Origin of the sequence: Rhodococcus sp. 14C212 (assembly GCF_011058195.1) — a bacterium.
In the GTDB taxonomy this organism is placed as follows: domain Bacteria; phylum Actinomycetota; class Actinomycetes; order Mycobacteriales; family Mycobacteriaceae; genus Rhodococcus; species Rhodococcus aetherivorans.
In genome coordinates, this window is record NZ_JAALEH010000017.1 from 1 (window position 1) to 57,671 (window position 57,671).

The window sequence follows — 57,671 nt, forward strand, 5'->3', positions numbered from 1 at the left end:
CGGCACCCGGGTGCTCGATGCGCGCAGCGTGGACGACTTCGCCGCCGGGCATCTGCGCGGGTCGGTCAACGTCGGGTTCGACGGCCGGTTCGCCGAGACCGGCGGGATGGTCGCCGAGGTGGGGGAGACGATCGTGTTGGTCACCTACCCCGGCGAGGAGCAGGACGCGGCGGTGCGGCTGGCCCGGATCGGGTCGGACAACGCGCTCGGGTATCTCACCGTCGACCGCGACGGGCGTTTCCCGGCGGAGCTGGCGGAGCTGGTGCAGCCCGCGGTCCGGACCACCGTCGCCGAGCTCGACGGGTTGCTCGCCGCCGAGGCGGTGACCCTGGTCGACATCCGCAATCCGGGGGAGCGGGAGTTCGGGACGATTCCGGGGGCGGTGCCGATCCCGTTGGCGCAGCTGCGGGCCCGGCTCGAGCAGGTGCCCACCGGTAAGCCGATCGTGGTGCACTGCGCCGGCGGGTGGCGCTCGAGTGTGGCCGCGTCGTTGCTGCGGGCGCAGGGCTTCGAGAACGTCTCGGACCTGCTCGGCGGCTACAACGCCTGGGCCGAGGCCCACGTCCCCGCCTGATCCCGGATCTTCCGAAACCCACGGCAGCCCGCCCCCTGGTCGAACAGGGGGCGGGCTGCCGTCGCTCTGCGCGCCCCCCGTCCGGCCCGAAGAAGGTCGTGACCGACTGGGATCATGCCCGGTGACGGTCCGGTCGGCGACAGGCCGGAATGCCTGCTTTCAGCTCGGGTAGGTTCGTGCGGTGATCCCGGCGCCCTGCGAATGCCGGACTCGGCAGATCGACGCGGGTCGCGTGTCCCTCGTACCTCATCGTGTCGATGAAGCCCGTCATCTCCGGTTGCGGGAGTCGAGTTTTCTCACGAACAAAGTTGTTGCAGCGCTCAGGATTTCGACATCCGCACGGAGCCTGTTGTTCTCTGCCTCCAAACGCTCGAACCCGGCGTTCTCCGCGCTGGTGAACCCGGGTCGGGTGCCCGCGTCGATGTCGGCCTGCGCGACCCGTCAACGCACCGACTTCGTTCCCACACCCACCTGCTCGGCCGCCGCCGCACCGCAGCGGTCACCGAGGAGTACTGGTCTCGGTGCTCTGTCACCGAGCGCACCGCACGGGCACGCAGTGCGGCGTCGATCTTCCTCGGCATGGTGCTCATCCTTCCAACTCGCAAGGATGCGGCATCAAACCCTGGGCGATTCACCCTGGAATTCTCCCGGCCGGTCGGTGCTCCATGTCAGGTGGGCGTTCAGGTCGTAGGTCCAGGGAAGTCCGGCGTTCTTCCATCCGCTCTTCATCCGTTTGCCGTGATAGGCGCTGTGCGGGTCATCCACGAGTCCGCCCTCCATCCCGTCGAGGACATTGTGGACGTTCTCGAAACCGGCATCTGCCAGGGCGTCGACCGCCCGTGCGCTGCGTTCCCCGGAACGGCACATCAACAGGAGAGTGTCGGTGCGGGAGTACAAGCTCATCACTCGGGACACGAAGTTGGGATTGGGTTCTGTAAGGGGTTCGTTCCGCTGTGTGTCCCATTGGTAGGTCAGGAAGACGAAAGGAAGGTTTCTCGCCGTCTCGACGTGGCCCACGAACAGATATTCTTCCGGTGTTCGGACATCGATGATGCTGGTGTGGCCCGGCTGGGTCATTTGCAGCTCGTAGGCCTGAGGGGCTGTCACGTACAGACCGAGGCTCGTCTGTTGCTTCTCTGGTATTGCGGAGGTTTTCTGTCCTGCGCGAGGGATCGAAGAGCGACTGACTGCTTGCTGACGTTCGGGCATCGACGTATCTCCTGGTTCTCCTCGGCGGCACCGGCGGGGCGAACGATCCACAGCGGGTGCGGGCGAGAAGCCCGTCGTTCGCCGCCAGGTCCCGGTCGGACTCCGCGGTCACGCACGGTCATGATCGGGGAAGTGATTTCGGACAGGGCCGAGGCCCCCGCTCATCATGTGCGGGGGCCTCTGTCCAGGCCGGTGCAGACGACGAATTGCTGATCGACAGGGTCGGCTCCGGACAGGTTCGCCGGCGTGTTCTCCGGTCGGAGGTGACCACGGCATCGAACCGGTTCCTCGCCTTTCGGTTCGCGATTGCAAGCACCGCGTGCCGGTGGGGGGAAGAGCCTGCCCTCAGAACGGCTTGTCGCCGACGATCGTCGCGCGTTCCATCTTCCGGACCGCCGGCCAGTAGTCCTGGACCGCGTAGTGCTGGGTGCAGCGGTTGTCCCAGATCGCGACGCTGTTCTTCGTCCAGCGCCAGCGAACCTGGTACTCGGGGATTGCCGCACGGCTGATCAGGTAGTTGAGCAGGTTGCCGGCGGCGGGGGCGTAGTCCGCGCCGTAGCGCACGTTCTGTGGCGTGTGGAAGTTGACGAAGTTCGTGGTGACCGCGTTGACGTAGAGGATCTTTTCCCCGGTCTCCGGATGGGTGCGCACCACAGGATGCTCCGCGTCGGGGTATCGCTCCTTCAGCTCGAGGCGCTGTTCCATCGGCTTGGAGGCACCGAAAACAGCTTCGAAGCTGTGACGGGCCCGCAAGCCGTCGATCTGTTCCTTGACGCTCTCGGGCAACCCCCGGTACGCCTCGGCCATGTTCACCCAGATCGTGTCGCCCCCCACTTCGGGAGTCTCGACGCAGCGCAACACAGATCCCATCGAGGGGAACTCCCGCCAGGTCGTGTCGCTGTGGAAGATGTTCTCGATATGCTCCGGCTTGCTGTCGAGGTCCTTGTAGAGCAGTGCCAAGCCGGATTCGTTGCCCGTATTCGGGTTGTACCCTTCGAGCTCACCGAACCGTCTGGCGAAGGCGAGATGGTCGGCGCGGGTGATGTTCTGGTCACGCAGGAACAGGACCTTGTACTCGAGCAGGAGTCTTTTCACCTCGGCGAACAGAGCGTCGTCGCGTGCGATGTCGGCGAGGTTGACGTCGAACAGTTCAGCGCCGATGTGGCAGGTGAGCGGCTTGGCTTCGATCGTAGCCCGCGGAACGTCGCCGGCTGCCGCGGCGGCTGTGTGCTTTGCGCTCGGAAGAGTGTCGGTCATGGCTTTCTCCTTGGTGTGGGTTGCAATGGTGTGGCTGTTCCGACCCGTTCGGTTCGGGCCGCGAAGTCCGCGGAACGGTGGGAGAGTCAGACGCAGAGAACCGAGGAACCGATGCTGCGGCCCGCTTCGAGGTCCCGGTGGGCCTGCGCTGCGTCGGGTAGGGCGTAGCGCTGATTGATGTCGATCTTGATGCGGCCGGTCTCGACATGGTCGAACAACTCGTTCGCAAGCTCGGCACGCTCTGTCGGGTCGGCGAGATAGTCCGCCAGCGCGGGTCGGGTGACGAAATGCGACCCCTTGGTCGCGAGTTGCAGGGCATCGATCGGTGGAATCGGGCCGGATGCGGTACCGAAACACACCAGCAGGCCCCGCCGTTCGAGCGAGTCGAGGGAGGCGGCGAACGTGTCCTTGCCGATGCTGTCGAACACGACCGGTACACCGACACCGTCGGTCAACTCCCGCACCCGCGCGGCTACATCCTCCTTTCGGTGGAAGATGACGTGATCGCAGCCGTAGGCGCGAGCCACTTCGGCTTTGTGATCATTGGAGACGGTGCCGATCACACGCAGTCCGAGCAGTTTCGCCCATTGCAGGAAGATCAGGCCGACCCCGCCGGCTGCGGCGTGCAGAAGAACGGTCTCGCCAGGCGCGAGCGGATGAATGCGGCGCAGAAGATAGGCCGCGGTGAGGCCGCGGGTGGTCATTGCGGCCGCTGTCTCGGAGGAGATCGCGTCGGGCAGTCCGATCAGGGAGGTCGCCGGCATCACCCGCTCTGTGCTGTAGGCACCCAAGGGACTGTGTGCATAGGTGACGCGATCACCGACGGCAACGTGCGATACGCCGTCGCCGACGGCCTCCACGACGCCGGCCGCCTCGATCCCGAGTCCGGCGGGAAGTACGGCCGGGTAGTAGCCGGTGCGGAAGTAGGTGTCGGCGAAGTTGACTCCGACCGCCGTGTGCCGGATCCGGACTTCCCCGGGTCCTGGTGTCCCGACGTCGACCTTCTCCCATCGCAGTACCTCGGGACCGCCGGGTTGATAGAAGCGGATCGCGTGTGCCACGGAAGTCTCCGTTTCGACTGGACCCGACGCTCGGCCGGATCATGGTTCTGGTGTGCGATTCACGGGGCCGTTTCCACCGGGCCCCGGCGTCCTCGATGTTTCGGCATCGACGCAGTTCGGCCGGCCGGCAACCGACGTGAGTTCCCTCGGGGATCCCCAGCACACGGCGAGCCGGCACCGTGTGGAAGTTCCTTTTTCGGGTCCGGTGTTCATGCGCTCCCCTGCGGGGCGAGCATCTGACCTCGTTGGGGATTACGGCAAAGATTAGGACAGCGACCCAGCTCACGTCTTGACCGTGGGTGGCAGAATCATTGATCATCCGTGGCGCATCGTAGGAGGACTGATGACTCTGCTCGTGCGTAACGCGGTGCTGAATGGTTACCTGGACCTTGCCCGGTCCCTGGGAGTCGACCATCTTCCGCTGTTGAGGAGGGTGGGACTACACCCTGCCGACCTGGTGGTGCACAACCAGTGGATCGCGGTCGACACGGTCGCCGAGCTGTTGCACCTTTCCGCCGCCGCGTCCGTCGAGGCGTTCGGGCTTCGTCTGGCGGAGAATCGGCGCCTGTCCAATCTGGGTCCGATCAGCCTCGCCGCCCGCGAGGAACCCGACGTCCGCAGCGCGCTGAGCATGATCAGCCGCTACGAGCACCTGCACAGCGAGGCACTGCACATCCGAGTGTTCGAGCTCGACGGGCTCGCCACTGTCAAGGTCGATCTCGACCTGAGTGCGGAGACCGACGGTCGGCAGCTCATCGAGCAGACCGTCGGCACGGTTGTTCGTATCGTCCGCACGCTCGTGGGCGGCCACTGGAAGCCGGTCACCGTCTGCTTCACCCACATGCCCCCGACCGACCTCACCATCCATCATCGGGTCCTCGGTTACGCGGTCCGATTCGGCGCGGACTTCAACGGGCTCGTGCTGTACTCCGCGGAACTCGACGCGCCAAATACCCTGTCCGATCCTCTGTTCCGCCCGTTTGCGCAGCAATACATCGAAGCGATCGCTCCTGCCCGGAGCGCCGACGAACTCGATCGCATCCGCAATCTGATCGAGGCGCTGCTCCCCACCGGACGCTGCTCGCTCCAGCAGGTCGCGCACACCCTGGGTATCGACCGCAAGACCGTTCACCGGCACCTCGCGAAATCGAACGAGACCTTCTCGTCGATTCTCAACTCCGTCCGTATCAAGCTCGCCCGTCAGTACGTCGGACGCCAGAGCCGTTCCTTGACGGAAGTCGCGCAGTTGCTGGGGTTCTCCGAACTGTCGGCGTTCTCGCGGTGGTTCCGCAGGGAGTTCGGCACCAGTCCGAAGGCCTGGCGGGCAATTCGCCGCGACGCCTGATTCCGATCCACCGTCTCGGCCGTGGTGACCGTATCCGCGGCTTCCCCGGGCCGCGTCTCGGGAATCCGGCCACGGCGAACCCACACGGGCGTGTTTCCCGGTACATGCCCCATCATGTCAATCGAAGTGCCACCATCGGTCAAGAAGTACCTACGGCGCTCGGATAATGTGACGCGTGCCACCTTCGCATGCTGGCCTACCGCGCCGCCGTCCCTCCTGGAGTGCACCTTGACTACCGACATCCCGACCTCCCGTACGCCCGTGGTCGATTCGATGCGTGAACGCGGCGGCTGGAATCCCATGTGGGACCAGCTGTTCGACTGGGATCCGGAAGGGACCGAGCACTTCATGGCCTTCGCCACGGCGCCGATGCGACGAGGTGTGCTCTCTCCCCAGGTGGTGGAGCTGTTGAGCATCGCCATCGACGCCGCCTGCACCCACATGTATGCGCCGGGGGTCCGTCGGCACATCCGCGCCGCCCTCGAACTGGGAGTGACCCGGCAGGAGATCCTCGCCGTGCTGCAGTACGCCAGTGCGGTGGGGATCCACGCCTGCAATCTCGGCGTTCCGATCCTCGCCGAGGAACTCGCCGCCTACGAGGGGCGCGCCGGCGGACAGTGACACGCCACCCACGTAACACCTCACAACGATAAGGACGATCATGCACTACCTCGACGATTCGCTGCTGCCCGAGAACCAGGAAAAGCTCGTCATCCAGGTCGCCCCGTACGGTCCGGAGTTCCTGCCCGGGGACTCGGACGACATCCCGGTGACGATGGACGAGCAGATCCAGAAGGCGGTCGACTGCTACAACGCCGGCGCGCAGGTGCTGCACGTGCACGTGCGCGAAGAAGACGGCCGCGGCTCGAAGCGGCTCGAAATGTTCAACGAGATGCTCGCCCGGCTGCGCGAGGCGGTGCCGGAGATGATCCTGCAGGTCGGTGGGTCGATCTCGTTCGCCCCGCCCAAGGACGGCGAGGCGGCGAAGTGGCTGCCCCACGACACCCGTCACATGCTGGCCACCCTGGACCCGGCCCCGGATCAGGTGACCATCGCCATCAACACCAACCAGATGAACCTGGTCGAGTTGATGACCGACGACGATATCGCCGGAACTTCGTTCCAGGACCCGGCTATCTACAAGGCCTACCGGGACATGACCGTCGAGGCCGGCCCCGACTTCTACCTCGAGCACCTGCGCCGCCTCACCGACGCAGGTATCCAGCCGCACTTCATGCTCGGAAACCTGGCGCAGCTCGAGACCGTGGAGCGGCTGATCCGGCGGGGTCACTACACCGGTCCGCTGGTGCTGAACTACGTCGCGATCGGCGGCGGCGCAGCCGGCGTGCACCCGGCCGATCTGATCGAGTTCATCCGCCGAACCCCCGACGGCGCGGTGTTGACCATCGAGTCGATCATGCGTCACGTCATCCCGATGTGCACGATCGCGATCGCGCTCGGCCAGCACGTGCGGGTAGGCATCGAGGACAACCTGTGGGGTCGCAAGGGCGAGCGGCGGACCTCGGTCGAACAGGTCGAGCAGATGGTGCGCATCGCCGGTGAGCTCGGCCGTGAGGTGGCCACCTGCAAGGACGCGCGCGAGATCTACAAGCTCGACGAGACCTACGCCGACACCGACACCGCTCTGGCCAAGCTCGGCTACGCGCCGAACCGCAAGCCCGGCCAGCTCGGCTTCCTGCACCACGCCTGAATGATCACCGACAGGTGATCCGCGCCTGAACCCCGGGGGCGCGCGGCCGACACGGTTCCGCGCCCCCGGTACCCGCGGGGCCACGGGTCCCCGCTCCCGGTCCCGATCGGCCATAGGAGAGCCCATGGGCACACACATCACCACGACCACCGAGGACCCGGCCGCCGCCCCGGCCACGTCGAGCCGCAAGTCGCGAATCTACCCCTGGGTCGTCTTCGTTCTCATCTTCGGTTTGCTGTTGTCGGACTACATGTCCCGTCAGGTTCTCAGCGCCGTCTTTCCCTTCCTCAAAGAGGAATGGGCACTCTCTGATTCGGAGCTGGCCGCGCTCAACAGCGTGGTCGCACTGATGGTCGGCCTGTGTGCCATCCCCCTGTCCCTACTGGCGGATCGATGGGGCCGCCTCAAGAGCGTGATCTTGATGGCGACGATATGGAGTGTGGCCACCCTCATGTGTGCCGTGGCCACCAGTTACGGCCAGATGCTCGGTGCGCGGTTCCTCATCGGCGTGGGGGAAGCCGCCTACAGCAGCGTGGGCCTCGCTCTGTTGCTCACGATCTTCGCTCCCGGAAAACGTTCTGCCATCAGTGGCGCGTTCTTGGCCGGCTCGCCGATCGGCTCGGTGGTAGGGGTCATGCTCGGTGGGGTCATCGCCGTCCACGTCGGTTGGCGCTGGTCGTTCGCGTCCCTGGCGATCCTCGGATTGATCCTGGTGGCGCTGTTCCGTGCCGTGGTCACCGAACGTCGGCTGGCGGAATACCGATACTCGGACCCAGCCGAGGCGCAACAGACAGCAGCGCAGGGCTATCGCGCCCCCTTGTCGAGCCTGATCACCAACCCGGCGGTGCTCTGCGCCTATATCGGTGGAGGGCTGTTGGTTTTCACCCCCGCGGTGTTGATGGCATGGCTGCCGAGCTTTTTCAATCGCTACTACGACATGGTCCCGGACCGCGCCGGTGCGATGGCAGCACTGTTCATCTTGTGCATCAGCGTCGGTATGCCACTGTGTGGCCTGATCACCGATCGGATCAGTCGGATCGCCCCGATACGCAAATGGCTCGTTTCGGCGATCTTCTGTCTCCTGTCGGCGGTCCTGCTGCTCACCGGTTTTGCCGCCGAACCAGGAGTGCCGCAGTTGGTGATGCTCGCAGCAGGAGCATTCTTCTCCAACGGGGCCTTCGGACCGGTAACCGCACTCGTAGCCGATCTGACCCACTCCAGTCTCCGCGCCACCGCTCTCGGCACAGCTATCCTGTTCTACAACTTGCTGGGGTTGGCGCTGGGTCCGATGGTGGTCGGGGCCCTGGCCGACCGGATCGGCCTGTACTCGGCCCTGCAGCTCTCGCCGCTCATGTATCTTGCCGCCATCGTCGCGCTGGTCGTGGGCAAGCGCCTCTACCCAGCGGGAACACGCAAACTCGCCGCACTGGACACGCGTCCGACCATGTGACTTCTCCGATTCTCCTGGAGGCGACCGTGAACATCACCAATTGTCCGACCGTGGTCATCGTCCCCGGTCTCGCTCCGCTCGCCACAGACCATTGGCAGCACCAACTCGCTCAGCAGCTTCCCCAGGTCTGCACCGTCGAACGCCCCACCGGGACCCCACTCGATCGGGCAGGGTGGGTGGCCGCCCTCGAAAAAACCCTGTCCGACATCACCGGACCCGTCGTGGTCGTCGCCCACAGTGCCGGTGTCCTCACCACCGTGCACTGGGCGCGGGAAGCCACACGGCCGGTCCACGGAGCGCTCCTGGTCACCCCACCGGACTTCGAACTGCCCCTTCCCGACGGATACCCATCGGTGGACGAACTCACCCGATACGGGTGGAACCCGATCCCACGTCGGCGCCTGCCGTTCCGCAGCATCGTCGCTGCAAGCTCCGACGATCCGCTTGCCTGCCCCCGGCGAGTCGCCGGCATGGCAGAGATGTGGGGCAGCCGCCTGGTCGACCTCGGCGACGTCGGCCACCTCACCCCGGCCTCGGGTTATGGGTACTGGCCGCAAGCCGAAGACCTTCTCCAGGACCTGATCGCCAGGGTCCCCACGGGCGCCGCCGTTCGTCGATGAGGCCGAACCGGGCGGATCCCGACACCGTCGTCCCACCCACCACCTCCGACGAACTTTCCGGCCGGACCGTCGCCGGCCCCGACCGACCGAACCACGAACAGAGAGACAGCCAGCGTGCTCAACCTATCCGCACTTCTCGACGACTCCGCTCGCCGGTACCCCGACCGCGAGGCCCTCGTGCTCGGCGACGTACGGCTGACCTACGCGCAGACCAATCGCTACGCGAACCAGGTGGCCAACCTTCTGATCTCCCGTGGTGTCGAACCCGGCGACAAGGTCGCACTCTCCTGCCCGAACCTGCCCCAGTTTCCGATCATCTACTACGGGATCCTCAAGGCAGGCGCCGTCGTCGTCCCACTCAACATCCTCCTCAAGGAAGACGAAATCGACTACCACCTAGTCGATTCCGGCGCCGTGGTGTACTTCTGCTTCGAAGGAAGCGACGAACTTCCCTTGGGGAGGCGCGGGTGGACCGGGTTCGGTCGGGCACCGCAGTGCCGAGAGATGTTCCTCATCACCGCCGACTCCGCGGCGACCGCCGAGACGGGACTTCCAGGCATCGAAAACCTGGCTCAGGCTCTCCAGAGGCAACCTGCCGAGTTCGAAACGGTGGTCCGCGAACCGGCCGACACCGCAGTGATCCTCTACACCAGTGGAACAACGGGCAAACCCAAAGGTGCCGAGCTGACCCACGCCAACATGACGCTCAACGCGCTGACCGCCAACCAGCTCTTCGGAAGCAATCCCGTCCCGCACGACACACATCTGATCACGCTGCCGCTGTTCCACTCGTTCGGTCAGACCGCCAATCTCAACGCGGGCTTCGCGGTCGGTGCAACCCTGGTGCTCCAGCCCCGCTTCGATGCTGCGGCCGCGCTGGAACTGATGACACGAGAAGAGATCACCGTCTTCGCCGGCGTACCGACGATGTACTGGGGCCTGCTCGGCGCCCTCGGCGACGGTGTCGACGTCGACCGGATCGCACAGAACATGCGGCTGGCGATCTCCGGCGGTGCGGCGCTGCCGGTGGATATCCTCACCCGCTTCCGGGAGCGCTTCGGAATCGACATCCTGGAGGGCTACGGACTGTCCGAGACCTCACCGCTGGCCATCTTCGGTGACCCTGCTCGCCCTCCGCGTCCGGGATCGATCGGCGTCCCGATCTGGGGTGTCGAAGCCAGGCTCGTCGACCCGCGCTGGAACACGATCACCGGTACCGACGTCGTCGGAGAGATCGCGATCCGCGGCCACAACATCATGAAGGGCTACCACAACCAGCCCGAGGCCACCGGTCACGTCATGCGCGACGGCTGGTTCCGCACGGGCGACCTCGCCCGACAGGACGAAGACGGCTACTTCTACATCGTCGACCGCGCCAAGGACATGATCATCCGCGGGGGATTCAACGTCTACCCGCGGGAGATCGAAGAAGTCCTGGTGACCCACGAGGCCGTTTCCCTCGCCGCGGTGGTCGGCATCCCGCACGAGAGCCACGGCGAGGAAATCAAGGCGTTCGTCATCCTCGAGCCCGGCGCGAGCCTCACCGAGGACAAGCTGATCGCCTGGGCCAAGGACCAGATGGCGGATTACAAGTACCCCCGCGAGATCGAGTTCGTCGCGACCTTGCCCATGACAGCGACGGGCAAGATTCTCAAGCGCGAACTCGTCTAGTTCTCGTCACCACCGATTTTTCCCATTCCGGACGAAAGGACGTCGCGATGCAGCTTCAAGGCAAGGTCGCGGTCATCACAGGAGCAGCCCAAGGCCTGGGCAAGGCCACCGCCGTGGCGATGGCGAAGGAAGGCGCAGACACCGTCGTGTGCGACATCCAGGAAGACCTGCTGCACGAGGTGGCCGAGGAAATCGAGGCCCTGGGCAGGCGGTGCCTTCCCGTGCGCTGTGACGTCTCCTCGAGCCGAGAGGTCACCCAACTGTTCGAACGAGCAGTCCAGGAGTTCGGTACCGTGCACATCCTCGTCAACAACGCGGCCCGCGTACCGATCAACGCCGCGGAAACAGAACGGCGGAACAAGCACTACGCGTACGTGACCACCCCCGTGCCCCGCTCGTCGCTCGGCATCACCAGCAGCCTCGAGGACGAGGACTGGCTCAAGTGGTGGGATGTCAACGTTCACGGGGTCTTCTATTGCACTCGTGAAGCGCTGAAGTTCATGGAGCCCCAGAAGTACGGCAAAATCGTCAACATCACCTCCATCGCGGGCGTCTCGGCGGCCAGCACTCACAGCCCCGGATACTCCGCGAGCAAAGCTGCCGTCGCCAGTCTCACCAAGACCGTGGGCTTCGATGTCGCCGGCTCGAACATCTATGTCAACGCCATCGCCTGTGGTGCCGTCCTCACACCGGCACTCGAGGAGGTTCTGGGCGTTCTCAGTGACGAGCAGAAGGCCAGCATCTACCAGATGATTCCGCTGGGCCGGATCGGCAAGCCCGAGGAATACGCCTCCCTCGCTGTATATCTGGCTGGAGATACGCACTATCTTGTCGGACAAGTACTCAACGCGAACGGCGGAATCGTCATCTGACACAGCAGTTGTGCAGTGGTTCCGGAATCCGGGCTGCGTCGATCGCTCCTGCCCGGGCGGAATACTCGCCGCGAAGCGAACAACTGATGTCGATTCCCACGCTCAACGACTCTCGCCATTTGGCCATGTTCAACGGAAAGACTTCATGACTGATTACGATGCCCTTGTCATCGGCGGAGGGCAATCCGGCCTCGCCGCCGCCCGTGCCCTGTCCCGACAAGGATTGGACACGGCGATCCTCGAGGCCGGAGACGAACCCGTGGGTTCCTGGCCGCGCTACTACGACAGCCTCGTCCTGTTCTCCCCGGGCCGATACAGCTCTCTACCGGGGATGGCGTTTCCGGGTGGTGAAGACCGCTACCCCCGCCGAGACGAGGTGATCGACTACCTGCGTCGCTACGCCGACACCGTCGACGCCGACATCCTTACCCACCAACGCGTCGACACGGTCGAGTACGACGGAACAGGCTTCACTGCCCACACGGCCGGCGGGGATACCTTCACGGCCCCACGACTCGTCGCCGCCACGGGTTCCTTCGACTCACCGTACGTTCCCCGCCTGCCCGGACTGGACACCTTCACCGGCACCGTGCTGCACGCCAGTGAGTATCGTGAGCCCACTGCGTTCGCCGGTCAGCACGTGATCGTCGTCGGCGCGGGAAACTCTGCCGTGCAGATCGCCGTCGAACTGGCCGAACATGCCGAAGTGACCCTCGCAAGCCGCAATCCGCCGAAGTACCTGCCCCAGGAGCCGCTGGGCCGCCCCCTCCACTTCTGGGCCACGGTCACCGGGTTCGACGCCGCCCCGATCGGTCCGTATCTGCGCACGGCTCCCACGCAGCGCGTCCTCGACACAGGTCGCTACCGTCGCGCCCTCACTATCGGAAACCCTGTCCCCAGAAGCATGTTCACCAGTATCGACGGCACCACCGTGAACTGGCCGGACGGCACCACCTCCACCGCGGACTCGGTGCTGCTTGCCACCGGATACGCCCAGCATCTGCCCTATCTCGTCGGACTCGGAGCCCTCGATTCCACCGGTCGTGCCCGACATCGCGGCGGCATCTCCACCACCCATCCCGGGCTTGCCTACCTCGGAATCGACTGGCAGCGCACCCCGTCTTCGGCATCCCTGCGCGGAGTCGGCCGCGATGCAGAATTCGTCGCCGCTCGTCTTGCCCGTACCCGGAAATCCACGACCACCGGGCTTGGGTCGGCGAAACAATGAACCTTTGTGGCCCGCTGCCCTCGTGCTCGACGAGAAGGTCAGCGCGCTGGCCGGTGCCGCCGGACTGTTCGACATCGCCAACGGGATGACCGTGCGCGCATCTCCGAAAGACGTCGCCTTCCCCGACGTCGACCTCACCGCCCATCTGTTCACCGAACCCCGCGGTGACTGGCTCGGCTTCGACACCACCGTCTCGTTCGGTCCCGACGGCCTGGGGGTTGATCAGCAGCGTCCTCCATGACACCCGCGGTCCCGTCGGCACCGTGTCCCAGGTCCTCACCGTCCGCCCCAACCGACCGTCGTGCCGGCGGGGGTGTCCGCGACGGACACGGTCAGGCGCCGACGTAGGCCGCGAGGTGCTCGCCGGTGAGGGTGGAGCGGGTGGTGACGAGGTCGGCCGGTGTGCCCTCGAAGACGATCCGGCCACCGTCGTGGCCGGCGCCGGGACCGAGATCGATGATCCAGTCGGCGTGCGCCATGACCGCCTGGTGGTGCTCGATGACGATGACCGACTTGCCGGAGTCGACGAGCCTGTCGAGCAGGCCGAGCAGTTGCTCGACGTCGGCGAGGTGGAGTCCGGTTGTCGGCTCGTCGAGGACGTAGACGCCGCCCTTCTCTGCCATCCGGGTGGCCAGCTTGAGTCGCTGCCGCTCACCGCCGGACAGCGTGGTGAGCGGCTGGCCGAGGCTGAGGTAGCCGAGCCCGACGTCGGCGAGCCGCTGCAGAATCTTGTGGGCCGCCGGGATCCGCGACTCGCCGGCGCCGAAGAACCCCTCGGCCTCGGCCACCGGCATCGCGAGCACGTCGGCGATGTTCCGGCCGCCGAGCGTGTACTCCAGCACCTCGGCCTGGAACCGCTTCCCCTCGCACTCCTCGCAGGTGGATTCGACGGTGGCCATGACGCCCAGGTCGGTGTAGATGACTCCGGCGCCGTTACAGGCGGGACACGCGCCCTCGGAGTTGGCGCTGAACAACGCCGGCTTCACGCCGTTGGCCTTCGCGAAGGCCTTCCGGATCGGGTCGAGCAGTCCGGTGTACGTCGCCGGGTTGCTCCGCCGCGAGCCCTTGATCGCCCCCTGGTCGACCGACACCACCCCGTCGCGCCCGGACACCGAACCGTCGATCAGCGAGCTCTTGCCCGAGCCTGCCACTCCGGTGAGGACGACCAGCACGCCGAGGGGAATGTCCACGTCGACGTCCTGCAGGTTGTGGGTGTCGGCGCCGCGCACTTCCAGCACACCCGACGGTGTACGCACCGAGGGCTTCACCGACGCGCGGTCGTCCAGGTGCCGTCCGGTGAGCGTGTCACTGGCACGCAGCTCCTCGACGGTGCCCTCGAATACCACCTTGCCGCCCTCGGTGCCGGCGCGTGGTCCCAGGTCGACGACGTGGTCGGCGATCGCGATCACCTCCGGCTTGTGCTCGACGACGAGCACCGTGTTGCCCTTGTCGCGTAGTTGCAGCAGCAGGTCGTTCATACGCGCGATGTCGTGCGGGTGCAGGCCGATGGTGGGTTCGTCGAAGACGTAGGTGACGTCGGTGAGCGAGGAGCCGAGATGGCGGATCATCTTGGTGCGCTGGGCCTCTCCCCCGGAGAGGGTGCCCGCCGGGCGGTCGAGTGAGAGGTACCCCAACCCGATCTCGGCGAACGAGTCGAGGAGGTGTTGCAGCCCGGTGAGCAGCGGGGCCACCGACGGTTCGTCGAGGCTCCGGACCCAGACGGCCAGGTCGCTGATCTGCATCGAGCAGACGTCGGCGATGTTCTTCCCCTTGATCTTCGACGACCGGGCCTCCTTGCCGAGCCGGGTGCCGTCGCACTCGGGGCAGGTGGAGAAGGTCACGGCCCGTTCCACGAACGCCCGGATATGCGGCTGCAGTGCGTCGACGTCCTTGGACAGCATCGACTTCTGGATCTTCGGGATCAGTCCCTCGTACGTCAGGTTGATACCTTCGACCTTGATCTTGGTCGGCTCCTTGCGGAGCAGATCGTGCAGTTCCTTCTTGGTGTACTTGCGGATCGGCTTGTCCGGGTCGAAGAAGCCGCAGCCCCGGTAGATCCGGCCGTACCAGCCGTCCATGCTGTAGCCGGGGATCGTGAGCGCGCCCTCGTTGAGCGACAGACTGTCGTCGTACAACGCGGACAGGTCGAAGTCGGTGACCGCGCCCATCCCCTCGCAGCGCGGGCACATGCCGCCGAGCCGGTGGAAGGTCGCCCTCTCGGTCTTCGTCTTGCCGGCGCCGCGCTCGACCGTGATCGCACCGCTGGCCTTCACCGAGGGGACGTTGAACGAGTACGCGTTGGGCGAGCCGATGTGCGGCTGCCCCAGCCGGCTGAAGAGGATGCGCAGCATCGCGTTTGCGTCGGTGGCGGTGCCGACGGTGGAGCGGGGGTTCGAGCCCATCCGCTCCTGGTCGACGATGATCGCGGTCGTCAATCCTTTGAGTACGTCGACATCGGGCCGGGCCAGCGTCGGCATGAAACCCTGCACGAAGGCGCTGTAGGTCTCGTTGATCATCCGCTGCGACTCCGCGGCGATCGTGCCGAACACCAGAGAGCTCTTGCCCGAGCCGGAGACGCCGGTGAACACCGTCAGCCGGCGCTTCGGGATCTCGACGCTGACGTCCTCGAGGTTGTTCACGCGCGCACCGTGCACGCGGATCAGGTCGTGGCTGTCGGCAACGTGCCGCGCGTGCGACCGCGTGTCCGTCCTCGTGGCCATGCTCGTGGTGTCTCCATCTGCCGGGAGGGGAAAGCTCGAGTCAATGGTGACGTCCATGGCGGTCAGGTTAGGTGCGGCTCGACGACTTCCGCTTCTCGATTCCTGATCGGTCTGGTCACCGTCTTCGCGACACACGACGGCATCCCTGCCGCCGCGTGCGCCGCCTGACGGCGGTAGATGCTGGGCGGCACACCGACCAGTTCGGTGAAGCGGGTGCTGAAGGTGCCCAGCGACGAGCAGCCCACCGCGAAACACACCTCGGTGACACTCAGATCGCCGCGACGCAACAGTGCCATTGCGCGTTCGATTCGCCGCGTCATCAGGTATGCGTACGGCGACTCGCCGTACGCCGCCCGGAACTGCCGGCTGAGGTGCCCCGCCGACATGTGCACCCCGCGGGCGAGCGCCTCCACGTCCAGCGGCTGTGCGTACTCCCGATCGATGCGGTCACGGACGCGGCGCAGCCGCGCGAGATCGCGCAGGCGCTGCGCGTCAGCAGGTCCCCCGGTCACGTACGCGATCGTGCCACGTCGCAGCGGAGTTGCCCAGCGCTTCCGACGTGCCGCGCGTGGACGGCGAGTACGTCGACGAGGGGAACGGACTCGCGCTCGGCGGATCGATCAGGAATCGAGAAGCGCGGGACACAGAGACGCTCCTAACCTGCTCGTCATGGATATCACCATTCACACGAGCTTCCTGCCGCACGACGACCCGGACGCCTCCCTCGCCTTCTACCGCGACGTCCTCGGCTTCGAGGTCCGCAACGACGTCGGGCAGGGCAAGATGCGCTGGATCACGGTGGGCCCCGCCGGTCAGCCCGACACGTCCATCCTCCTGGCGCCGCCGGCCGTCGACCCGGGCATCACCGACGACGAGCGCCGCACCATCGCCGAGATGATGGCGAAGGGCACCTACGGCTGGATCCTGCTGGCCACCCCGGACCTCGACGCCACATTCGAAAAGGTGCAGGCCGGCGACACCGAGGTCGTCCAGGAGCCGACCGAACAGCCGTACGGCATCCGCGACTGCGCCTTCCGCGACCCGGCGGGCAATCTGGTCCGCATCCAGGAGCTTCGCTGAGCCGTGCGGGCGTCGATGCGGCCGTGCCGGTCGGCACCACCGAGCACCTGGCGTGCCGAGGCCCGCCACCCCAGGTGCTCGTAGACGTCGAGGGAAGACGAAGAGGGGGTGCTCTCATGTGTCAGGCCGAATGGCGACGTGCACGCGCCGAGGCGCAGCGCCTGACCGATCTCGCGCGGCTGCGCCGCGTCCGTGACCGGATCGAACGGGAGTACGCGCAGCCGTTGGACGTGGAGGCGCTCGCCCGCGGCGTGCACATGTCGGCCGGGCACCTCAGCCGGCAGTTCCGGGCCGCATACGGCGAGTCGCCGTACGAGTACCTGATGACGCGGCGCATCGAACGCGCGATGGCGCTGTTGCGTCGTGGCGATCTCAGCGTCACCGAGGTGTACTTCGCGGTGACAAGACCGGTCAGGAATCGAGAAGCCCGGGCCGGCAAGCAGTCCCTAGCGTGATGGTCATGACAACCACCGCATCCCACACGTCCATCGCATCTGTCACCCTCGAGGTGGCCGACCCCGAGACCGCCTACCGCTTCTACACCGCCTTCGGCGTGGACACGTACCTACGCCTGCGAGCATCCGAGTCGCACTCCACCGGATTCCGTGGCTTCACCCTGGCGCTCACGGTGTCCCGGCCGGCCACCGTCGACAGCTTCCTCGGCGCTGCCGTGGACGCCGGCGCCGCGGTGCTCAGGCCCGCCGCGAAGTCGCTCTGGGGCTACGGCGGCGTCGTCCAGGCCCCGGACGGGACGATCTGGAAGGTCGCGACCTCGGCGAAGAAGGACACCGGCCCGGCCACCTGTGAGATCGACGAGATCGTCCTGCTGCTCGGTGTGGAGGGCGTGAAGGCCAGCAAGCAGTTCTACGTCGGCCGGGGCCTGACCGTGGCCGAGAGCTTCGGTGGCAAGTACGCCGAGTTCACTGCCGGCGAGTCCAGCCCCGTCAAGCTGGCGCTGTACAAGCGCCGCGGCCTGGCCAAGGACCTCGGCGTCCCCGCCGACGGCACCGGCTCGCACCGCATCGTCCTCGGCAGCACGGCCGGCCCCTTCATCGACCCGGACGGATTCGCCTGGGAGGTTGCCACATCGTTCACCCCCGCGCCGCCCGCGGTGCCTGCACAGTCCTGACCGGCCTCATCCCTGTTGTGAGAGGAAACCTGCCATGCAGCAACCGAAGCCGTCCCCCGAGAACTCCGGCGCGACCGCCGAGCAGTACCACGGATTCACCGCCGAGGAGCGGGCCGCGATGAAGGAGCACGCGCAGGAGCAGAAGAAGGCGGCGGCGCGGCGCGGCTCGCGGGCGGAGAAGGAGGCGGCAGCGGAGCGGGACGTGCTCGCGAAGATCGCCGAGATGCCGGAAGCGGACCGGGTCCTCGCCGAGCGGATCCACGACATCATCAGGACCGCGGCTCCGGACCTCGCGCCGAGGCTCTGGTACGGGATGCCCGCGTACGCCAGAAACGGCAAGGTCCTCTGCCACTTCCAGAGCGCGCAGAAGTTCGGGTCGCGGTATGCCACGCTCGGCTTCAGCGACGAGGCGGCACTCGACGACGGCGCCATGTGGCCGATCGCCTACGCCCTGAAGGAGCTGACCGCGGCCGGCGAACAGCGCATCAGCGCGCTCGTGCAGAAGGCGGTGGGCCGAGCGCCGGAAGTAAGCCCGGGTCAGCCGTAGGAGGACTGGATTCGCTCGGTGCAAGGATACCGTGTCGCCATGGGCATTCCTGCGGGCCCTCGCCGAACAGGCCCGGCTGCTCGAGACGGTGCGGGAATTCGACAGCTACCTGCGCGCCGATGCCGGCCGGATCCCCACTACGAACGCCGCCGCGCCGGCAAAGCCATCTCCACCGCCTTCACCGAGTCCGCGGGCAACCAGGTCGTCTGCAAACGCATGGTCACCAAGAAGCAGATGCGCTGGACACCGGCGGGCGCCCCTACGGCTGATCAACCGCGTTCGCACCCACTACCGCCTGGCCGTCCCGACCCACCACCTGCCGACTCGAATGATCCTCAATTGCCGCACGCTCTTGAACGCCGAGTTCATGGGGCGAGTCGAGAGTTCCGTAGGTTATCGATCCTGCTCGGCGTTCCTGATGTCGATCGCGAGTTGGTCGGCGGCCATGTCGGTGGCTCTGGAGACGATCCGGTTGGCGGCTTTGATGTTTGCGGCGATCTGATCGGCGAGGTTGGTTTCGTACACCACGATCACGCCGGCCTGGCCCTCGTCGAGGATCTCACCGAGTTCTTTGACGTCGCTGCGTTTCATCCGGTCGCTGGCGTGCCCCACCACGGCCCCGAGGGCGGTCCCGCCGGCGGCGGCGCCGACGAGACCGATTCCCACGGGCGGGAACAGCGCCGCTACCACGCCCACCGCCAGTCCCCAGCCGAGGCCGACCGCTGCCCCGTGGCGGGTGGGTTGCTCGTGCTTCTTGACGATGTGGACCTTCCCGTTCTCGTCCTTGGCGATGACGGACGCGTCGAAGTCGTGGGAGGTCCGTATCTCGCGGTACAGCTGCTCGAGTGCCTCGAAGTCCGCTACCGCGTCCTCGACTCTGTCGTATGCCGCAGCGCTCACGTACAGGATGTCGTGCTCGTGTTTGCTCATCTCCAACCTCCGAGTTCTGACCGACCTGCTGCCGGGGCTGACCGAAGGACGTCAGCGCCTGGCCGCCGTCGCCTTGCCCAGGGTGAATCCGGTCGGTGCCCCGGGGCGCCCCGGCACCCCGAGTGCACTGTCCGAGCCGGTTGCCGTGGCGAGCGTGCCCCGGGCGGAGAAGTTCGGCCCGACGGCACGGTTCGTCCTAGTAGTCGGCTCGCGGATTCCAGGTCGACACCGCCCAGATGACCACCACGTCCAGCGCGATGACCAGGACCGACCAATACGGGTAGTACGGCAGCCACATGAAGTTCGCCAGAATCGACAGTGCCGCGACGACGATGGCCGCCACCCGCGCCCACGTCGCGCCGGTGATCAACGCGATGCCCACGACCACCATCACCACCCCGAGGGCGATGTGGATCCACCCCCACGCGGTGAAGTCGAACTTGAACGTGTACTCCTGGCCCTGGACGAACAGCTCGTCCTCGGCCACTGCCGCAATCCCTTGGAGGAACTGGACGATGCCGACCGTGGTCATGATGACCGCCGCCCCCACCGACGTCCCCGCTGCGATGCCCTGCTTGACGCTGATGCTTCCCCGTTCGTGACGTACATCCTCGGACATGGCGGTCCCCTTCACCGATGGGATGAGACCTCAGCAGTATGCGCCGATCCCGCACCCGCCCGGGGGGAAGTGCTGATCTTCCTCTCTCCCAGGCCGACAAGCGACGGCGATCTCGTTGGAGATCAGCGGCGCGTTCTCGCGTCGGTTGCCCGTGGCGTCTCGGATGGGTAAACGGCATGTCCGCCGGCCCGGATCGGAGTTGAATGGAATGACGCAGGCGTAGTGGGACTCGACAGCAAGTAAGCCCAAGTCATGGTCCACCGCCCCCGTCCCGGTCCGGTTGCGGCCTGTGCGGGAGGCACAGCGTTTCGGGGTGCGCGATGATCGAAGCAGTGACAGGGCTCCGCGCCAGAAGACACGAGTCCGTCGAGCCCCGATCCGAACCACCCGCACATAACGACGACGAGACTCGTGACGGTGGTGTAGCGCTCCGGCGTCTTCTCGCGTTGGCCATGCTGACCCGGGCGCAGGCTGCGCTGCTCGTCGACGATGTGATCTGCCAGCTCGAACTGGCACGCCGCCAGGGCCGCTACCCTAGTCGGCTGCGGGACGACGCCGTGACCGTGTCCGAGACCGGACGGCTCACGATCGCATGGAACGGGAGTGCGGCGGACGGGCACGCAGCGGACGAGTCGGTGGCGAGGCTGCTCCGCAGCGTCGTGACGAGCTGCCGCTGTCCGGAACGGGCCGACCAGGTGGACGAATCGATCGACGAAGCAACAGATCTCGAGGACCTGATGCGCCGGGTTCGTCACGTGGTCGCAGCCGACGGCGACCCGGCCGAGGAGTCCCGGGTGCGGAGCCAGCTCGCCGCGCTCGTCGCGGTGGTGGCGGGACGCCCCTGTCCGGACGGTCCGGTGGTGGCGCAGGCGGCCGCGCCGCGGCGGCCCGGCAGAGCGACCGGGACGTCTCTCGCACCGGCCGGTTGGTATCCACCGGCCCGCATTGGGTGGCATCGCCGGCGCAGACGGCCGTCGCGACGGCAGGGGGTTCTCGGTCTCGTCGCGATCCTGATTCTCGTCGGGACGCTGTGGGCGGCTCCGCGGGTGTGGGCGGAGCTGCGTCGAGGCTGGGACGCCGTCCTGAACCCGGTGGATACGTCGGAGCCGAATCGGATAAGTCCGGTCTCGCCCCCGCCTCCCGAACCCGCAGGCGACCAGGGCAAGTCGGCGACGGGAGCGGGAACCACGGCGCCCGGGCCGGTCCAGGTCGGGGCCCCGGCAGCCGCGGGACCGATCAGTCTGGTCACCGCCACTTTCGCCAACGGCGAATGCACGTCCGGACGCATGTGCGCCGTCCGGGTCGACGTACACCTCGACTCCACCGCGAATGTCGGCACAGTGACTTGGAAGTTGAATGTCTACGACCGATGTTCCGGCGCGGTCGGCACGAGCGCCGAGGTTTCGCTGGCGGCGCAGCCTGGCGGGGAAGAGGTGTACGGAATCGGCTGGGCGGATCTGCCGCCCGCTGCGGCGCTGGGTGTCGCCGCGGTGACCAGCGCCCCGGCGACAGCCGCCTCGGAGCCGCTGTTGGTGCCCGCCGAGAACGCGACCTGCTGAGGCGGCGAGGGAGGGGACATGGCCGAACGCCGGCGGGAATCCGATCCGTGGATCGTGACCGCGGCCGTGGTCCTGGTGGTGCTCGGCCTGCTGAATCTGACCGCGATCGGGATGACCTCGCATGCCGTTCGGCACGCACTGTTCGCCGCGACCGGTCTCGTCCTGATGCGCGTCGTTTCTCGCCTGCGGACGAGTGATCTGCGAGCATTCGGGTGGACGGTGCTCACCGTGGCGACCGTGCTGTTGGCAGCCGTGCCGCTCGCCGGGGTCGCGACCAAGGGCGCCCAGCGCTGGCTGGATTTCGGCGTGTTCACCGTCCAGCCGTCCGAACTCGCCAAACTCGCTGTCGTGCTGGTCCCGGCCGGCATACTGGCCGGGGGCTTCACCCTCGGCCGGTTCGTGGCAGCCCTGACGGCCACCGGGGTGCCGATTGCGCTCGTCGCGCTGCAACCGGACCTGTCGACTGCCCTGGTGCTCGTCGCGACGGTCATGGTCATGCTCGTCCTGGCCAGGGTGCCGCTGCTGCCCCTGCTGCCGTTGTTCGCGGCGGGAGTCGCATCGCTGCCGCTCGCCGTTCTCATCCTCCGCCCCTATCAACTCGAACGCGTGCACGTGTTCCTGTCGAGCAACGTCGACCCGAGCGGGGCGGGGTGGGCCGCACTGCAGGCGGACATCGCCATCGGCAGCGGCGGTTGGTGGGGTCTGGCGCGAGACCCCCTCTATGGGGTGAGAGCCGACTATCTCCCCGAATCGGAACACGATCTCGCCTTCGCGAGCCTCGTGTACGGATGGGGACTGTTCGCCGGCCTGGCAGTCGGGGTTGCCACCACGGTGATCGTGTGGCGGACGGTCCTCGCCGCCCGCACCGCCCGGACCCGTGAGGCGGCGCTGGTCGCGGCGGGAATCGGCGCGTCGTTCGGGATCCACGCCCTGGTATCGATCGGTGCGAGTCTGTCCCTGATCCCGCACACCGGCATGCCGATCCCACTGTTCAGCTACGGGGGGACTGCCGCCCTCGTCGCATTCGTGGCAGTCGGACTGGTACTCGCGGTGCGCAGAGACGGCGTCGGGCGGCCGCTGTGGCGTCCGGAACCGAGACGGCACCGTCGACTGCGAGGGGTCTCGGCAGGGGCCGTCGGCCTGACAGCGTCGCTCGTCGCGATGTCGATGGTCACCTGGCAGCTGCAACACGTCCGCGGTGCGGAGCTCCGCACCGCGGGCGAGGCGCAGATGATGCGCTGTATCCGACTGCCCGCCGAGCGCGGTCTCATCGTCGACCGCAACGGCGTGCCGCTCGCCCTGAACGCCGCCGAGTACGCCGTTGCCGTCCTACCCCAGGTGTTCGACGAGAACGATCCCGGCTCGCGCAGTCGACTCGCTGCGCTGATCGGCATCTCCCCGGACGAACTCGCCGAGGTGATGAGTGGACGTGCCGAAGGGGAACCGCAGGTCCTCGTCGGCAGGGTCGCACCCGAACAGGCTCGGAAGGTTGTGAACGCGCGCCTTCCCGGGATCCTCGTCGCTCCGTCCGGCCGCAGGACCTACCCGCACGGCGCGACGCTCGCGTCGGTACTCGGCCATGTCGGGGTCGCCGACCAGCAGGACATGCAACGCTGGCCGCATCTCGCGCTCGGATCGCGGGTCGGCAAGGCCGGACTCGAGAAGCAGTACGACGCGTTGCTGCGCGGCACCGACGGCAAGCAGTGCATGTACGTCGATCCGACCGGACGTCCGGTCGCCACCGGCGAGCGGGTGGACCCGATACGGGGACACGACCTGCGGTTGCACCTCGACATCGGCCTGCAGGACCTGGCGACCACTGCGTTGACCGAAGCCGTCCGCACCAGCGGAGGTGACCTGGGCGCCGCGATCGTGATGGACGCCCGCACCGGGGCGGTACGGGCCATGGCCGGCGTGCCCGGATTCGACAACAACGCCTACGGCCCGCCGGCCGACCTCGGTGCCCTTGCGGCGCAGGCTCAGTCGTCCGGACCGGGATCGATGGTCAACCACGTCGCCCAGACCGCCGCACCGCCCGGGTCGACGTTCAAGATCGTCACCGCCGCCGCGAACGCCGAGAACCCGGTCCTGGCACCGGAGACCGTGATCGCCACCGGCGCGGCCTATACCTACGGTGGGCACACCTTCCGGAACTGGCAGCCGATGGGGCCACACAACCTGCTGCAGGCGATCCAGTGGTCCGACAACGTCTACTTCTACCGCCTGGCCGAACTCCTCGGTCCCGAGCGGATCGCCACGGTCGCCGAGCAACTGGGCGTGGGGCAGCGATCGGGAATCGACCTGCCGGGCGAGGCCGAAGGATTCCTCGGCACGCCGGAGACGGTGGCACGTATCGGGGCCACCTGGTATCCGGGCTCCACGCTGCTGATGGGCATCGGCCAGGGCACCGTCAGCGCGACCCCACTGCAAGTGGCGCGGTGGACGTCGGGCATCGCCACCGGTGCGATGGTCACCCCTCAGCTCGCGGCGGCGTACGGGTCGACGGACAACATCCCGATTCCCACGGCAGAGCCCCGTCGGCTGCCCTTCGCCGACCGACTCGATCCTGTTCGCGCGGGGATGCGGGCGTCGGCGTCGGCCGGTACGGCCGGACAGCTGGCCGATCTGCCGGTGCAGGCAGGCGCCAAGACCGGCACGGCGGAGGATCCGTCGGCACCCGGGGAAGGTCTCAACGCCTGGTTCTCCGCGGTCGCGCCCCTGGACGCACCCGAGATCGTGGTGTCGGTGCTTGTCCGCGGCGGTGGGTTCGGGTCGGCGACCGCCGGACCCGTGGTCGAGAAACTCCTCCGACGGTACTTCCCGCCCCCGCCGGTCCTGGCGCCGAATCAGTGATCAGCTGCTGTACGCCGCAACCACCTCGGGATGCTCCAAACAGGCCGTGGCACCTTCCGCGACACAGGTGAGGGGACGCTCCGCGGTCTTCACCGGGAACCCGAAGGACTCCTCGAGCAGCTGCGACAGACCGCGCAGCATCGCCCCCCCACCGATGGCGAGCAGCCCCTCCGACATCACGTCGCCGATGGCCTGGGCGGGCAGGTCCTCCAGGCAATCGGTCAAGGTCTGCACGATTCCCGTCGTCGTAGGCCGCAACGCATCCACGATCTCCTCGGTCTCGAGCGTGACCAGCCGGGCGCGGCCGGTGACGGCATCGCGGCCCTCCACGATGAGGGACTGCCCGTCGGGCGTTCCGGGCCTGCCCACCTTCGCCCGCTCGGCGGTGAGCTCGCCGACGATGATCTTGTGCTCCGCGCGGAGATACTGGTACAGCGCGTTGGTCAGTTCGTCCCCGGCGAGTCGGCAACTGCGGTGGGAGAGGATGCCGCCGAAACAGATCGCGGTGACTTCCGAAGTGCCGCCGCCGATGTCCACGACGAGGTGGGCGCGCGGTTCGAGCGGGTTGATCCCGCAACCGAGGGCGCCCGCGACCGGCTCCGGTACCAGGCCGACCTTGCGAAGACCGGCCTCGTGTCCGACCTCGAGCAGCGCGCGACGCTCGAGCGGCGTGGCGCCGGCGGGAACCGAGATGACACCCTTCGGTCGTAGACCGTACGCCCTGTGCGGGGCGACCCGCTTGATGACGGCCGTGACGAAGGTACGGGCCGACTCCAGGTCCACGATCACGCCGTCGCGCATCGGGCGAACCGGGGTGATGCCGATGGGAGTGCGGCCGACCAGGCCCCGAGCATCCTGACCGATCGCGAGTGCGCGATGCGGATCCTTCGTGCGAACCAGCATGAACGATGGCTCGTTGAAGACTATGCCGTCTTCGGGGATACCGACGACAGTGTTGGCAGTTCCGAGATCGATTCCGAGTCCACCCACGTCGGCCTCCGAAAGGGATTGAACCGAGACCATCCAGATGTTACGCAGCGGCGGCGTCGTGCGGGCGGATATGGTGTGCCGCCGAACATGCCGTAACCCGGTGCGCAACGCGGTGCAGGCCACACGTGATCACTCTGCGGGCCGCTGCGTCGGCGTGCGTGATGAGCAGGGCGTCAGGGGAGTAGAGGGGCCTTTCGCGCAGTGGGTTCGGTACGAGAGCGTGCAAACAGAGCATGCAAGATGGCGCCGCGGCGCGGGTCGAGGCACAAACCCGTTCGCCCCTACTTCCCGCGGGACGGTGAGGCGGGCGAGCCGCTGCTCCCATCCATGGGCAACCACCACGACGGTGGCTGTGTGCATGCGCTGGACACAGATCACAGGGATCGCGAAAAACCGGGCTCAGGCGTTGCCCGGCCGGGCGGTGGCCGGTTCCACATGGATGAAGGTCTCGGTGTGCGGCAGCACCGCGTCGATGTCCGCCTCGATGCGGTCGGCCATGTCGTGGGCGGTCCGCACGGTCCAGTCGCCCGGAACGGTCACGACGACGAACACCTGGCGTTGCCGACCGGATTCGACGGTGCGTAGCGGCGCGAACTCGACCGGGCATTCGGCGCGGAACCGGTCCAGCACGGCGTTGACCTGGTCCTGTTCGTGCTGGGGGAGGGCGGCGCTGAGCAGGCCGCTGACCGAGCCGCGCAGCAGCCGGTATCCGGTCCACAGGATGTTGACGCCCACGGCGAGGGCCACGATCGGGTCCAGAGGTTCCCAGCCGGTGACGGTGACCAGCACGATGCCGACGATCACTCCGGCGGAGGTCCACACGTCGGTCAGCAGGTGCTTGCCGTCCGCGACGAGCGTGATCGAACGGTGCGTGCGCCCCACGCGCTGCAGGGTGATCCCGACGGCGAGGTTGATCAGGGAGGCGACGGTCGTCAGGGCCAGCCCGAGCCCGGGCTGGACGAGCGGAATCGGGCTGATCAGGCGTTCGATCGCGGTCCAGATGATGGCGGTGGCAGCGACGAAGATCATCGCGCCCTCGACCAGGGCGGAGACGTACTCGGCCTTGCCGTGACCGAAGTGGTGGCTCGCGTCCGGGGGACGGGCCGCCACCCGCAGCGCGATCAGCGCCACCACCGCGGCGACCAGGTTCACCCCGGATTCGAGGGCGTCGGAGAGGAACCCGACCGAGCCGGTGGCCCACGCGGCGCTCGCCTTGAGGACGATGGTGACCACTGCGGCGGCCAGCGAGAGCAGCATGAAACGGAACAGCAGCCGATCCTGCTGCTGCCGCGATCCGGGCGTCGACGTCGTCCCCATCCGGCTCCTCCCGGTCCGTCGGTCTCCTCGGTCGCGGTCGGCGCAGAACGCGCCCGGGCAGGTGTTCCCACTTCGGGACGCGAGAACACCTGCGTCGGGTCGAACGGTGCGTCAGGCGGCCGTCGTGGCGTCGAGCAGCGCCTGACGCTGGTTGGCGCCGAGGCCTCCGATGCGGCGGGTGTCCGGGATCGACAGCTGCTCGAGGAGCTTGGCGGCCTTGACCGCGCCGACTCCGGGCAGCGCCTTGATCAGGGCCGAGACCTTCGTCTTCTTCACGACCTCGTCGGTCTCCGCCTTGTCGAGCACGGCCGAGACGTCGAGCTCTCCGGCCTTGACGGCGGCGAGCAGCTCGCTGCGGGCCTTGCGCACTTCGGCGGCCTTGGCGAGTGCGGCGGTGCGCTGTTCGTCGGTGAGAACGGGTGCTGGCATGACGGCCCCCCTGTGTTGTCCGATGGTGAGCGGCCCCGGGCGAGGCTGCCGCGGCTGATGCTGCCAGGTCGGACCGACAATTCGTCGTTCCGGCGCGCGGAGACGGCAGATCCGCGGGATTCGCGGTGCGGATCCGGCCGCTCCCGGCCCGTGCCCTGCGACTACGCTGTCACCGGTTCACGACCGGCGGGACGGAGTTGACGATGTGCGCGGCGAAGGCGGCTACGGTCGGGACCGGTAACGGCCGGCAGGCGATCCTCGATTCGGCGATGCGGAACATGAACGAGCGCGGGTACCACGGCACCTCGATGCGCGACATCGCCCGGGACGCCGACATCACCGTCGCCTCGATCTACCATCACTTCAAGTCCAAGCAGGAGATCCTGCAGGACATCATGACCCGGGCGCTGCACGATGCGATCGCCATGACCCGCGGGGCGTTGCTGCGGGCGGGTGGTTCGCCGGACGCGCAGCTGCAGGCGCTGGTGCGCGCGTGGGTCATGTTCCACACCACCCGGCAGCTCGATGCGCTGGTCGGTGCCACGGAGCTGCGCAGCCTGAACGAGGCCGGTCGCCGGCTCGTCGTCGCGCTGCGTGACGAACAGGAGGGTCTGTTCCGCGACGTCGTCGAGCGCGGCGTCGAGGAGGGGGCCTTCGAGGTGGAGTTCCCGCGCGATGCGGTGCGCGGGATCATCAACATGGGCCAGTCGGTGTGCGCCTGGTGGCGGTCCGACGGGCCGCTGCGGCCGGAGGAGCTCGCGGACCGCTACGCGGATCTGGCCCTGGCGATGGTGCAGCACCGTCCCCGTCGCGGCGTCCTCTCCGGTTCCTAACGATTGATCGGCTGTGGCACCTTCGGTGCAGCAGAATCTTCCTCCCGCATCGGTGTTACCGCAGATGAGGGCTTGTCCTTCGGTGGGCGTGTTGACACCGAACGCTCGTTCGGCGACTCTGTAGGTCATCCGAACGATCGTTTGGCCGACAGGCCGACGCAGGAAGGAATCCGCGATGACTGCATCGCCTGCGGGCGCCGTCGCCGACCTCGATCTCGACGCGCTGACCGCCCACCTGCAGCGCGTACTCGGCGGTGCGGTCACCGGCGCACTCACCGCCTCCCTCATCGGCGGTGGCCGCTCCAACCCCACCTACCGGCTCGCCGACGACGAGCACGTGTGGGTGCTGCGCCGACCGCCGTACGGACACGTGCTGCCCAGCGCGCACGACATGCGGCGCGAGTTCACCGTCATCGACGCCCTCGGCGGCACGTCCGTCCCCGTGCCCCGCGCGGTGCACCTGTGCGAGGACGAGAGCATCCTCGGCGCGAAGTTCTATCTGATGGAACTCGTCGACGGCGTGGCCGTCGGCACCGTCGAACAGGCCTCGGCCCTCACCGCCGAGGAGCGTCGCCGCCTCGGGTTCTCGCTCGCCGACACCCTGGCCGCGCTGCACGACATCGACCCCGACGCCGTCGGGCTCGGCAGTTTCGGCCGCCCGGACGGCTACCTCGAGCGCCAGCTCGGCCGGTGGGCGACGCAGTGGGAGGCCTCCCGCCGCGTCGACCGGCCCGAGGTGGCGGTGCTGCTCGACAAGCTCCGTCGCGCGCTGCCGCAGACCCGCCACCCCGGGATCGTCCACGGCGACGTCAAGCTCGACAACGTCCTCGCCGCCCCGCGGGATCGCGGACGCATCGCCGCCGTGCTCGACTGGGAGATGGCCACCCTCGGCGACACCCTTGCCGACGTGGGAATCATGCTGAGCTTCTGGGACGTTCCCGGTGCGGCATACAACCCCATCACCCGCGGCCTCGCCACCCTCGACGGATTCCCCACCCGCACGGAGCTGCTCGAGCGTTACGCCGCCGCGCGCGGGATCGATCTCGCCGACATCGACTGGTACACCGTCTTCGCCGACTTCAAGATCGCCGTCATCCTCGAGGGCATCGGTGCCCGCCACGACCGGGGCGAGACGGTGGGGGAGGGTTTCGACGGCATCGCCGACATGGTCGGGCCGTTGCTTCGGCGCGCCCTCGATCTCGCCGCCACCTCGGCCCTTCCCGAACTGCGCCGCTAGGCGATCACTCCCTCAGAATCGGAGCAACAATGGATTTCGAATACAGCCCCAAGGTCCGCGAACTGCAGGACCGGCTCACCGGCTTCCTGCAGGAACGCATCCTGCCGGCCGAGCCGATCGCCGCGCAGCAGCTCGCGAGCAAGCCCGACTACTGGGGTGCCCCGCCGATCATGGCCGACCTCAAGGCTTCCGCCAAGCGGCAGGGGCTGTGGAACCTCTTCCTCCCCGAGGCGGGCGGGGCCGGCCTGACCAATCTCGAATACGCCCCGCTGGCCGAATTGACCGGATGGAGCCCGCATCTCGCCCCGGAGGCGCTCAACTGCGCCGCGCCGGACACCGGGAACATGGAGTTGCTCGCCCGCTACGGCACCGATGCGCAGAAGCAGCAGTGGCTCGGCCCCCTGCTGGAAGGTGAGATCCGGTCCTGCTTCTCGATGACCGAACCCGACGTCGCCAGCTCGGACGCGAGCAACGTCCGCCTCGAGATCGCCGACGACGGCGACGAATGGGTGCTCACCGGCCGCAAATGGTGGTCCACCGCCGCGCTGCGGGAGGACTGTCGCGTCGCGATGGTCATGGGGGTCACGGACCCCGGCGCCCCGGCCGGCTCCCGGCACTCCATCGTGCTGGTCCCGATGGACACGCCGGGCCTGGACATCGTCCGCTCCACGTCCGTGCTCGGGTTCGACGACCGGCACGAGGGCGGGCACGGCGAGATCGTCTTCGACCGGGTGCGGGTGCCCAAGGCGAACCTGCTCGGCCCGCGCGGCAAGGGTTTCGCCGTCGCGCAGGCCCGCCTGGGCCCGGGCCGGATCCACCACTGCATGCGCCTGATCGGCATGGCCGAACGCGCCGTCGCGCTGATGACGGCGCGGGCGCGCACGCGCGTCGCATTCGGCAGGCCGCTGGCCGACGAAGGGGTCGTGCAGGCCACCGTCGCCGACGCACGCATCCAGGTGGATGCGGCCCGCCTGATGGTGCTGCGCGCCGCGTGGCGGATGGACGTCGAGGGCGCCAAGGCCGCCCGGCACGACATCGCCGCCGCCAAGGTCATGGTGCCGCTGACGGTGAAGAAGATCGTCGACGACGCCATCCAGATCTTCGGTGGTGCGGGCCTGTCCCAGGACACCCCGCTGGCGATGCTGTACTCGCAGGCGCGGTTCCTGCAGATCGCCGACGGCCCAGATCAGGTGCACCGCCGGTCCCTCGCTCGCGCCGAGTTCGCCGCGACTCCGGTACTGCGCGAGGTCCGCGGATAGGACCACAGGATCGCGCGGTCGAAGGATCTCGGACGCTCTGGAGCAGGTCGGGGAGGTGCACACAGGTCCGGCCGCTCGGGTGGATGCGCACCGTGAGTGCCGCCCTCGGCGGGGCAGTCACGGGGCGAGTGCGGCGTTGTGGGCAGCGGTGGCAGGGGCGGCGGTGAGCGTCCACGCCAGGGTGTTCTCGTCGTGGCGGGGCCGGTACTGGATGCCGTCGACGTCGGGGTTGGCGGCGAGAACGGCGGCGGCCCAACGCCGGGTGTGCAGATATCCGGAGGGGTCGCACTTGGCCAGCCACACCCCGGCGTTGATCCGCGTGGCGCCGGTGCCGGTCAGATCCACCACGCGCACCGGACGGGTGGTGTGCAGCTCGCTGAGCACGCGTCCGGCGATCTGCGCGGGGAATCAACCGGGGGACTGGTCGACCGGCAGGTTCCGGCAGAGGGTTTCGGCCACCGCGGCGGCCGGGCTGTCGCCGACATACAGGTACGAGTAGGTGCCGTCGAGGCTGTCGACCCGCCCGCCGGCCCGCACCCGCGGCCGCGGTGTGGGGTTCAGGTCGGCAGCTGCCCGGGTGGCGCTGTGAATCCGCCACACCGCGGTACCGGCAGCAATCGTGGTGAGCAGGGCAGGCGGCAGCGGCCGCGGCGGGATTGGTGACGGCGCGCTGGTGCGCAAGCGCCAGAGCCGGCCCGGGTCGAGTGCATCCGGACCTTCCCGGCTACGCCGGCGGCAGTGGAGCGAACTGGAACCGCGGCTGTGGGCTGCCGAACCGGCGAGGGCGCGCCCTCGAACCGGCGACGATTCGGCCTGCCGCTCGCAACGAGCGGCAGGCCGAATCTTTTTCGCTGTCAGCCGTATTCACGGCACGGCGTCACACCGGTGCGTCGACGAAGCGCTCCTTCAGCTTGCGCTTGACCAGCTTGCCGGTCGGTGTCCGGGGCATGTCGTCACTGAACACGATCCGGCGCGGGAGCTTGTACTTGGCGAGGCGACCGCGGAGGTGGTCGGCCAGTTCGGCGGCGAGCGCGTCGTCGCCGTCGACGCCGGGGGCCGGTTGGATCACCGCGGTGACGATCTCACCCATCTCGGCATCGGGCACCCCGATCACGCCGGCATCGAGGACCTTGGGGTGCTCGACGAGCGCGTTCTCGATCTCCTGCGGGTAGATGTTGACCCCGCCGGAGATGATCATGAACGAATCACGGTCGGTGAGAAACAGATACCCGTCCTCGTCCAGGTAACCGACGTCGCCGGTCGTCGTCCACGCCGGGTGGTGCGGGTGCTGGGCGTCGCGGGTCTTCTCCGGCGCGTTGTGGTACTCGAACGGCAGCACGTCGCGTTCGAAATAGATCGTGCCGATCTGCCCGGCCGGCCGCTCTTCGCCGTTCTCGCCGCAGATGTGGACGACGCCGAGCGCGGCCCGGCCCACCGTGCCGGGTTTGCGCAGCCATTCCTCCGTGTCGACGAGGGTGAGACCGTTGAGTTCGGTGGAGGAGTAGTACTCCGACAGGATCGGGCCCCACCACGCGATCATCTGCCGCTTGACCTCGACCGGGCAGGGGGCCGCGGCGTGCACGGCGACCTGCAGGCTGGACACGTCGTAGCGGGAGCGCACGTCCTCCGGCAGTTTGAGCATGCGCACGAACATGGTGGGCACCCACTGGCTGTACGTGACCCGGTACCGCTCGATGTATTCGAGGGCCTTCTCGGCGTCGAAGCGGTCCATCAGGACGACCGTGCCGCCGAGGGCCTGCACCGCGGCGCAGGTACGCAGCGGTGCCGCGTGGTACAGCGGTGCGGGGGACAGGTACACCGTCTCCGGATTCACGCCCCACACCGAGGCGTTCATGGCGGTCATCGTGTCACCGGGTTCGTGGACCTGACGGTCGGGCAGCGCGGGCTTGATGCCCTTGGGTCGGCCCGTGGTGCCGGACGAGTAGAGCATGTCCGCCCCCCGGGGCTGATCGGCGGGCGCCGCATCGGACTCGGCGGCCGCCGCCGCGTCCAGGTCGGCGTAGCCGGGGAGCGTGCCGCCGAAGCCGAGCCGGTGCTCGGTGTTCGGCAGCAGGGTGGGAAGCACGCCTGCGATCTCGTCGAGCGCGGCGTCGACGATCACTGCCTTCGCGCCGCAGTCGTCGACGATGTAGGCGGCCTCGGCGGGCGTGAGGTGCCAGTTCACCATCGTGACGTAGAGGCCCGACCGCATTGCCGCCCAGTAGATGTCGAACACCCGGGGAGTGTTGGTGGCGAGCACCGCGACGTGGTCTCCGCGGCGCAGTCCCAGCGCGCGGAGGTGACGGGCGATGCGGATCGAGTTGGCTTCGAGCTCGGCGAAGGTGACCGTGTGGCCGGTGTCGGCCATGATCACGGCGGGTTTGTGCGGCGTGGTGTCGAGGTAGGCACCGGGATACATGGGGTCTCCAGCGTTCGTTCGGGGAGAGGGCAGTGGCGCCGAAAGCTCAGTCGCGACGACGGGCGAGGGCCACCAGGCAGGCGAGGGCGAGGACCGAGAGCGCCGCGATGAGCAGCCCCACGCGCCAGAGGTTGGCGACCTCCCCGTTGATCAGCGCGACCATCGCCATGGGCGCCATGCCGCCGAGGATCGCTGCCGCCTGGTACCCCAGGGACGCTCCGGAGTAACGGATCTCCGGCGGGAAGAGCTCGGCGAACAGGGCGGCCTGGGGCCCGGTCTGGAACGACATGACCACGCAGGAGACGATCAGCGCGACGGCCAGGGGCAGGATGTCCCCCGACGAGGACGCCCCGATGAGCAGCCACATCGGCACGGCCCACAGGCCCATGCCGACGATGCCGATGCCGTAGATCAGCTTGCGGCCGTAGCGGTCGGACAGATAGGCGGTCAGCGGCACCATCGGCACGAGTACACCCGCGGCGAGCAGGATGATCGCCAGCACGTCCGAACGGGCGATGCCGAGGTTGGTCGTGGCCACCTGCACGGAGCCGGTGATGGTGATGTAGAACATCACGATGCCGACGAGGTAGGTGCCGCCGGCCATGAGCACGGTGCCGCTGTTGTGCCGGAGGACTTCCAGGACCGGAGAACGCCGCTGAGCAGGCGCGGCCGCGAGCTTGGCTTCGACCTGCTGGAACTCGGGGGTCTCCTCGAGGTAGCGGTGGATGGCGAAGGCGACGAACAGCATGAACAGGCTGATCCAGAACGGCACGCGCCAGCCCCACGAGATGAACGCCTCGGGCGAGACCGCCCACGCCACCGCCAGGAAGACCGCGTTGCCCATCACCACGCCGATCGGGATGCCGAGCTGGGCGAAGCTCCCGTAGAAGCCGCGGCGATGGGCCGGGGCGTACTCGGTGGCCAGCAGGACCGCGCCGCCCCACTGCGCCCCGACCGCCAGGCCCTGGCAGATGCGCAGCAGGACGAGCATCGCGGGGGCGAGCCAGGTGATCGACGTGTTCGGCACGAAGCCGATCAGGGTGGTCGCGACACCCATGAGCAGGATGGCGGTCACGAGCACCGGCTTGCGACCGTACTTGTCGCCGAAGTGACCCGAGACGATCCCGCCGATGGGGCGGGCGACGAAGCCGACGGCGACGGTGGCGAACGAATTGAGCGCGGCCACGACCTCGCTGCCGGTGGCGAAGAACGTCTTGTTGAACACGAGCGCCGCAGCGGTGGCATAGATGAAGAAGTCGTACCACTCGAGGGACGTCGACACCGCGGCAGCGAACGCGGCCTTGCGGGCCGCCCGGCGCGAATGTGGCGGGGCGGCGGGTGGCGGAGAGCTGGGCGCCGTCTCCTGTGCCTGTGGAACCGAGGGGGTGGCCATGGCTGCCCTTCCTGCGAACGTGTGAAGCCAATCGATCGTTCGGTTAGCAGGCGATAAGTTATGTGACACGCCACACAAAGTCAAACGCACGTCCGGTGGCGGGGGCACGGCCACGGCGAGTGGTCCGGTCGAGGGGGTGGACGGATCGGTGCCGGCGAGTGTGCGGGTTTCACCGCCCTCAACTGCATATATGCGAATGCTCGATGCTGGGGAGATCGCGGACCGTCTGCCTGTTCCCCCTGTTCGCGCGGGCGGAAAACTCCTGCCGGCCGGAGGTGCGGCGGTGTGACCGGCCGTGGGGCGGGCCCGGTTCCCTCCTTCGCAGTCGGGGTTCTCAGCCAACCGACTGTTTACTCGGCCCGAGCGGGTGGCGTGGTGCAGAGGGCGCAGCCGGGGGATCGTTCACGGTATGTCCGCTCGCGGGCCCGCTGCCGCGCCGCTCATCGGGTCCACGCGGCGCACCCACCCCGGGGCGCGCCGACGGCGGGCCGGGGTGGGTGCGCCGGGTCAGTCGGTGCTGCCCGCGAGTTGCTCGGAGAGGGCGAACAGCTCGGGGCAGTGCTTCGGTGCCATCACGTGGTCGAGGAACACCAGTAGGGGAACCGCCAGTGCCCGTACCGCTCTGGTCAACACGGGAATCTCCTTCCGGTGCCGCGGGTTCGGCTCACCGGTAGACCAGGCCGCCGTCGATCAACCCGGACTGGCCGGTCATGTAGTCGGAGTCCGGGCCGGCCAGGTAGGAGACGTAGGCCGCGACGTCCTCCGGCGTCTGCGCACGGCCGAGCGCGATGCCGCCGACGAACTTCTCGAACGTCGCTCCCTTCGGAGCCCCGGTCAGTGCCGCGAAGCGTTCGTCGATGGTGACCCACATGTCGGTGCCGACGACGCCGGGGCAGTAGGCATTGACGGTGATTCCGTCGGACGCGTACTCCTTGGCCGCGGCCTGGGTGAGCGCCCGGACGGCGAACTTGGTCGCGGAGTACACCCCGAGCATCGCGAAGCCTTCGTGGCCGGCGATCGAGGACGCATTGACGATCTTGCCGCCCTGCCCGCGCTCCCGGAACTTGGCGGCGGCGATCTGGATGCCCCAGAGGACGCCTTCGACGTTGACCGCCATGATCCGGGACACCTCCTCCGGGGTCACGTCGGCGATGGGGTTCACCTGTGCGATGCCGGCGTTGTTGACGATGATGTCGAACCCGCCCAGCTCGGTCTCCGTCCGGTCGACGGCGGCTCGGATCTGCTCGCGGTCGGTCACGTCCGCAACGACGGAGATCGCCTTCGAGCCGGTGGCCCGCACCTCGTTCTCGACCGCGGCGAGCTTGCCGCCGTCGACGTCGAGCAGGGCGATGTCCGCGCCGTCCGCTGCCAGCCGCAGTGCGATCGCCCGTCCGATGCCCTGCCCGGCGCCGGTGACCAGCGCGACCTTGCCTTCGATGCTCATACCGGCTCCCGTCCGTAGTGACCTGTGTCACTCGAAGGCAACCAGTGCGGCGGGGGGTGCTCAAGCGTTGCATTGCGCTGCACCGGGGGTGGCGCCCGCGCCGGTAGGGTCGGATCCGGCACGACGGACGGAGGACCCATGAGCACGCTGCAGACCCTCGATCGTGGGCTGCGCGCGCTCGACATCATCTCCCGGTCGCCCGCCGGTATCACGGTCGCGGACCTCGCCAAGGAGCTCGGGATCGCGCGGGCGATCTCCTACCGGATCGTCGCAACGCTCGAATCGCACTCGCTCGTGGTGCGGGCCGACGACGGCCGGATCCGGCTCGGCGCCGGTGCTGCCGTCCTTTCGTCGCGGTTCGTGCCCCAGTTTCAGCATGCGGCCGGTCCGGTGCTGCACGACCTGGCCGAGCGCACGCAGGCGACGGCGTTCGTGTCCGCCGCACAGGGGGACGAGTGCATCGTCATCCTCGTCGCGGAGCCGGAAGGGGCGCTCCTGCACGTGGGATACCGGGTGGGCAACCGGCATCCGCTCGACCGCGGCGCGGCGGGGATCGCAATCCTCGCGCTGCGGCCCGAGGACGCGCGCGACCCCGAAGCGGTGAAGCAGGCCCGGGCACTCGGCTACAGCGTCACGCGCGGACAGCTCGAGCGCGGCGCCGTGGGCGTCGCCGCCGGAGTGCGCGCACCGGGGGGAGCCGGCCTCGAGTGCAGTGTCGGGGTGGTGGCCATCGCCGGTCTCGACGTCGATGCCGCGGCCCTCGCGGTCGGTGACGCGGCGGCACGGCTGAGCGCTCTGCTCACCGACTGACACTCCCATCGGCCTTCGCCCGGAGATCCACGGCATCGGGGTCGGCGCCGAGAAGGCAAAGGCAAGAAGGTCATCCACTCCTTGCCACCTTCAACATATAGCGCGCGGGGGGCCTTGCCGCAAGACCCCGGTCGTGCTGCAGAATCGCCAGCCGAAGCCGGAACCTGCGGAAACGGGAGATTCGCGAGGTGGGCGTTCGACCGCCGGCAGGACTCGGGTGGTAGCGGGGCACTCGGCGCCCGGGTGCGGGTGTGCGGGTCGCCGGACTGCGTGGGGCAGCCGGCCGAAATGCAAACTTGTCGAACGGGGGATTCTTTCATGATCGATGTGATCGTTGCCGGTGGCGGACCGACCGGCTTGATGCTGGCCGCCGAGTTGCGGCTGCACGGCGTGCACACGCTCGTGCTGGAAAAGTTGACCGAGCCGAGCGGGCAGTCCCGCGGACAGGGCCTGCACGCGCGCAGCGTCGAGATGATGGACCAGCGCGGCCTGCTGGACCGGTTCCTCGCGGTCGGTGAGAAGTTCCGGGTCGGCGGTCTCTTCGGCGGCATCATGAAGCCGTGGCCGGACCGGGTGGACACGGCGCACCCGTACGGCCTCGCCATTCCGCAGCCGGTCACCGAGAGGCTGCTCGACGAGCGCGCCCTCGAACTCGGCGCCGAGATCCGACGCGGCTGCGAACTGGTCGGGCTGAGCCAGGACGACCACGGGGTGAGCGCCGAGCTGGCCGACGGTACCCGGCTGCGCTCGCGCTACCTCGTCGGCTGCGACGGTGGCCGCAGCACGGTGCGCAAGCTGCTCGGCGTCGGCTTTCCCGGCGAGCCCAGCAAGGTCGAGACGCTGCTCGGGGAGATGGAGCTGACCGAGGACCCGGCGACGGTGGCCGCCGTTGTCGCGGAAGTCCACAAGACCCATCTGCGGTTCGGCGCCGTGCCCCTCGGGGACGGGGCGTACCGCGTCATCGTGCCCGCCGACGGGGTGGCCGAGGACCGGGCGGCCGCACCCACCCTCGAGGAGTTCACGCGGCAGCTGCGGGCGATCGGCGGCACCGACTTCGGCGCGCACTCGCCGCGGTGGCTCTCCCGCTTCGGCGACGCCACCCGGCAGGCCGAGCGCTACCGGGTCGGCAGGGTGCTGCTGGCCGGCGACGCGGCGCACATCCACCCACCGACCGGCGGGCAGGGACTCAACCTCGGCATCCAGGACGCGTTCAACCTCGGCTGGAAACTGGCCGCCGAGGTGGGCGGCTGGGCTCCGGAGGGACTGTTGGACAGCTACCACGCCGAACGGCACCCGGTGGGTGCCCGCGTCCTGGAGAACACCCGCGCGCAGATCACGCTGATGGGAACCGATCCGGGGGCGACCGCGCTGCGGGCGCTGTTCTCGACGCTGATGGACTTCGAGGAGGTGAACCGGTACGTCACCGAGATGATCACCGCGGTCGGGGTCCGCTACGACCTCGGCGAGGGGCACGACCTGCTCGGCCGGCGGATGCGGGACGTGGGGCTGAAGCAGGGTCGCCTCTACGCGCTGATGCACGGCGGCCGCGGACTGCTCCTCGACCAGACCGGGCGGCTTTCCGTGGCGGGCTGGGCAGACCGGGTCGACCACGTCGTCGACGTCAGCGAGGAACTGGACGTGCCCGCGGTGCTGCTGCGACCCGACGGCCACGTGGCGTGGGCCGGTGACGACCAACAGGATCTGCTCGGCCGGCTGTCCCAGTGGTTCGGCGCTGCCGTCGGCTGAGCGCTGCCGTCTGCTGAGCGTGCGGAGGTACTCGAAGGGGCAGGACCTGCCTCGGGCACCGGCTCGTGACATCTGATCCCGATGCTCGGGGTGGCGGCCGCCGCGGGGGCACCGGGGGAGGCCGGCGGACGTGGGCCCGGCTGCTGTGACCGCGGATCCGGCTTGACCTGATTTGTGACGCCGCTTACTCTGCTGCTTGTCCGTATATAGGACGAAACTGTTCGATAAAAGTAACAGTGCTGTTGAGAGGCTTTCGGTGTCAGCATGAGTGCATCAGTTCCGGCGTCGGCGCCGGCTTGTCCTGTCGATCACGCGGCCCTGGCCGGCGGCTGCCCGGTGTCGGCGAATGCCGCGGCGTTCGATCCGTTCGGTCCCGCGTACCAGGCCGATCCGGCCGAGTCGCTGCGCTGGTCCCGCGACGAGGAGCCGGTGTTCTACAGCCCCGAACTCGGCTACTGGGTCGTCACCCGGTACGAGGATGTGAAGGCGGTGTTCCGCGACAACATCCTGTTCTCGCCGGCGATCGCGCTGGAGAAGATCACTCCCGTCTCGGCGGAGGCCACCGCCACCCTCGCCCGGTACGACTACGCCATGGCCCGGACCCTCGTGAACGAGGACGAGCCCGCCCACATGCCGCGCCGCCGCGCGCTCATGGATCCGTTCACGCCGAAGGAACTGGCGCACCACGAGGCGATGGTGCGACGGCTCACGCGTGAATACGTCGACCGCCTCGTCGAATCCGGCAAGGCCGACCTGGTGGACGAGATGCTGTGGGAGGTTCCGCTCACCGTCGCCCTGCACTTCCTCGGCGTGCCGGAGGAGGACATGGCGACGATGCGCAAGTACTCGATCGCGCACACCGTGAACACCTGGGGCCGCCCCGCGCCCGAGGAGCAGGTCGCCGTCGCCGAGGCGGTCGGCAGGTTCTGGCAGTACGCGGGCACGGTGCTCGAGAAGATGCGGCAGGACCCGTCGGGACACGGCTGGATGCCCTACGGGATCCGCAAGCAGCGGGAGATGCCGGACGTCGTCACCGACTCCTACCTGCACTCGATGATGATGGCCGGCATCGTCGCTGCGCACGAGACCACGGCCAACGCGTCCGCGAACGCGTTCAAGCTGCTGCTCGAGAACCGCGCGGTGTGGGAGGAGATCTGCGCGGATCCGTCGCTGATCCCCAGCGCCGTCGAGGAGTGCCTGCGCCACTCCGGGTCCGTGGCGGCGTGGCGACGGGTGGCCACCGCCGACACCCGCATCGGCGACGTCGACATCCCCGCCGGCGCAAAGCTGCTCGTCGTCAACGCGTCCGCCAACCACGACGAGCGGCACTTCGACCGCCCCGACGAGTTCGACATCCGGCGCCCGAACTCGAGCGACCACCTCACCTTCGGGTACGGCAGCCACCAGTGCATGGGCAAGAACCTGGCCCGCATGGAGATGCAGATCTTCCTCGAGGAACTCACCACGCGGCTTCCCCACATGGAACTCGTACCCGACCAGGAGTTCACCTACCTGCCGAACACGTCCTTCCGCGGACCCGACCACGTGTGGGTGCAGTGGGATCCGCAGGCGAACCCGGAGCGCACCGATCCTGCTGTGCTGCACCGGCATCAGCCGGTCACCATCGGAGAGCCCGCTACCCGGGCGGTGTCCCGCACCGTCACCGTCGAGCGCCTGGACCGGATCGCCGACGACGTGCTGCGCCTCGTCCTGCGCGACGCCGGTGGAAAGACGTTGCCCACGTGGACTCCCGGCGCCCACATCGACCTCGACCTCGGCGCGCTGTCGCGCCAGTACTCCCTGTGCGGCGCGCCCGACGCGCCGACCTACGAGATCGCCGTGCACCTGGACCCCGAGAGCCGCGGTGGTTCGCGCTACGTCCACGAACAGCTCGAGGTGGGGAGCTCGCTCCGGATTCGCGGGCCCCGGAACCACTTCGCGCTCGACCCCGACGCCGAACACTACGTGTTCGTCGCCGGCGGCATCGGCATCACCCCCGTCCTGGCCATGGCCGACCACGCCCGCGCCCGGGGGTGGAGCTACGAACTGCACTACTGCGGCCGAAACCGTTCCGGCATGGCCTATCTCGAGCGGGTCGCCGAGCACGGTGACCGGGCCGCGCTGCACGTGTCGGCGGAAGGCACCCGGATCGACCTCGCCACCCTCCTCGCCGAGCCGGCCGCCGGCACCCAGATCTACGCGTGCGGGCCCGGGCGGCTGCTCGCCGGACTCGAGGACGCGAGCCGGCACTGGCCCGACGGGGCACTGCACGTCGAGCACTTCACCTCGTCCCTCGCGGCGCTCGATCCGGACGTCGAGCACGCCTTCGACCTCGAACTGCGCGACTCGGGGCTGACCGTGCGGGTCGAGTCCACCCAGACCGTTCTCGACGCGTTGCGGGCCAACAACATCGACGTGCCCAGCGACTGCGAGGAGGGTCTCTGCGGCTCGTGCGAGGTCGCCGTCCTCGACGGCGAGGTCGACCACCGCGACACGGTGTTGACCAAGGCCGAGCGGGCGGCGAACCGGCAGATGATGACCTGCTGTTCGCGTGCCTGTGGCGACCGGCTGGCCCTGCGACTCTGAATCACCGACCTTCGAAAGGATCCGTCATGGGATCTACCCTCGACCCGATTGCCGTGCGCACCGCGCCCCCCGCGCCGGACGTGCCACGCAGCAGCTTCAAACGGGTCCTCACCGGAAGCATGGCCGGTGCCGTGCTCGAGTGGTACGACTTCGCGATCTACGGCATTCTCGCCGCGACCGTCCTCGGCCCGCTGTTCTTCCCCGGCTCCGACGGCATCACCAAGTTGCTTCTCGCCCTTGCCACCCAGGGTCTCGGCTTCATCGCCCGGCCGCTCGGCGGCGTCGTCTTCGGCCATCTCGGCGACCGGTTCGGCCGCAAGCCGATGCTCGTGATCACCTTCGTGATGCTGGGCACGGCCACCGCGTCGATCGGGCTGCTGCCGACCTACGAGCAGATCGGCATCTGGGCCACGGTCCTGCTCGTCGCGCTGCGCATGATCCAGGGCTTCGCGCTCGGCGGTGAATTCGGTGCGGCGGTGCTGCTGGTGAGCGAGTACGGCGAGCCGAAGCGCCGTGGCTTCTGGGCGTCCTGGCCGCAGGCGGGCGCACCGTCGGGCACCGTGCTTGCCGCCGTGGTCGTCTCGGCCCTGGTGCTCCTGCTCCCGGCCGACTCGTTCGACGCATGGGGCTGGCGGATCGCATTCCTGTTCGCCGTTCCCCTCCTGGTCATCGGCTTCTGGATCCGGCACGGCGTCGAGGAGTCCCCGGTGTTCCGGGCGGCGCAGTCCGCCGCGGCGGACCGCCCCGAGTCCCGGTCGAGCATCGTCGAAGCGCTGTCCCGTCCGCGCCCGGTGCTGATCGGCATCGGCATGCGGCTCGGCGAGAACATCGCCTTCTACGTGTACACGATCTTCGTCATCGCGTACGCCACCACCTATCACGGCTTCGCGCGGGGCGAGGTGATGCTGGCCGTGACCTTCGCGTCGGTGTTCCAGTTCGTCGGCATGATCGGTGGCGGCCGGTGGTCCGACCGGGTCGGCCGACGCATCGCGATGCTCGTCCCGGCCCTGGTGCTCGTGGTGTGGGCACCCGTCTTCTTCTGGCTCGTGCAGATGCAGAGCGTGCCGCTGCTGTGGGTGGGTGTCTGTGTCGGTGCCTTCTTCCACGGTGCTCTCGCCGGCCCCGAGGCGGCCTGGATCACCGAACTGTTCCCGACCCGCTACCGGTATGCCGGCTCCTCGCTCGTGTTCCAGGGGTCGTCGATCATCGCCGGCGCGCCCGCGCCCCTCATCGCCGTCTGGCTCATCGACAGGTTCGGTGTGGGGACCGTCATCGCGTACCTGGTGGTGACCATGATGATCACCGTCGTCGCGGTGCTGAGCAGCCGCGAGACCAAGGGCATCGATCTCGACCGCATCGAGTGACCGGACACCGTTGCCGGGCGGCTGTGGCGCCGCCCGGCAACGGCCGTCCCCGGTTACCCCGTCCGGACGGCCGTCCCGCGGTACGGTCGGACCGGAGGTGATCGACATGGAAGAGATCGCGAAGATCGTCGGTATTGCTTTCGTCTACATCGTCGTCGCAGAGGTGATCATCGGTACGCTCGCCCTGCTGATCATTTCGACGATCAGTCCGCACTTTCTGCAGCGCAAGCCGAAGTACGGCGCGACGGGACCCCGGTACGGGACCATTAGCCCCAGCCCAGCTCGTGCAGACGAGCATCCTCGATTCCGAAGTAGTGAGCGATCTCGTGAATGACCGTCACCGCGACCTCGTGCACCACGTCGTCGTCGGAGTCGCAGATGTCGAGGATGGCGTCGCGATAGATGGTCACGGTGTCCGGTAGCGCGCCCGCATAGTGGCTGTCGCGCTCGGTGAGCGCGATCCCGTGGTAGAGCCCGAGCAGATCGGGCTCTTCCTCGTTTCTGGGCTCGACCAGCACCACCACGTTGTCGATGGCCCGCGCGAGTTCCGGTGGGATCAGATCCAGGGCCTCTCCGACGAGCTCGTCGAACCGCTCGTCGCCCATTCGTGCAGCCACCTCAGGCGCCCGGAACGGGAGCCGCCCCCGGCAGCGGGGTCGGCAGCGAGCGGCCCTCGGGCGGGGCGGGCGGCGGCACCGGCGGCTGGCCGTCGATGAGGATGTCGCCCGCGGCCGTGCCGGTGACCGACGCGAATCCGCCGCCCTCGACCTGCTTGCCCACCGAACAGTTGACCTTGCGGCTGCCCGCCAGCCAATTGTCGAAGTCCAGGTTGTCCCAGAACAGCGTGAGGGTCTTGTTGCGCAGCGCGTCGGGGCCGCCCAGGTACGCGTTGGCGTTCTCGGTGCACGTCCCCTCGAGGTACCTGTCCTGGTCCTCGACGCTCGGCAGACCGCCGGGGAACTGCCCGGACAGGTCCACCACGGAGATCACCTCGAAGGCGTGCGGCTGGGAGCAGTCCACCGGATCCGCCGGCACCCCGTTGTCGATGCCGATGCACGTGCCCACGTCCCAGACCTTGGACTGGTCCTGGTCGGCGACCTTGCCCTGGATCGGCAGCAGATTGCCGGTGGTGGAGGAGAACTGCAGACCGCAGCGCAGCGTCCGCTCACCGGCCGCCCAGCCCGCCTCACCGGGGTTGATCAGGCCCACGCTGAACTTGCCGTGCGGGTCGAACCGGCCGTCGAGGTAGTCCATCGCGGCCGGCGCGCACAGCTCGTCGCGCAGTTCGGTGAACCGCAGCACCGACGGGAAGCGCGACCCGGGACCCCACTCGGCGCCCGGGTACACGCTCAGGTCGATGTCCTTGACCACCTCGAACAGGTGCGACTCGGCGCAGTCCACCTTCGCCAGGTCGCTCGCATCGATCTCCGTCCAGGTCAGGCAGTCGCCTGCGACGGCTGTGCCGAATGCCTCGCCGGCCACGGCGCCGGTGGTCACTACGGCACTCGTCGAACCGCCGGGCTCGTCGTCGGACCCGCCGAATCCCGCCACCACCGCGGTGACGACCGCCGCGAGTACCGCGCCCGCCGCCACCAGCATCAAGGCGCGACGGGTCAGCTTCGCGGACGGGGCACCCCGGACCCGCGAGGCGGACGGTGTCGTCCGATCGGACTGCTGCTCACTCTCCTCGGCCATCACGTCCATCATGCCTGTGCATGCCGCTCCGGGTAACTTCGGTACACATGGCGGAGCCCATCGATCCCGAAGTCCAGGAGATCGCGCAGCGACTGTTCGATGCCGCCCGCGCCGGGCACGTCGAGACGCTCGCCGCCTATGTCGATGCCGGGGTGCCGGTGAACCTGTGCAACGAGAAGGGCGACACCCTGCTGATGCTGGCGTCCTACCACGGTCACGCCGACGCGGTGCGGACCCTGATCGAACGGGGCGCCGACGTCGACCGGCTCAACGACCGCGAGCAGTCGCCGATCGCCGGCGCCGTGTTCAAAGGGGCGATCGACGTCGTGCGGGTGCTCACCGAGGCCGGAGCCGACCCGTACGCCGGGCATCCGAACGCCGTGGAGTCGGCGAGGATGTTCGAACGCGAGGACTGCCTGCAACTGTGGGCACAGTAGGTCGGAATCGGCCGCAGACGGCGCCGAGTAGGCTGTGACCTCGTGATCGACCTCAAGTTCCTCCGCGAGAACCCCGACGCCGTCCGTGCCTCGCAGCGCACCCGAGGCGAGGACCCCGGTCTCGTCGACGCGTTGCTCGAGGCCGATGCGGCCCGCCGCGCCGCGGTGCTGGCCGGCGACAACATCCGCGCCGAGCAGAAGGCGCTGGGCAAGAAGGTCGGACAGGCCTCCCCGGAGGAACGGCCCGCGCTGCTCGACGGTGCGAAGGAACTCGCCGCGAAGGTCAAGAAGCTCGAGGCCGAGCAGCAGGCCGCCGAGGATGCGCTGGGGCGCGCGCACATGGCGATCTCCAACATCGTGCAGGAGGGCGCCCCCGCGGGCGGGGAGGACGACTTCGTCACCCTCGAGACCGTCGGCGAGCTGCCCACCTTCGACTTCGAGCCGAAGGACCATCTGACCCTCGGCGAATCGCTCGGGCTGATCGACATGGAGCGCGGCGCGAAGGTCTCCGGCGCCCGGTTCTACTTCCTCACCGGCTACGGCGCGCTGCTGCAGCTCGGCATGCTGCAGCTCGCCGCCCAGAGGGCCGTCGCCAACGGCTTCCAGATGATGATCCCCCCGGTGCTCGTGCGACCGGAGATCATGCAGGGCACCGGCTTTCTCGGCGCCCACGCCGACGAGATCTACCACCTCGCCGACGACGATCTGTACCTCGTCGGCACCTCGGAGGTGCCGCTCGCCGGCTATCACTCCGGCGAGATCCTCGACCTGTCGGGCGGCCCGAAGCGGTACGCGGGCTGGTCGTCGTGCTTCCGCCGCGAGGCCGGCAGCTACGGCAAGGACACCCGCGGCATCATCCGGGTCCACCAGTTCGACAAGGTGGAGATGTTCGTCTACTGCAAGCCCGAGGACGCCACCGCCGAACACCAGCGATTGCTCGCGTGGGAGCGCGACATGCTCGCCGCGATCGAGGTGCCGTACCGGGTCATCGACGTCGCGGGCGGTGACCTCGGCTCGTCGGCGGCCCGCAAGTTCGACTGCGAGGCGTGGGTGCCCACGCAGGAGCGCTACCGGGAACTGACCTCCACGTCGAACTGCACCACCTTCCAGGCTCGTCGCCTCGGCGTGCGCTACCGCGACGAGAACGGCAAGCCGCAGATCGCCGCCACCCTCAACGGCACGCTCGCCACCACCCGCTGGCTCGTCGCGATCCTCGAGAACCACCAGCAGGCCGACGGGTCCGTGCGCGTTCCCTCGGCACTCGTGCCGTTCGTCGGGCGTGAGGTGCTCGAACCGCCGGTCTGAGACGTTCCGCCGCGTGGGGTGGCGGCCGAATGTCACATGGGTTCGCTCGGATCGAACGCATGTGACATTCGGTCACCCCGCGCCCGGGAGGGCCGACGCCGTCAGCTGCCCGGGTCGCAGCCGACGGCCACGTACGCGTGCAGGCCGTCGGGGTCGTCGCGCAGCAGATACTCGTAGTCGCTGGTGGCCATCACGGCGTCGTTCGCGTCGCGGAACGACCAGCGCACCCGGGCCCGCACGATCTTGTCGGTGACCGGGGAGAGGTCGAGCAACTCGTGCCCCACTCCGGCGAGGCCGTGTTTCCGGTAGGTCTCGTTGCTCTGCGCGAGCGCCTCGGTGATCTCCTTCCGGTTCGCCAACGATCCGGCGAACGAATCCGTCAGGATCGTGCCCGGTTCACCCCACAGCGCGGCCGAGGACTCGGCGTCGAACCCGGCGAGCGCCTCTCCGTACCGGGTGAAGAAGCGGTCCAGTGCGATGCGTTCCACGCTCATGTTCTTCAGTGTGCGGGTCCGGCGACGGTTGTCAGCGCAGAATCAGGCAGGTGGTCGACGCGGTCGCGAGCAACCGGTCGTTCTCGTCGCGGGCCTCGCCGCGGGCGGTGGCGGTGCGACGGCCGCTGTACTCGCAGATGCCGTGCACGCGGACGACGCCGTTGCCGGCCTGGACCGGCCGCAGATACCGGACCTGCAGGTCCAGGGTCGTGTACCCGACACCGGCCTCGAGCGTGCTCGACACGCTGAACCCCATGGCGGTGTCGAACATCGTCGCTATCACGCCGCCGTGCACGCTGCCGACCGCGTTGGCGTGGAACTCCTGCGGTTCCATGCTCACCTCCACCCAGCCCTCGCGTGCGTCGGTCACCCGGAAGCCGAGCGTGCGCGACGTCGGATGGTGCGGGATGGAGCCGTCGATCAGGCCGCGCAGGAAGTCGAGGCCCTGCATGTCGCGGTTCGCGGCGGACGTCGGGGCGGGGTCGTCCCACGTGTAGATGCGCTGGCGTTCGGTCACCAGCCGACCGTATCGCGCGGTGACAAACCCGTCCGCGCGTGCCACCCTGGAGCCATGCGACACCGATGTTGATCCGGCTCCGCCTCTTCCCTGACCGTTCGCGTGGTGGCGTACGCGGCCACCCGCGAACTCGTGCCGCTCTACGGCCTTTACGCACTGCTGTTCGAGGACCACGGCCTCGGTACGGGCGAGATCTCGTCGCTCTTCGTGCTGTGGTCCGTCGTGGCGTTCGTCGCGGAGGTGCCGTCGGGGGCGTGGGCCGACACGGTGTCCCGCCGGGGCCTGTTGCTGCTCAGCGCCGTCCTGTTCTCCGCGGGCTTCGCCCTGTGGTTGCTGTTCCCGGGCTACTGGGGGTTCGCGGCGGGCTTCGTGGCGTGGGGGATCAGCGAGTCGCTGAAGTCCGGGACGTTCGAGGCCCTGGTGTACGACGAACTGTCCGCACGCGGGGCGGCGCACCGGTATCCGGCGGTACTGGGCTACGCGAACGCCGGCGAGACGCTGTGCGTCCTCGTCGCGACGCTGTCGGCCGCGCCGTTGTTCGCGGTGGGCGGCTACGCGGCGGTGGGGTGGTTGTCGGTGGCGATCACCGTCGGCAACGGGTTGCTCGTGCTCACCCTGCCGGCCGCGCCCCGCAACGCCTCGGCGGACGAGACAGGCGCCGTTCCAGGCGCTTTCGTGACTCGCTATCTGGCGGTCCTGCACGCCGGGACGGGTGAGGCGCGACGCAGCGCCGTGGTGCGCCGCGCGGTGCTGCTCGCGGCGCTGCTGTCGGCGTGCCTCGCGTTCGAGGAGTACTTCGCGCTACTGGCGCGCGAGGGCGGCGCGAGCACGTCCGCGGCGCCGGTGCTGGTGGCGATCACCGTTGCGGGACAGGTGCTCGGCGCCGCGACGGCCGGCCGCACCGCGGCAATGACCGGTCGCGCCATGGGGGCGGTGATCGCCGCCGGGGGTGTGCTGCTGGCGGCGGGTGCCGCGCTCGGCGGAGTGGCGGGATTCGTGGCGATCGGGATCGGCTACGGCGCCCTGCACAACGCGATGATCGTTGCCGAGGCGCGGATGCAGGACGCGATGAGCGGGACCGCCCGCGCGACGGTGACGTCGGTCTCGGGCCTCGTCGGCGAGGTCGCGTCGGTGGCGGTCTACGCCGGCTTCGCGCTCGGAACGGTCTGGCTGCCGCTGGCGGCGGTGCTCGCCGCGTGCGCCGTGCCGCTGCTCGGCCTGGCCGTGGCGGCGACGCGGTGGCTGCCGCCGTCTCAGTCACCTCTTAATTCGCCGGACTAACGTCCTCCGCCATGCGTGCCCGTCTCGTCCCCGCCCTGTTCGCCGCCGCCGGTCTCGGCCTGATCGGTACCGGCTCCGCATTCGCCTACGCCGACGCACCCACCGTCGCGACGACGGCCGTCGCACCGCCCGCGCCGACCGGAGACCCGCTCTCCGACACCCGCAGCAATCTGCAGCAGGCCGGGCTGCCGCTCGCGCTTCTCGGCGGCGGGATCGGGCAGCTCACCGACGGCAGCCGCCAGCTCGACGACGGCGCCCACCAGCTCGCCGACGGGCTCGCGCAGGCCAGCGCGGGTGGGCAGCAGCTCGCCGACGGGCTCGGGCAGCTCCAGGGCGGGGTGGACCTGCTCGGCGACGGTGCGACCCAGGTCAGCGGGGGCGTCGACCAGGTCGTCGACCGGCTCACCGGCTTCGGGGAGATGCAGGCGGGCGTCACCGAGCAGCTGACCGTCGTCGCCGGCACCCTGCGGCGGTCGCCCGACCCGGTGTCCCAGGAGGCCGCCGCCCGGCTCGACGGGCTCGTCGGCCGGCTGGACAGCGAGGGGATCGGCCCGGAGACGCTCGCGCAGCTCGAACAGTTGCGCGGCGGCGCTCGGCAGCTCGCCTACGAGTTGGGCGACCCGGACGCGCAGTTCGTCGCCGGTATGGTGCAGGCTGCCGACGGCTCGCGGCAGCTACGCGACGGCCTGATGCTCCTCGACGACGGCGGCCGGCAACTCGTCGACGGCACCGGGCAGCTCGTGGACGGCGTCGGTCCGGTCACCGGGGTGATCGCGGGCGTCTCGGACAACGTGCGGGAAGCGACGGCCGCCCTGCCGAAGTCGCCGGCTCCGGCGTCGTCGGGCGACGTCGCGGCGACGGCGGTGGAGGCGACCGCCGAGCGGCAGTGGTGGCCGTACGCGCTCGTCGCGCTGGGGGCGCTGGTGCTCGCCGTGCCGGCCCTGTTGCCGAATGTGCTCCGACCGAACGTGCTGCGGCCGAATGTCACACGCGTTCGATCGAACTGAACCCATGTGACATTCGGCCACACCCACGCGACGAGGGGTCAGAGCTTGCGGGAGCGCAGCTCGTGACCGCGGGAGGTCTTGCAGCGGCCGGTCACGAGGTCCCACTGCCAGCCGTGCAGGTTGCAGGTGAGGCTGGTGCCCTCGACGACACCGAACTTCGACAGGTCGGCCTTCAGGTGCGGGCAGCGGCGCTGGATCTCGAACCCGCCCAGCTCGATCGACGCGGAATCGTCGTGGGCCTCGGCGAACCAGCCGTCCGCGTAGGCGATCCGCTCGTCGGTCAGGCACTTGAAGAACGTGTAGAGGAACTCGTTGTAGCCGCCCACACGCCACGCCTCGAAGCGGGTGGACAGGAAGATGGTGTTCACCCAGTCCGGCTCGTCGTCGCGCAGGACCGTGCGCACCAGCTCCGGCGCGATGCGGAAACCGTAGCGGTACTTGCCTTCTCCCTCGATGGGTTCGCGGACGACCCGCTTGGGGAAGTCCAGCACGACCGTCTCGTCGCCCATCACCAGGCCGACGGGGTAGCCGATGCCGTCGCAGATCAGATCGGACTGCGCCATGATCGGCTCGAACTTCGCCTTGAGCGGGCCGAGCAGCGGCTCGCCCTCGGCGGGGGCCCACGTCGCCTTCTCGGCCTCGAGCACCGGGGCCAGGCGCTGTGCCATCTCCTCGATGTACGCGGCCTTGTCGGTGAAGATCCGCTCGACGTCGGCGTCCGGGATCGGGTGGGTCAGCGTCATCGACGTGCTGCCGTGCACCTCGAGTACCGAGCCGGGGATCATCAGCACGCCACCGTCGTTGCCGTGGAGGCGCATCTGCTCGAGGAAGACCATCTGGTCGGGGAAGATGTTGCCCTCGTCGCCGTGGTCGTCGTTGAGGTGGCGCAGCGCCGGGTCGAGGAACACCGGCGGCCCGGCCGACGGGACCACCCACGTCGCGCCGACCTGGTCGATGTAGCTGCGGCAGCGGTCCATGCCGCGCTGGCGTTTCTGCTTGCCGAAGTTCGCCTTGGTGCGCTTGGGGATGTCGTAGACCATCGGGTACCAGATCGCGCCCGAGTACTGCAGCAGGTGGACGTCGATCCGGCCGAACGCCTCGAGCATCGAGTCCATCTCGACCGGGCGGGCGTCGTTCATGTTGAACACCGTGGTCTCGCCGTCCGAGACGACGAGGCCGGAGTCGCCGATCGGCCCGTCCGCGGGCGCGCGCAGGGCGATGATCATGACGTCGAGGTCGCCCTTGGGGCCGCTGACGGTGTGCTTGACGGAATCGGTCGTCTCGAGGAACTTCGTGAACCCGAGCTGCTCGAGGTCGCGGCGCAGGTCCGGGACCGGGAAGTCGGGCAGCAGCACCGTCGCGTCCTTGTTGACGTGCTTGCTCAGGTTCTCCGGGTCGAAGTGGTCCTTGTGCAGGTGCGAGACGTACAGGTAGTCGACGTCGCCGAGCTTGTCCCAGTCCAACTGCGTGTTGTCCGGGAAGGGGAACCACGACGCGAAGTACGCGGGGTTGACCCACGGATCGCACAGGATCGACCCCGCTGCGGTCTGAATGTGGAACCCGGCGTGTCCGACGCTGGTGATCTGCACTTCGTTGCCTCCTGACGTGCTGACCGACGTACCACCCAGCGTAGGGGGACGCCGGTGCGGCGCCGCGTCCAGGCGGTGAACCGGGGCCGGATACGGGCATTTGATCCCGAATCGGGCGGGTGGCGGACATCGGACGGAGCCCGCGGGCACCGATCCGGCTACTCTGACCGACTGTGGAACCCTTCTACCGGACCGTCATCGGCCTCGCCCGGACCGTCTTCGCCGCGCAGGGACTGAAGTTCACCGTCACCGGCGCCGAGAACATCCCCGCCGTCGGTGGCGCGGTGATCGCCATGAACCACGTCGGCTACATGGACTTCACCTACGCGGGCCTGCCCGCCCGCACCTCCAAGCGCTACATCCGGTTCATGGCGAAGAAGGAGGTCTTCGACCACAAGATCTCCGGTCCCCTGATGCGGGCCATGAAGCACATCCCCGTCGACCGTGCCGACGGCGCCGACTCCTACCGCGCGGCGGTGGCGGCGCTGCGTGCGGGCGAGCTCGTCGGGGTCTTCCCCGAGGCCACGATCAGCCGCAGCTTCGAGATCAAGGGCTTCAAGACGGGTGCCGCGCGGATGGCGCTGGAGGCGGACGTGCCGATCATCCCCGTGGTGCTGTGGGGGTCCCAGCGGGTGTGGACGAAGGGGCACCCCAAGCGCCTCGGCCGCACGAAGACGCCGATCTCGATCGCCGTCGGCGAGCCCATCGCGCCGAACGCGTCGGCGTCGGAGCTGACCGCGGAGCTGCACGAGACGATGGAGCGCATGCTGCGGGACCTGCAGGGCAGCTACGTCCACGAAGCCGGTGCGTACTGGGTGCCCGCCCGGCTCGGCGGCACCGCGCCCACGCTCGCGGAGGCCACGGCGCTCGACGACGCCGACACCGCCGCGCGCAAGGCCCGCCGGGCGCAGAAGGATGCCGGCACCGACCGGTGACGACGACAGCCGCGGTAAGGCCCGCGGCACGGTAACGCCCGGGTCGTCCGGATGCGCCGCGTCGCGGCGGACCGGCACAATGGCGAAGTGAGACGAGATCTGCCGAGCCTGGTTGCCACCGACGTCGACGGCACCCTCATCGACGACGAGGAGCGCGTCTCGGACCGCACCCGCGCGGCGGTGCAGGCCGTGGTGTCCTCCGGGACGCCGTTCGTCCTGGCCACCGGCCGTCCGCCGCGATGGATCCCGCCGGTGATCGAGCAACTCGGTTTCGCGCCCATGGCCGTGTGCGCCAACGGCGCGGTGCTCTACGACAGCGCCGCCGACCGGGTCCTCAGCGCCGCCGTGCTCTCCGCGGACGAGCTGGCCTGGGTGGCCGACGTCGCCAACAGCGTGCTGCCCGGCTGCGGTCTGGCCGCCGAGCGGATCGGGGCGAGCGCCCACGACGCCGCGACGCCGCAGTTCGTCAGCGCCCCCGGCTACGAGCATGCGTGGCTGAATCCGGACAACACGGAACTCGCCGACCACGAGGTGATCGCCGAGCCGGCGGTGAAGCTGCTGATCCGGATGGCGTCGGCGACGAGCCACGAGATGGCCGAAGCGCTGGCTCCGCAGCTCTGCGGCCTGGTGGACGTCACCTATTCCACGGACAACGGCCTGATCGAGATCTCCGCCTCGGGGGTGACGAAGGCGTCGGGCCTGCAGCTGATGGCCGAGCACCTGGGGGTGGCGGCCGACGGGATCGTCGCGTTCGGGGACATGCCCAACGACATCCCGATGCTGTCGCTGGCGCGCCACGGGGTCGCGATGGAGAACGCGCACCCGGACACGAAGGCGGCCGCGGACGAGGTCACCGCCACCAACATCGAGGACGGGGTGGCCCGCATCCTCGAGCGTTGGTGGCGGTGACGGCCCCGGCGAGGGGACCGGCAGTCGGCTAGGGCACCGGCGGCCGGCTAGGGCGCGGGCGCGGGCACGGGAGCTTCTGGGGCGGGTGCCGGAGCCTCCGGTGCCGGTGCTGGTGCGGCTTCGGGGGCGGGTGCCGGCGCGCCGGCGGGCTGCGGCGCCGCCTGTTCGTACGCGTCGTTGTAGGCGCGCAGCACCTTCGTCACCGCACCGGTGAGCTCGTTGAAGATCAGCGAGCCGAACTCGAAGTCCGAGCGCCAGCCGTCCGGCACGCGGTACTCGTCGCTGGTCGGCAGGCCGAGCTCACCCGTGTCGAGGCCGTTGCGCTGCCACGTCTTGTAGATCTCGCCGAGCACCGTCCACACGCCGCCGTTCGGCGAGGTGTAGATGGCGCCGTTGACGAACTCGGCGCGCTCGTAGCCCGCCTTGGCGGGCAGGATTCCGGACACGGCGGTCCCCAGACGGCCGGTCTCGCCGCCCTCGGCGATCCACTTCTGGGCCAGCGGCGAGTTGTCGGTGAGCCGGATCAGCTCGCCGACCAGGTCCGCGACCTTCTCGGCCGAGCCGGTGTCGGGCAGGCGGTCCGCCGATCCGGTGGCCGGAGCCCCCGCGTCGACGTCGGGCACCTGCGCGCGCGGGCTGTCGGAGACGAGGTCGGACGAGTCGTCGCTCGGGGTACTGGGCGTGGTGCTCTGCCCGGCCGCGGTGGCCGCGGCGATCTCACGGATCTGGTCCATCTTCGCGTAGCCGGAGTCGCCGGGGCAGCTGGTGTTGCCGACGTCGCGGTGCGCGAAGATGATCGGCAGGTCCACGGCCGCGCCCTGCGGGTACGGGGTGAACGACGTGCCCTCCGAGTACATGGTGGTCTCGCCCTCGGGGTCGAGACCGGCCTTGGCGAGCCGCCAGCCGAGGAAGCGGCCCACCGCGTCGACCGTGGCCTTCGGTGGCTCGACGTTGGAGAAGTCGCCCATCATCGCGATGCCGACGGTGTTCTCGTTGAAGCCGCCGGCGTGCGCGCCCTGCACGGGCTTGTCCAGGCCGCCGGCGCGGCCCTCGAAGATCTGGCCGTAGCGGTCGACGAGCACGTTGTAGCCGACGTCGCACCAGCCCAGGGTCTGGGCGTGGTACGCGTAGATGGCCCGCACGATCTCCGCCGATTCGGCCTTGGAGTAGTCGTTGCTGCCGGCGGTGTGGTGCACGGTGGCGCCGCCGAGCTCGTCGTCGTAGGTGGCGTCCTGGCAGCGGATGGACTCGTCGGCGCCCCACTGCGCTCGGGTGATCACCTTCGGTCCGGACCCTCCGACCGGACCGGCGATGTCCTCGAGCGCGGCGTCGGCGCTGCTCGACCCCGGATTGATGAGCACGGCGCTGACGTCGTCGGCGGCGGCCTGCGCGGGTTCCTGGGTGTGCAGCGGCCGTGACGACGACGCCGGCGCATACCCCAGTTCCGGCTGGGCCGGAGCAGGCGTCGGTGCGGGTGCGGCCGGCGGCGCGACCGGGGCGGGAATCTCGGCGCCGGCGAGCGTCGGTTCGGGCGCCGGGCGCGGAGTGAGCAGCACCTGCACGGCCTTGGTGGCACCGACGTAGATCGGTTCGGTGCCGGCCCGCTCGTCGGGCGTCCGGTCGGAGCGGCTCGTGTCGATCGGTTCGGTGGCCGTCCACGGCCCCCAGCTGCCGTCTTCGCGCTGGGCCCGGATGCGCGCGTCGGTGTCGGCGACGTCCTTCGCGGCCAGCGCGATCATGCTGAACGGGGCGTCCCTGGTGAGCTGCTTGACGGTCGCGCCGATGCGATCGACGACGTCGGCGGCTGCGGGTGCGGGCGCCGGGGTGGTCGACGGGGCGGGCGCGGCGATCTCCGGCAGGCCCGCGGCGAGTTCCTTCAGGCTCAGGTCCGGCAGGTTCAGGCCGGTGAGTTCGTGGATCGGGATCACGATGTCGGGCACCGAGGCGAGGACGACCTCGGCGATCTCCGGCGGTACGACGATGGGGACGGACTCGTTGGTGGAGCGGACGTCCGATGTGGTGCTCGTGACGCCGTAGACGGCGAATGGGCTGGCGACGGCCAGGGCGGCGACGGCACCCAGGACGATCGACGGCTTCGGTCGGCGATGCGGCACGGTGCTTCTCCCTGTCGGTGTTCGCGGCGGTCCTCGGCGGCCGGGCGGCGCTCGGCCGAGGCCGAGGAGCCGGCTCGAATCGAACCGAATCCTCCGTCATCCGGACGACCCGAAGTGCGGAACGGCCGAGAATCGTGTGCAACTTGTGATTCTGGTGTTACTGGTGTGGCTGTTGTTGCTTCATCCAGTCACTCTTGCCACACTAGTCGCAGACAACCTTAAGCCTCAACCTGAGCTTGAGGATCCGTCTCGAATGTCCGATACGCGCGGACCTGCGTCCGGGCGGCACACGGTGCGAGAACGAGGGAGTGCAGCGCATGCCACGAATGTCCATCCGCCGGACCCATCGCCGGCGGCGTCTCGTCGTCGGACACCCCCTCCGCAACGGCTGGCGGCCCGCCACGGCCCGCGCCGCGGCGATCGGCCTCGCCCCCGCGCTGCTGGTCGGCGCCGGAATCGGCGGGGTGATGCACGTGCGCGCCGAACCCGACGTCGCACAGGCCGTGGCCGCCGACACCCCCTTCACCTTCGTGGGCTTCGGTCACGGCCACGGTCGCGGCATGGGCCAGTGGGGCGCCTACGGCTACGCCACCGAGCACGGCTGGTCCGCCGACCGGATCCTCGGGCACTACTACGGCGGCACCACCCTCGGCGCGCTTCCCGAGAACACGATGATCGCGGTCCGGCTCGTCGGGCAGGACGACGCGCCCCTCGACGTGTACTCCGACACCGGGATGACCGTCGCCGGCAGGCAGACCGGACCCGGCGAGGCCGCCCACCTGACGCCCACGGCGGACGGGGGAGCGGACGTCGTCGTCACCGCCGGGTGTTCCGGCGAGGTGCTGTGGCAGGGCCGCGCCGACCTGCCGTGGGTGGACCCCGTCGACATGGGCGAGGCCCGGCCCGCCGCGGAACACCTCAAGCTCTGCGGCAACAGCGCGCCCTACCGCGGTTCCCTCGGTGTCGTCCTCGACGGCTCCGCGCCGCGCACCGTCAACCGGCTGTCGATGGAGGACTACCTGCTCAGTGTGGTCCCGGCCGAGTCGCTGCCCGGTTGGGCCGACACCGGCGGCGCCGAGGCGCTGCGCGCGCAGGCCATCGCCGCCCGCTCCTACGCCGCGGCGGAGAACCGCTCGGCGCTGTGGCAGACGTGCGACAGCCAGAGCTGCCAGGTGTATGCAGGGTCCGGCAAGGAGGACCCGCGCACGAACGAGGCGGTGAACTCGACCCGCGGGACCGTCCTCATGAAGGACGGCAAGGTCGTCGCCAGCGAGTTCTCGGCTTCGACCGGCGGTTACTCCGCCGGCGGCACCTTCCCGTCCGTCGAGGACCTCGGCGACGCCGTCGCCCCCAACCGTCAGTGGGCCCAGACGATGACCGCGGGCGAGGTCGGCACGGCCTTCGGCGTCGGCGAACTGCAGGCCTTCGAGATCGTCGGCCGCAACAACCTCGGTGCCGACGGCGGCCGCGTCACCCACGTGCGCATCGTCGGTGCCGACCGCACGGTCGAGACCACGGGTGCCGAGGCGCGGGCCAAGCTGGGCCTGCGCTCGGACTGGTTCACCGTCCAGGAGGGTGCCGACGCCGCGGTTCCGCCGTCCACCCCCGCGCCCGAACCCGGCCCCGAGGTCGGCGACGAACCCTTCGAGACCGGCCAGGGCTCGCCCATCGAGGAGAAGTACCTCGAGCTCGGCGGGCACGACGGCACCCTGGGCACCCCGGTCGGGCCGGAGCTGATGCTGCCCGACGAACGCGGCAAGTTCCGCGTCTTCACCGGCGGCATCATCGTCTGGACCCCCGACCTCGGCGCCCAGGTGATCGACGCGAGCATCATGCGCGAGTGGCTGCCGGGCACAGGCAGCGCCGAGTAGCGTCTCTTCCCCGGCTCTACCGGCCGGCCAGCAGATCTGCGAGTGTGCGGCCGGTGAGTTCGACGATCCCGTCCTCGTGGCCGTTCGTCACGAGATTGACGATCAGTCGGCCGATGCCGTGCCGAAGCACCCGGTGATCGAATTCCTCGGCCACCTCCGCCGGTGTTCCCACGAAGTGCCGATCGGTGGCGGCCGCCGATTCGCGCTCCGTGAGCCGGCGGAGGTCGATTCCCCGGGCGAGCAGGAACTGCCGGTGCAGATCGCGGGCGCGATCCCCGTTCGCGTCGATCATCACGTAGCCGAGGTAACTGACGTCCAGGGACGCCGGGGCGCGGCCGATCTCCGCGCAGCGCGCCCGGACGGCCGCCAGCTTGCGCGGTATTTCGCTTGCGGCGCAGAGGATATTGAGATGGTCGGCCCAACGGGCCGCGAAGGCGAACGTCCGCCGCTCGCCCCCGCCGCCGATCAGCACCGGCAGGTCGTCGCGCACCCGGGGTTCGTTCCGGGCGTACTCGGTGTGGTACCACCTGCCGTCCACCGAGGGACGCTCGCCCCGCAGCATGGGCACGACGATCTCGAGCGCTTCCCCCAGCCGTTCGAACCGCTCACGCAGCGAACCGAACTCGAAACCGTAGGGCCGGTGCTCGAGCTCGTACCAGCCCGCCCCCAGCCCAGCACCGCGCGGCCACCGCTGATCACGTCGACCGTGGTGACCGTCTTGGCCGGCAGGGCCGGGTTGCGATACGTGTTGCCGGTGACCAACGCCGACAACCGGATCGACGTCGTCACCGCCGCGAGCGCCGCGAGCGTCGTGTAGGCCTCGTGCATCGGTTCGTCGGGCGAACCGATCAGGGGCAGAGGATGGAAGTGGTCCATCACGAACACCGTGTCGAACCCGGATCTCTCGGCCGCGCGGGCCTGGGCGGCGACGGTGGGGAAGATGTCGATGGCCGGTCCGGGACAGGTGAAGTTCGGGACCTGGTAACCGAGTCGGATGCTCACGGAACGCAACCGTAGCGCCTCCGAAGCGCTTGTGCGCCAACGAAAGGTGACGCGGATGCCGGCCGAACCGCGCCGGGCCCGGTCGCAGCGTGGTGGTGCCGACACCAGGATCGACACACCCTGGCTGGGGCGGCGCCGCCGGTTCACGATGGTGCCGGACACCGTGTTCGGACACCGATGTGATCTGGGGGTAGACACATGGCAGCGACCGTGGCACAGGGCAGTTTCAGGCTCGACTCACCGAGCCGATACC

At 68.9% G+C, this 57,671-nt stretch carries 49 protein-coding genes and 4 pseudogenes (1 of these 53 running past the window's edge); 31 read left to right on the forward strand and 22 right to left on the reverse strand.

Features of this window, described 5'->3' with window-relative positions; translation table 11 throughout:
* On the forward strand, positions 1-574 hold a 574-nt coding region (locus tag G6038_RS10465), incomplete at its 5' end, for a rhodanese-like domain-containing protein (RefSeq protein WP_165037594.1).
* A gap of 615 nt (positions 575-1,189) precedes the next feature.
* Here G6038_RS10465 and G6038_RS10470 read toward each other — a convergent pair.
* From G6038_RS10470 to G6038_RS10480, 3 genes are all read right to left on the reverse strand, one after another.
* Positions 1,190-1,783 (reverse strand): rhodanese-like domain-containing protein, encoded by a 594-nt coding sequence (locus G6038_RS10470; protein ID WP_165037595.1) that lies wholly within the window; start codon positions 1,781-1,783, stop codon positions 1,190-1,192.
* Between the two features lie 345 nt (positions 1,784-2,128).
* The gene (locus G6038_RS10475; RefSeq protein ID WP_165037596.1) at positions 2,129-3,040 is read right to left on the reverse strand and encodes a TauD/TfdA family dioxygenase; all 912 of its coding nucleotides are present in this window, start codon (positions 3,038-3,040) and stop codon (positions 2,129-2,131) included.
* 86 nt (positions 3,041-3,126) lie between these two features.
* A complete protein-coding gene (locus G6038_RS10480) occupies positions 3,127-4,101 on the reverse strand; it encodes a quinone oxidoreductase (protein ID WP_165037597.1) in 975 nt (324 codons plus the stop codon).
* A 343-nt stretch (positions 4,102-4,444) separates the two neighbouring features.
* Between G6038_RS10480 and G6038_RS10485 the strand changes: the two genes are divergently transcribed.
* The 9 genes and pseudogenes from G6038_RS10485 to G6038_RS10525 form a co-directional block, all read left to right on the forward strand.
* Positions 4,445-5,446 carry an AraC family transcriptional regulator gene (locus G6038_RS10485; RefSeq protein ID WP_165037598.1) on the forward strand — a complete coding sequence of 334 codons (1,002 nt, stop codon included), beginning with the start codon at positions 4,445-4,447 and terminating at the stop codon, positions 5,444-5,446.
* A gap of 228 nt (positions 5,447-5,674) precedes the next feature.
* Positions 5,675-6,067: a carboxymuconolactone decarboxylase family protein gene (locus G6038_RS10490; protein WP_165037599.1), complete on the forward strand. Its 393-nt coding sequence runs from the start codon at positions 5,675-5,677 to the stop codon at positions 6,065-6,067.
* Positions 6,068-6,107: 40 nt separating this feature from the next.
* Positions 6,108-7,157 (forward strand): 3-keto-5-aminohexanoate cleavage protein, encoded by a 1,050-nt coding sequence (locus G6038_RS10495; protein WP_165037600.1) that lies wholly within the window; start codon positions 6,108-6,110, stop codon positions 7,155-7,157.
* A gap of 124 nt (positions 7,158-7,281) precedes the next feature.
* Positions 7,282-8,607 carry an MFS transporter gene (locus G6038_RS10500; RefSeq protein WP_206024538.1) on the forward strand — a complete coding sequence of 442 codons (1,326 nt, stop codon included), beginning with the start codon at positions 7,282-7,284 and terminating at the stop codon, positions 8,605-8,607.
* Positions 8,608-8,633: 26 nt separating this feature from the next.
* Entirely contained in the window at positions 8,634-9,227 is a 594-nt protein-coding gene (locus G6038_RS10505) for an alpha/beta hydrolase (protein ID WP_165037601.1), read from the forward strand.
* Positions 9,228-9,341: 114 nt separating this feature from the next.
* Positions 9,342-10,898 carry a long-chain fatty acid--CoA ligase gene (locus G6038_RS10510; protein WP_165037602.1) on the forward strand — a complete coding sequence of 519 codons (1,557 nt, stop codon included), beginning with the start codon at positions 9,342-9,344 and terminating at the stop codon, positions 10,896-10,898.
* Positions 10,899-10,945: 47 nt separating this feature from the next.
* On the forward strand, positions 10,946-11,770 hold the full coding sequence (locus tag G6038_RS10515) for an SDR family oxidoreductase (RefSeq protein ID WP_165037603.1): 825 nt from the start codon (positions 10,946-10,948) through the stop codon (positions 11,768-11,770).
* Positions 11,727-12,998 carry an NAD(P)/FAD-dependent oxidoreductase gene (locus G6038_RS10520; RefSeq protein ID WP_240918417.1) on the forward strand — a complete coding sequence of 424 codons (1,272 nt, stop codon included), beginning with the start codon at positions 11,727-11,729 and terminating at the stop codon, positions 12,996-12,998. The genes G6038_RS10515 and G6038_RS10520 overlap by 44 nt, the downstream gene beginning before the upstream one ends.
* 19 nt (positions 12,999-13,017) lie before the next feature.
* A pseudogene (locus G6038_RS10525) lies at positions 13,018-13,291 on the forward strand (thioesterase family protein); the annotation flags it as partial.
* A gap of 39 nt (positions 13,292-13,330) precedes the next feature.
* On the opposite strand, the gene G6038_RS10530 reads toward G6038_RS10525, so the two are convergent.
* Positions 13,331-15,718 carry an excinuclease ABC subunit UvrA gene (locus tag G6038_RS10530; RefSeq protein WP_165037658.1) on the reverse strand — a complete coding sequence of 796 codons (2,388 nt, stop codon included), beginning with the start codon at positions 15,716-15,718 and terminating at the stop codon, positions 13,331-13,333.
* A gap of 62 nt (positions 15,719-15,780) precedes the next feature.
* Positions 15,781-16,230, reverse strand: coding sequence for a helix-turn-helix transcriptional regulator (locus G6038_RS10535; protein ID WP_165037604.1), 450 nt, complete (start codon positions 16,228-16,230; stop codon positions 15,781-15,783).
* A gap of 157 nt (positions 16,231-16,387) precedes the next feature.
* On the opposite strand from G6038_RS10535, the gene G6038_RS10540 reads away from it, so the two are divergent.
* The 4 genes and pseudogenes from G6038_RS10540 (at position 16,388) to G6038_RS10555 (ending at position 18,474) form a co-directional block, all read left to right on the forward strand.
* A complete protein-coding gene (locus tag G6038_RS10540) occupies positions 16,388-16,798 on the forward strand; it encodes a VOC family protein (RefSeq protein ID WP_165037605.1) in 411 nt (136 codons plus the stop codon).
* A gap of 116 nt (positions 16,799-16,914) precedes the next feature.
* A pseudogene (locus G6038_RS10545) lies at positions 16,915-17,196 on the forward strand (AraC family transcriptional regulator); the annotation flags it as partial.
* A 62-nt stretch (positions 17,197-17,258) separates the two neighbouring features.
* The gene (locus tag G6038_RS10550; RefSeq protein ID WP_165037607.1) at positions 17,259-17,927 is read left to right on the forward strand and encodes a glyoxalase; all 669 of its coding nucleotides are present in this window, start codon (positions 17,259-17,261) and stop codon (positions 17,925-17,927) included.
* Between the two features lie 34 nt (positions 17,928-17,961).
* Entirely contained in the window at positions 17,962-18,474 is a 513-nt protein-coding gene (locus tag G6038_RS10555; RefSeq protein ID WP_165037608.1) for a DUF1801 domain-containing protein, read from the forward strand.
* A gap of 393 nt (positions 18,475-18,867) precedes the next feature.
* On the opposite strand, the gene G6038_RS10560 is transcribed toward G6038_RS10555, so the two are convergent.
* Together G6038_RS10560 and G6038_RS10565 are read right to left on the reverse strand one after the other, a co-directional pair.
* A complete protein-coding gene (locus G6038_RS10560) occupies positions 18,868-19,404 on the reverse strand; it encodes a DUF1269 domain-containing protein (protein WP_165037609.1) in 537 nt (178 codons plus the stop codon).
* Between the two features lie 196 nt (positions 19,405-19,600).
* Positions 19,601-20,023: a hypothetical protein gene (locus tag G6038_RS10565; protein ID WP_165037610.1), complete on the reverse strand. Its 423-nt coding sequence runs from the start codon at positions 20,021-20,023 to the stop codon at positions 19,601-19,603.
* Between the two features lie 452 nt (positions 20,024-20,475).
* Here G6038_RS10565 and G6038_RS10570 point away from each other — a divergent pair, with 452 nt between their 5' ends.
* Complete coding sequence (locus G6038_RS10570) at positions 20,476-21,582, forward strand: hypothetical protein (RefSeq protein ID WP_165037659.1); 1,107 nt, start codon at positions 20,476-20,478, stop codon at positions 21,580-21,582.
* Between the two features lie 18 nt (positions 21,583-21,600).
* Positions 21,601-24,435, forward strand: a complete 2,835-nt coding sequence (locus tag G6038_RS10575; RefSeq protein WP_165037611.1) for an FtsW/RodA/SpoVE family cell cycle protein — start codon at positions 21,601-21,603, stop codon at positions 24,433-24,435.
* Here G6038_RS10575 and G6038_RS10580 read toward each other — a convergent pair whose 3' ends face one another.
* From G6038_RS10580 to mihF, 3 genes are all read right to left on the reverse strand, one after another.
* A complete protein-coding gene (locus tag G6038_RS10580) occupies positions 24,436-25,425 on the reverse strand; it encodes a rod shape-determining protein (RefSeq protein WP_165037612.1) in 990 nt (329 codons plus the stop codon).
* Between the two features lie 399 nt (positions 25,426-25,824).
* Positions 25,825-26,742: a cation diffusion facilitator family transporter gene (locus G6038_RS10585; RefSeq protein WP_165037613.1), complete on the reverse strand. Its 918-nt coding sequence runs from the start codon at positions 26,740-26,742 to the stop codon at positions 25,825-25,827.
* 111 nt (positions 26,743-26,853) lie between these two features.
* A complete protein-coding gene (mihF, locus tag G6038_RS10590; protein ID WP_006944561.1) occupies positions 26,854-27,171 on the reverse strand; it encodes an integration host factor, actinobacterial type in 318 nt (105 codons plus the stop codon).
* Between the two features lie 203 nt (positions 27,172-27,374).
* Between mihF and G6038_RS10595 the strand changes: the two genes are divergently transcribed.
* The 3 genes from G6038_RS10595 to G6038_RS10605 all read left to right on the forward strand — a co-directional run bounded on the left by G6038_RS10595 (position 27,375) and on the right by G6038_RS10605 (position 30,500).
* Complete coding sequence (locus tag G6038_RS10595) at positions 27,375-28,004, forward strand: TetR/AcrR family transcriptional regulator (RefSeq protein ID WP_165037614.1); 630 nt, start codon at positions 27,375-27,377, stop codon at positions 28,002-28,004.
* Between the two features lie 175 nt (positions 28,005-28,179).
* The gene (locus G6038_RS10600) at positions 28,180-29,241 is read left to right on the forward strand and encodes a phosphotransferase family protein (RefSeq protein WP_165037615.1); all 1,062 of its coding nucleotides are present in this window, start codon (positions 28,180-28,182) and stop codon (positions 29,239-29,241) included.
* A 29-nt stretch (positions 29,242-29,270) separates the two neighbouring features.
* Positions 29,271-30,500, forward strand: a complete 1,230-nt coding sequence (locus G6038_RS10605; protein ID WP_165037616.1) for an acyl-CoA dehydrogenase family protein — start codon at positions 29,271-29,273, stop codon at positions 30,498-30,500.
* A 117-nt stretch (positions 30,501-30,617) separates the two neighbouring features.
* Here G6038_RS10605 and G6038_RS10610 read toward each other — a convergent pair.
* The 5 genes and pseudogenes from G6038_RS10610 to G6038_RS10625 form a co-directional block, all read right to left on the reverse strand.
* A pseudogene (locus tag G6038_RS10610) lies at positions 30,618-31,100 on the reverse strand (RES family NAD+ phosphorylase).
* 277 nt (positions 31,101-31,377) lie between these two features.
* A complete protein-coding gene (locus G6038_RS10615) occupies positions 31,378-32,919 on the reverse strand; it encodes an acyl-CoA synthetase (RefSeq protein ID WP_165037617.1) in 1,542 nt (513 codons plus the stop codon).
* A 46-nt stretch (positions 32,920-32,965) separates the two neighbouring features.
* The gene (locus G6038_RS10620) at positions 32,966-34,312 is read right to left on the reverse strand and encodes an MFS transporter (RefSeq protein ID WP_165037618.1); all 1,347 of its coding nucleotides are present in this window, start codon (positions 34,310-34,312) and stop codon (positions 32,966-32,968) included.
* Between the two features lie 507 nt (positions 34,313-34,819).
* A complete protein-coding gene (locus G6038_RS31840; protein ID WP_276613838.1) occupies positions 34,820-34,945 on the reverse strand; it encodes a hypothetical protein in 126 nt (41 codons plus the stop codon).
* Positions 34,946-34,976: 31 nt separating this feature from the next.
* Positions 34,977-35,756, reverse strand: coding sequence for an acetoin reductase (locus tag G6038_RS10625; protein ID WP_165037619.1), 780 nt, complete (start codon positions 35,754-35,756; stop codon positions 34,977-34,979).
* Positions 35,757-35,894: 138 nt separating this feature from the next.
* On the opposite strand from G6038_RS10625, the gene G6038_RS10630 reads away from it, so the two are divergent.
* The 4 genes from G6038_RS10630 (at position 35,895) to G6038_RS10645 (ending at position 42,262) form a co-directional block, all read left to right on the forward strand.
* Complete coding sequence (locus G6038_RS10630) at positions 35,895-36,566, forward strand: helix-turn-helix domain-containing protein (protein WP_165037620.1); 672 nt, start codon at positions 35,895-35,897, stop codon at positions 36,564-36,566.
* 318 nt (positions 36,567-36,884) lie between these two features.
* A complete protein-coding gene (gene rox / locus G6038_RS10635; RefSeq protein ID WP_165037621.1) occupies positions 36,885-38,312 on the forward strand; it encodes a rifampin monooxygenase in 1,428 nt (475 codons plus the stop codon).
* Between the two features lie 264 nt (positions 38,313-38,576).
* A complete protein-coding gene (locus G6038_RS10640) occupies positions 38,577-40,898 on the forward strand; it encodes a cytochrome P450/oxidoreductase (RefSeq protein ID WP_165037622.1) in 2,322 nt (773 codons plus the stop codon).
* A 26-nt stretch (positions 40,899-40,924) separates the two neighbouring features.
* Entirely contained in the window at positions 40,925-42,262 is a 1,338-nt protein-coding gene (locus tag G6038_RS10645) for an MFS transporter (RefSeq protein WP_165037623.1), read from the forward strand.
* Between the two features lie 266 nt (positions 42,263-42,528).
* Here the strand turns inward: G6038_RS10645 and G6038_RS10650 are convergent, their stop codons facing one another.
* Positions 42,529-42,867, reverse strand: a complete 339-nt coding sequence (locus G6038_RS10650) for a metallopeptidase family protein (protein WP_006944538.1) — start codon at positions 42,865-42,867, stop codon at positions 42,529-42,531.
* A gap of 13 nt (positions 42,868-42,880) precedes the next feature.
* The gene (locus tag G6038_RS10655) at positions 42,881-43,957 is read right to left on the reverse strand and encodes a septum formation family protein (RefSeq protein WP_206024541.1); all 1,077 of its coding nucleotides are present in this window, start codon (positions 43,955-43,957) and stop codon (positions 42,881-42,883) included.
* A 47-nt stretch (positions 43,958-44,004) separates the two neighbouring features.
* On the opposite strand from G6038_RS10655, the gene G6038_RS10660 reads away from it, so the two are divergent.
* Complete coding sequence (locus G6038_RS10660; RefSeq protein ID WP_165037624.1) at positions 44,005-44,394, forward strand: ankyrin repeat domain-containing protein; 390 nt, start codon at positions 44,005-44,007, stop codon at positions 44,392-44,394.
* A gap of 42 nt (positions 44,395-44,436) precedes the next feature.
* Positions 44,437-45,699, forward strand: coding sequence for a serine--tRNA ligase (gene serS / locus G6038_RS10665; RefSeq protein WP_165037625.1), 1,263 nt, complete (start codon positions 44,437-44,439; stop codon positions 45,697-45,699).
* A gap of 101 nt (positions 45,700-45,800) precedes the next feature.
* On the opposite strand, the gene G6038_RS10670 is transcribed toward serS, so the two are convergent.
* Positions 45,801-46,193 (reverse strand): hypothetical protein, encoded by a 393-nt coding sequence (locus G6038_RS10670; RefSeq protein WP_165037626.1) that lies wholly within the window; start codon positions 46,191-46,193, stop codon positions 45,801-45,803.
* A 31-nt stretch (positions 46,194-46,224) separates the two neighbouring features.
* Entirely contained in the window at positions 46,225-46,644 is a 420-nt protein-coding gene (locus G6038_RS10675) for a PaaI family thioesterase (protein ID WP_202917463.1), read from the reverse strand.
* 168 nt (positions 46,645-46,812) lie between these two features.
* Between G6038_RS10675 and G6038_RS10680 the strand changes: the two genes are divergently transcribed.
* Together G6038_RS10680 and G6038_RS10685 are read left to right on the forward strand one after the other, a co-directional pair.
* The gene (locus G6038_RS10680; RefSeq protein WP_165037627.1) at positions 46,813-47,991 is read left to right on the forward strand and encodes an MFS transporter; all 1,179 of its coding nucleotides are present in this window, start codon (positions 46,813-46,815) and stop codon (positions 47,989-47,991) included.
* 11 nt (positions 47,992-48,002) lie between these two features.
* On the forward strand, positions 48,003-48,998 hold the full coding sequence (locus G6038_RS10685) for a hypothetical protein (protein ID WP_165037628.1): 996 nt from the start codon (positions 48,003-48,005) through the stop codon (positions 48,996-48,998).
* A 38-nt stretch (positions 48,999-49,036) separates the two neighbouring features.
* Here the strand turns inward: G6038_RS10685 and G6038_RS10690 are convergent, their stop codons facing one another.
* Positions 49,037-50,587 carry an MBL fold metallo-hydrolase gene (locus G6038_RS10690; protein ID WP_165037629.1) on the reverse strand — a complete coding sequence of 517 codons (1,551 nt, stop codon included), beginning with the start codon at positions 50,585-50,587 and terminating at the stop codon, positions 49,037-49,039.
* Between the two features lie 173 nt (positions 50,588-50,760).
* Here G6038_RS10690 and G6038_RS10695 point away from each other — a divergent pair, with 173 nt between their 5' ends.
* Positions 50,761-51,522: a lysophospholipid acyltransferase family protein gene (locus tag G6038_RS10695; RefSeq protein WP_165037630.1), complete on the forward strand. Its 762-nt coding sequence runs from the start codon at positions 50,761-50,763 to the stop codon at positions 51,520-51,522.
* Between the two features lie 87 nt (positions 51,523-51,609).
* Positions 51,610-52,431, forward strand: coding sequence for an HAD family hydrolase (locus tag G6038_RS10700; protein ID WP_165037631.1), 822 nt, complete (start codon positions 51,610-51,612; stop codon positions 52,429-52,431).
* 47 nt (positions 52,432-52,478) lie between these two features.
* Here G6038_RS10700 and G6038_RS10705 read toward each other — a convergent pair whose 3' ends face one another.
* Positions 52,479-54,545: an N-acetylmuramoyl-L-alanine amidase gene (locus tag G6038_RS10705; RefSeq protein WP_165037632.1), complete on the reverse strand. Its 2,067-nt coding sequence runs from the start codon at positions 54,543-54,545 to the stop codon at positions 52,479-52,481.
* A 326-nt stretch (positions 54,546-54,871) separates the two neighbouring features.
* Here G6038_RS10705 and G6038_RS10710 point away from each other — a divergent pair, with 326 nt between their 5' ends.
* Positions 54,872-56,416, forward strand: a complete 1,545-nt coding sequence (locus G6038_RS10710) for a SpoIID/LytB domain-containing protein (protein ID WP_165037662.1) — start codon at positions 54,872-54,874, stop codon at positions 56,414-56,416.
* Between the two features lie 16 nt (positions 56,417-56,432).
* On the opposite strand, the pseudogene G6038_RS10715 reads toward G6038_RS10710, so the two are convergent.
* Positions 56,433-57,418 (reverse strand): annotated as a pseudogene (locus tag G6038_RS10715) (TIGR03560 family F420-dependent LLM class oxidoreductase).
* A gap of 198 nt (positions 57,419-57,616) precedes the next feature.
* Between G6038_RS10715 and G6038_RS10720 the strand changes: the two are divergent.
* Positions 57,617-57,671, forward strand: the start of a protein-coding gene (locus G6038_RS10720; RefSeq protein ID WP_165037633.1) for an AvrD family protein. It continues 986 nt past the right edge of the window; the window shows 55 of its 1,041 coding nt (coding positions 1-55); its start codon is at positions 57,617-57,619; the stop codon falls past the right edge of the window.

Bases quoted from the DNA above. Each gene is read 5' to 3' on its own strand.
- G6038_RS10470 (WP_165037595.1), bottom strand. From the start codon at position 1,783: ATGCCCGAACGTCAGCAAGCAGTCAGTCGCTCTTCGATCCCTCGCGCA.
- G6038_RS10475 (WP_165037596.1), bottom strand. From the start codon at position 3,040: ATGACCGACACTCTTCCGAGCGCAAAGCACACAGCCGCCGCGGCAGCC.
- G6038_RS10485 (WP_165037598.1), top strand. From the start codon at position 4,445: ATGACTCTGCTCGTGCGTAACGCGGTGCTGAATGGTTACCTGGACCTT.
- G6038_RS10495 (WP_165037600.1), top strand. From the start codon at position 6,108: ATGCACTACCTCGACGATTCGCTGCTGCCCGAGAACCAGGAAAAGCTC.
- G6038_RS10500 (WP_206024538.1), top strand. From the start codon at position 7,282: ATGGGCACACACATCACCACGACCACCGAGGACCCGGCCGCCGCCCCG.
- G6038_RS10515 (WP_165037603.1), top strand. From the start codon at position 10,946: ATGCAGCTTCAAGGCAAGGTCGCGGTCATCACAGGAGCAGCCCAAGGC.
- G6038_RS10530 (WP_165037658.1), bottom strand. From the start codon at position 15,718: ATGGCCACGAGGACGGACACGCGGTCGCACGCGCGGCACGTTGCCGAC.
- G6038_RS10540 (WP_165037605.1), top strand. From the start codon at position 16,388: ATGGATATCACCATTCACACGAGCTTCCTGCCGCACGACGACCCGGAC.
- G6038_RS10550 (WP_165037607.1), top strand. From the start codon at position 17,259: ATGACAACCACCGCATCCCACACGTCCATCGCATCTGTCACCCTCGAG.
- G6038_RS10555 (WP_165037608.1), top strand. From the start codon at position 17,962: ATGCAGCAACCGAAGCCGTCCCCCGAGAACTCCGGCGCGACCGCCGAG.
- G6038_RS10560 (WP_165037609.1), bottom strand. From the start codon at position 19,404: ATGAGCAAACACGAGCACGACATCCTGTACGTGAGCGCTGCGGCATAC.
- G6038_RS10565 (WP_165037610.1), bottom strand. From the start codon at position 20,023: ATGTCCGAGGATGTACGTCACGAACGGGGAAGCATCAGCGTCAAGCAG.
- G6038_RS10570 (WP_165037659.1), top strand. From the start codon at position 20,476: ATGCTGACCCGGGCGCAGGCTGCGCTGCTCGTCGACGATGTGATCTGC.
- G6038_RS10575 (WP_165037611.1), top strand. From the start codon at position 21,601: ATGGCCGAACGCCGGCGGGAATCCGATCCGTGGATCGTGACCGCGGCC.
- G6038_RS10585 (WP_165037613.1), bottom strand. From the start codon at position 26,742: ATGGGGACGACGTCGACGCCCGGATCGCGGCAGCAGCAGGATCGGCTG.
- mihF (WP_006944561.1), bottom strand. From the start codon at position 27,171: ATGCCAGCACCCGTTCTCACCGACGAACAGCGCACCGCCGCACTCGCC.
- G6038_RS10595 (WP_165037614.1), top strand. From the start codon at position 27,375: ATGTGCGCGGCGAAGGCGGCTACGGTCGGGACCGGTAACGGCCGGCAG.
- G6038_RS10600 (WP_165037615.1), top strand. From the start codon at position 28,180: ATGACTGCATCGCCTGCGGGCGCCGTCGCCGACCTCGATCTCGACGCG.
- G6038_RS10605 (WP_165037616.1), top strand. From the start codon at position 29,271: ATGGATTTCGAATACAGCCCCAAGGTCCGCGAACTGCAGGACCGGCTC.
- G6038_RS10615 (WP_165037617.1), bottom strand. From the start codon at position 32,919: ATGTATCCCGGTGCCTACCTCGACACCACGCCGCACAAACCCGCCGTG.
- G6038_RS10620 (WP_165037618.1), bottom strand. From the start codon at position 34,312: ATGGCCACCCCCTCGGTTCCACAGGCACAGGAGACGGCGCCCAGCTCT.
- G6038_RS10625 (WP_165037619.1), bottom strand. From the start codon at position 35,756: ATGAGCATCGAAGGCAAGGTCGCGCTGGTCACCGGCGCCGGGCAGGGC.
- G6038_RS10630 (WP_165037620.1), top strand. From the start codon at position 35,895: ATGAGCACGCTGCAGACCCTCGATCGTGGGCTGCGCGCGCTCGACATC.
- rox (WP_165037621.1), top strand. From the start codon at position 36,885: ATGATCGATGTGATCGTTGCCGGTGGCGGACCGACCGGCTTGATGCTG.
- G6038_RS10640 (WP_165037622.1), top strand. From the start codon at position 38,577: ATGAGTGCATCAGTTCCGGCGTCGGCGCCGGCTTGTCCTGTCGATCAC.
- G6038_RS10645 (WP_165037623.1), top strand. From the start codon at position 40,925: ATGGGATCTACCCTCGACCCGATTGCCGTGCGCACCGCGCCCCCCGCG.
- G6038_RS10650 (WP_006944538.1), bottom strand. From the start codon at position 42,867: ATGGGCGACGAGCGGTTCGACGAGCTCGTCGGAGAGGCCCTGGATCTG.
- G6038_RS10655 (WP_206024541.1), bottom strand. From the start codon at position 43,957: ATGGCCGAGGAGAGTGAGCAGCAGTCCGATCGGACGACACCGTCCGCC.
- G6038_RS10660 (WP_165037624.1), top strand. From the start codon at position 44,005: ATGGCGGAGCCCATCGATCCCGAAGTCCAGGAGATCGCGCAGCGACTG.
- G6038_RS10670 (WP_165037626.1), bottom strand. From the start codon at position 46,193: ATGAGCGTGGAACGCATCGCACTGGACCGCTTCTTCACCCGGTACGGA.
- G6038_RS10675 (WP_202917463.1), bottom strand. From the start codon at position 46,644: ATGCAGGGCCTCGACTTCCTGCGCGGCCTGATCGACGGCTCCATCCCG.
- G6038_RS10685 (WP_165037628.1), top strand. From the start codon at position 48,003: ATGCGTGCCCGTCTCGTCCCCGCCCTGTTCGCCGCCGCCGGTCTCGGC.
- G6038_RS10710 (WP_165037662.1), top strand. From the start codon at position 54,872: ATGTCCATCCGCCGGACCCATCGCCGGCGGCGTCTCGTCGTCGGACAC.